48 protein-coding genes and 2 tRNA genes (2 of these 50 cut by a window edge) are annotated in these 57,671 nt (G+C 69.7%); 19 read left to right on the top strand and 31 right to left on the bottom strand.

From position 1 onward, the window contains the following. The 4 genes from ACZ6B1_RS18445 to ACZ6B1_RS18430 all read right to left on the bottom strand — a co-directional run. Positions 1-679, bottom strand: the 5' portion of a protein-coding gene (locus ACZ6B1_RS18445; protein ID WP_468779570.1) for a class E sortase. 380 nt of this gene lie to the left of the window's left edge; the window shows 679 of its 1,059 coding nt (coding positions 1-679); its start codon is at positions 677-679; its stop codon lies off the left edge, out of view. Further along, entirely contained in the window at positions 676-1,314 is a 639-nt protein-coding gene (locus ACZ6B1_RS18440; RefSeq protein WP_468779568.1) for an aminodeoxychorismate/anthranilate synthase component II, read from the bottom strand. The genes ACZ6B1_RS18445 and ACZ6B1_RS18440 overlap by 4 nt, the downstream gene beginning before the upstream one ends. Next, the gene (locus ACZ6B1_RS18435) at positions 1,311-1,472 is read right to left on the bottom strand and encodes a hypothetical protein (RefSeq protein WP_345056527.1); all 162 of its coding nucleotides are present in this window, start codon (positions 1,470-1,472) and stop codon (positions 1,311-1,313) included. The genes ACZ6B1_RS18440 and ACZ6B1_RS18435 overlap by 4 nt, the downstream gene beginning before the upstream one ends. Before the next feature lie 223 nt (positions 1,473-1,695). Next, positions 1,696-2,484, bottom strand: coding sequence for a DUF881 domain-containing protein (locus ACZ6B1_RS18430; RefSeq protein WP_468779566.1), 789 nt, complete (start codon positions 2,482-2,484; stop codon positions 1,696-1,698). A 140-nt stretch (positions 2,485-2,624) separates the two neighbouring features. Between ACZ6B1_RS18430 and crgA the strand changes: the two genes are divergently transcribed. Next, a complete protein-coding gene (crgA, locus tag ACZ6B1_RS18425) occupies positions 2,625-2,879 on the top strand; it encodes a cell division protein CrgA (RefSeq protein WP_143630171.1) in 255 nt (84 codons plus the stop codon). Between the two features lie 261 nt (positions 2,880-3,140). Here crgA and ACZ6B1_RS18420 read toward each other — a convergent pair whose 3' ends face one another. Together ACZ6B1_RS18420 and ACZ6B1_RS18415 are read right to left on the bottom strand one after the other, a co-directional pair. Beyond that, complete coding sequence (locus tag ACZ6B1_RS18420; RefSeq protein ID WP_468779564.1) at positions 3,141-4,028, bottom strand: rhomboid family intramembrane serine protease; 888 nt, start codon at positions 4,026-4,028, stop codon at positions 3,141-3,143. Positions 4,029-4,145: 117 nt separating this feature from the next. Continuing rightward, positions 4,146-4,679 (bottom strand): peptidylprolyl isomerase, encoded by a 534-nt coding sequence (locus tag ACZ6B1_RS18415; protein WP_468779562.1) that lies wholly within the window; start codon positions 4,677-4,679, stop codon positions 4,146-4,148. A 241-nt stretch (positions 4,680-4,920) separates the two neighbouring features. Here ACZ6B1_RS18415 and ACZ6B1_RS18410 point away from each other — a divergent pair, with 241 nt between their 5' ends. Continuing rightward, a complete protein-coding gene (locus ACZ6B1_RS18410) occupies positions 4,921-5,619 on the top strand; it encodes a DUF5324 family protein (protein ID WP_468779560.1) in 699 nt (232 codons plus the stop codon). A gap of 152 nt (positions 5,620-5,771) precedes the next feature. On the opposite strand, the gene ACZ6B1_RS18405 is transcribed toward ACZ6B1_RS18410, so the two are convergent. Next, a tRNA-Ala gene (locus ACZ6B1_RS18405) sits at positions 5,772-5,844 on the bottom strand. A gap of 183 nt (positions 5,845-6,027) precedes the next feature. Here ACZ6B1_RS18405 and ACZ6B1_RS18400 point away from each other — a divergent pair. Together ACZ6B1_RS18400 and ACZ6B1_RS18395 are read left to right on the top strand one after the other, a co-directional pair. Next, entirely contained in the window at positions 6,028-6,576 is a 549-nt protein-coding gene (locus tag ACZ6B1_RS18400) for a helix-turn-helix domain-containing protein (protein WP_390053737.1), read from the top strand. Positions 6,577-6,718: 142 nt separating this feature from the next. Next, positions 6,719-8,278, top strand: a complete 1,560-nt coding sequence (locus tag ACZ6B1_RS18395) for a serine/threonine-protein kinase (RefSeq protein WP_468779558.1) — start codon at positions 6,719-6,721, stop codon at positions 8,276-8,278. On the opposite strand, the gene ACZ6B1_RS18390 is transcribed toward ACZ6B1_RS18395, so the two are convergent. Then, the gene (locus tag ACZ6B1_RS18390) at positions 8,242-9,519 is read right to left on the bottom strand and encodes a hypothetical protein (protein ID WP_468779556.1); all 1,278 of its coding nucleotides are present in this window, start codon (positions 9,517-9,519) and stop codon (positions 8,242-8,244) included. The two genes, ACZ6B1_RS18395 and ACZ6B1_RS18390, sit on opposite strands and share 37 nt — an antisense overlap. A gap of 407 nt (positions 9,520-9,926) precedes the next feature. Beyond that, positions 9,927-10,055: a DLW-39 family protein gene (locus ACZ6B1_RS18385; RefSeq protein ID WP_003999697.1), complete on the bottom strand. Its 129-nt coding sequence runs from the start codon at positions 10,053-10,055 to the stop codon at positions 9,927-9,929. A gap of 348 nt (positions 10,056-10,403) precedes the next feature. Here ACZ6B1_RS18385 and ACZ6B1_RS18380 point away from each other — a divergent pair, with 348 nt between their 5' ends. Both ACZ6B1_RS18380 and ACZ6B1_RS18375 read left to right on the top strand, forming a co-directional pair. Then, a complete protein-coding gene (locus tag ACZ6B1_RS18380) occupies positions 10,404-10,748 on the top strand; it encodes a DUF6344 domain-containing protein (RefSeq protein WP_468779554.1) in 345 nt (114 codons plus the stop codon). Between the two features lie 251 nt (positions 10,749-10,999). Beyond that, entirely contained in the window at positions 11,000-11,758 is a 759-nt protein-coding gene (locus ACZ6B1_RS18375) for a glycosyltransferase family 2 protein (RefSeq protein WP_468779552.1), read from the top strand. A 16-nt stretch (positions 11,759-11,774) separates the two neighbouring features. Here ACZ6B1_RS18375 and ACZ6B1_RS18370 read toward each other — a convergent pair whose 3' ends face one another. After that, positions 11,775-11,963 carry a ferredoxin gene (locus ACZ6B1_RS18370; protein WP_468779550.1) on the bottom strand — a complete coding sequence of 63 codons (189 nt, stop codon included), beginning with the start codon at positions 11,961-11,963 and terminating at the stop codon, positions 11,775-11,777. A gap of 494 nt (positions 11,964-12,457) precedes the next feature. Between ACZ6B1_RS18370 and ACZ6B1_RS18365 the strand changes: the two genes are divergently transcribed. Beyond that, the gene (locus ACZ6B1_RS18365; protein ID WP_468779548.1) at positions 12,458-16,771 is read left to right on the top strand and encodes an nSTAND1 domain-containing NTPase; all 4,314 of its coding nucleotides are present in this window, start codon (positions 12,458-12,460) and stop codon (positions 16,769-16,771) included. Between the two features lie 362 nt (positions 16,772-17,133). On the opposite strand, the gene ACZ6B1_RS18360 is transcribed toward ACZ6B1_RS18365, so the two are convergent. From ACZ6B1_RS18360 to dnaA, 11 genes are all read right to left on the bottom strand, one after another. Beyond that, positions 17,134-17,343, bottom strand: coding sequence for a hypothetical protein (locus tag ACZ6B1_RS18360; protein ID WP_468779546.1), 210 nt, complete (start codon positions 17,341-17,343; stop codon positions 17,134-17,136). A 430-nt stretch (positions 17,344-17,773) separates the two neighbouring features. Continuing rightward, positions 17,774-18,571, bottom strand: a complete 798-nt coding sequence (locus tag ACZ6B1_RS18355; protein ID WP_468779544.1) for a maleylpyruvate isomerase family mycothiol-dependent enzyme — start codon at positions 18,569-18,571, stop codon at positions 17,774-17,776. 297 nt (positions 18,572-18,868) lie between these two features. Then, positions 18,869-18,942 (bottom strand) — tRNA-Ile (locus tag ACZ6B1_RS18350). A gap of 111 nt (positions 18,943-19,053) precedes the next feature. Further along, a complete protein-coding gene (locus ACZ6B1_RS18345; RefSeq protein WP_468779542.1) occupies positions 19,054-19,797 on the bottom strand; it encodes a DUF3566 domain-containing protein in 744 nt (247 codons plus the stop codon). 18 nt (positions 19,798-19,815) lie between these two features. Then, positions 19,816-22,413: a DNA gyrase subunit A gene (gyrA, locus tag ACZ6B1_RS18340; protein ID WP_468779540.1), complete on the bottom strand. Its 2,598-nt coding sequence runs from the start codon at positions 22,411-22,413 to the stop codon at positions 19,816-19,818. Positions 22,414-22,455: 42 nt separating this feature from the next. Next, positions 22,456-24,537 (bottom strand): DNA topoisomerase (ATP-hydrolyzing) subunit B, encoded by a 2,082-nt coding sequence (gene gyrB, locus ACZ6B1_RS18335; RefSeq protein WP_468779538.1) that lies wholly within the window; start codon positions 24,535-24,537, stop codon positions 22,456-22,458. Positions 24,538-24,916: 379 nt separating this feature from the next. Continuing rightward, positions 24,917-25,450, bottom strand: a complete 534-nt coding sequence (locus ACZ6B1_RS18330; protein WP_468779536.1) for a DciA family protein — start codon at positions 25,448-25,450, stop codon at positions 24,917-24,919. Continuing rightward, positions 25,447-26,568 carry a DNA replication/repair protein RecF gene (gene recF, locus ACZ6B1_RS18325; protein ID WP_468779534.1) on the bottom strand — a complete coding sequence of 374 codons (1,122 nt, stop codon included), beginning with the start codon at positions 26,566-26,568 and terminating at the stop codon, positions 25,447-25,449. The genes ACZ6B1_RS18330 and recF overlap by 4 nt, the downstream gene beginning before the upstream one ends. Positions 26,569-26,620: 52 nt before the next feature. Then, complete coding sequence (gnd, locus tag ACZ6B1_RS18320; protein WP_468779532.1) at positions 26,621-27,496, bottom strand: phosphogluconate dehydrogenase (NAD(+)-dependent, decarboxylating); 876 nt, start codon at positions 27,494-27,496, stop codon at positions 26,621-26,623. A 209-nt stretch (positions 27,497-27,705) separates the two neighbouring features. Next, entirely contained in the window at positions 27,706-28,836 is a 1,131-nt protein-coding gene (dnaN, locus tag ACZ6B1_RS18315; RefSeq protein ID WP_365121845.1) for a DNA polymerase III subunit beta, read from the bottom strand. A gap of 941 nt (positions 28,837-29,777) precedes the next feature. Continuing rightward, positions 29,778-31,805: a chromosomal replication initiator protein DnaA gene (dnaA, locus tag ACZ6B1_RS18310; RefSeq protein WP_468779530.1), complete on the bottom strand. Its 2,028-nt coding sequence runs from the start codon at positions 31,803-31,805 to the stop codon at positions 29,778-29,780. A gap of 399 nt (positions 31,806-32,204) precedes the next feature. Here dnaA and rpmH point away from each other — a divergent pair, with 399 nt between their 5' ends. From rpmH to ACZ6B1_RS18265, 9 genes are all read left to right on the top strand, one after another. After that, positions 32,205-32,342 carry a 50S ribosomal protein L34 gene (rpmH, locus tag ACZ6B1_RS18305; RefSeq protein ID WP_003975051.1) on the top strand — a complete coding sequence of 46 codons (138 nt, stop codon included), beginning with the start codon at positions 32,205-32,207 and terminating at the stop codon, positions 32,340-32,342. A gap of 21 nt (positions 32,343-32,363) precedes the next feature. Next, positions 32,364-32,735, top strand: coding sequence for a ribonuclease P protein component (gene rnpA / locus ACZ6B1_RS18300; protein ID WP_281295470.1), 372 nt, complete (start codon positions 32,364-32,366; stop codon positions 32,733-32,735). Continuing rightward, complete coding sequence (gene yidD / locus ACZ6B1_RS18295; RefSeq protein WP_468779528.1) at positions 32,732-33,097, top strand: membrane protein insertion efficiency factor YidD; 366 nt, start codon at positions 32,732-32,734, stop codon at positions 33,095-33,097. Before rnpA ends, yidD begins: the two co-directional genes overlap by 4 nt. A 3-nt stretch (positions 33,098-33,100) precedes the next feature. Continuing rightward, complete coding sequence (gene yidC / locus ACZ6B1_RS18290; RefSeq protein ID WP_468779526.1) at positions 33,101-34,375, top strand: membrane protein insertase YidC; 1,275 nt, start codon at positions 33,101-33,103, stop codon at positions 34,373-34,375. Positions 34,376-34,390: 15 nt separating this feature from the next. Beyond that, positions 34,391-34,903 carry a Jag family protein gene (locus tag ACZ6B1_RS18285; protein ID WP_468779524.1) on the top strand — a complete coding sequence of 171 codons (513 nt, stop codon included), beginning with the start codon at positions 34,391-34,393 and terminating at the stop codon, positions 34,901-34,903. A gap of 115 nt (positions 34,904-35,018) precedes the next feature. Then, positions 35,019-35,735, top strand: a complete 717-nt coding sequence (gene rsmG / locus ACZ6B1_RS18280) for a 16S rRNA (guanine(527)-N(7))-methyltransferase RsmG (RefSeq protein WP_199211226.1) — start codon at positions 35,019-35,021, stop codon at positions 35,733-35,735. A 287-nt stretch (positions 35,736-36,022) separates the two neighbouring features. Continuing rightward, a complete protein-coding gene (locus tag ACZ6B1_RS18275) occupies positions 36,023-37,096 on the top strand; it encodes a ParA family protein (RefSeq protein ID WP_468780129.1) in 1,074 nt (357 codons plus the stop codon). Next, positions 37,093-38,190, top strand: coding sequence for a ParB/RepB/Spo0J family partition protein (locus tag ACZ6B1_RS18270; RefSeq protein ID WP_468779522.1), 1,098 nt, complete (start codon positions 37,093-37,095; stop codon positions 38,188-38,190). Before ACZ6B1_RS18275 ends, ACZ6B1_RS18270 begins: the two co-directional genes overlap by 4 nt. 312 nt (positions 38,191-38,502) lie before the next feature. Then, positions 38,503-39,120 carry a GNAT family N-acetyltransferase gene (locus ACZ6B1_RS18265; RefSeq protein WP_468779520.1) on the top strand — a complete coding sequence of 206 codons (618 nt, stop codon included), beginning with the start codon at positions 38,503-38,505 and terminating at the stop codon, positions 39,118-39,120. Positions 39,121-39,227: 107 nt separating this feature from the next. Here ACZ6B1_RS18265 and trxA read toward each other — a convergent pair whose 3' ends face one another. The 7 genes from trxA to ACZ6B1_RS18230 form a co-directional block, all read right to left on the bottom strand. Next, positions 39,228-39,560: a thioredoxin gene (trxA, locus tag ACZ6B1_RS18260; RefSeq protein ID WP_199211225.1), complete on the bottom strand. Its 333-nt coding sequence runs from the start codon at positions 39,558-39,560 to the stop codon at positions 39,228-39,230. Between the two features lie 63 nt (positions 39,561-39,623). After that, positions 39,624-40,595, bottom strand: coding sequence for a thioredoxin-disulfide reductase (trxB, locus tag ACZ6B1_RS18255; protein ID WP_468779518.1), 972 nt, complete (start codon positions 40,593-40,595; stop codon positions 39,624-39,626). A gap of 170 nt (positions 40,596-40,765) precedes the next feature. Next, the gene (locus tag ACZ6B1_RS18250; RefSeq protein ID WP_468779516.1) at positions 40,766-41,650 is read right to left on the bottom strand and encodes an anti-sigma factor family protein; all 885 of its coding nucleotides are present in this window, start codon (positions 41,648-41,650) and stop codon (positions 40,766-40,768) included. Beyond that, positions 41,647-42,372: an RNA polymerase sigma factor SigM gene (gene sigM, locus ACZ6B1_RS18245; RefSeq protein ID WP_468779514.1), complete on the bottom strand. Its 726-nt coding sequence runs from the start codon at positions 42,370-42,372 to the stop codon at positions 41,647-41,649. Before sigM ends, ACZ6B1_RS18250 begins: the two co-directional genes overlap by 4 nt. Before the next feature lie 22 nt (positions 42,373-42,394). After that, positions 42,395-44,095 carry a protein kinase family protein gene (locus ACZ6B1_RS18240; protein WP_468779512.1) on the bottom strand — a complete coding sequence of 567 codons (1,701 nt, stop codon included), beginning with the start codon at positions 44,093-44,095 and terminating at the stop codon, positions 42,395-42,397. 118 nt (positions 44,096-44,213) lie between these two features. Further along, positions 44,214-46,559, bottom strand: a complete 2,346-nt coding sequence (gene murJ, locus ACZ6B1_RS18235; protein ID WP_468779510.1) for a murein biosynthesis integral membrane protein MurJ — start codon at positions 46,557-46,559, stop codon at positions 44,214-44,216. A gap of 46 nt (positions 46,560-46,605) precedes the next feature. Continuing rightward, positions 46,606-48,972 (bottom strand): DUF6049 family protein, encoded by a 2,367-nt coding sequence (locus ACZ6B1_RS18230; RefSeq protein ID WP_468779508.1) that lies wholly within the window; start codon positions 48,970-48,972, stop codon positions 46,606-46,608. Positions 48,973-49,228: 256 nt separating this feature from the next. Between ACZ6B1_RS18230 and ACZ6B1_RS18225 the strand changes: the two genes are divergently transcribed. Beyond that, complete coding sequence (locus ACZ6B1_RS18225; RefSeq protein WP_468779506.1) at positions 49,229-50,695, top strand: CCA tRNA nucleotidyltransferase; 1,467 nt, start codon at positions 49,229-49,231, stop codon at positions 50,693-50,695. A 47-nt stretch (positions 50,696-50,742) separates the two neighbouring features. Here the strand turns inward: ACZ6B1_RS18225 and ACZ6B1_RS18220 are convergent, their stop codons facing one another. The 3 genes from ACZ6B1_RS18220 to ACZ6B1_RS18210 form a co-directional block, all read right to left on the bottom strand. Further along, positions 50,743-52,059 carry an MFS transporter gene (locus ACZ6B1_RS18220; protein ID WP_468779504.1) on the bottom strand — a complete coding sequence of 439 codons (1,317 nt, stop codon included), beginning with the start codon at positions 52,057-52,059 and terminating at the stop codon, positions 50,743-50,745. 110 nt (positions 52,060-52,169) lie between these two features. Then, positions 52,170-53,252: an inositol-3-phosphate synthase gene (locus ACZ6B1_RS18215; RefSeq protein WP_468779502.1), complete on the bottom strand. Its 1,083-nt coding sequence runs from the start codon at positions 53,250-53,252 to the stop codon at positions 52,170-52,172. Between the two features lie 43 nt (positions 53,253-53,295). After that, positions 53,296-53,979 (bottom strand): PadR family transcriptional regulator, encoded by a 684-nt coding sequence (locus ACZ6B1_RS18210; RefSeq protein WP_468779500.1) that lies wholly within the window; start codon positions 53,977-53,979, stop codon positions 53,296-53,298. Between the two features lie 718 nt (positions 53,980-54,697). Between ACZ6B1_RS18210 and ACZ6B1_RS18205 the strand changes: the two genes are divergently transcribed. Both ACZ6B1_RS18205 and ACZ6B1_RS18200 read left to right on the top strand, forming a co-directional pair. Beyond that, positions 54,698-56,962 carry a transglycosylase domain-containing protein gene (locus tag ACZ6B1_RS18205; protein ID WP_468779498.1) on the top strand — a complete coding sequence of 755 codons (2,265 nt, stop codon included), beginning with the start codon at positions 54,698-54,700 and terminating at the stop codon, positions 56,960-56,962. 129 nt (positions 56,963-57,091) lie between these two features. Beyond that, a protein-coding gene (locus ACZ6B1_RS18200) for a glycosyltransferase family 87 protein (RefSeq protein WP_468779496.1) crosses the window boundary here: on the top strand, positions 57,092-57,671 show its start. It continues 953 nt past the right edge of the window; the window shows 580 of its 1,533 coding nt (coding positions 1-580); the start codon lies at positions 57,092-57,094; the stop codon falls past the right edge of the window.

Genomic DNA, 57,671 nt, shown 5'->3' with positions numbered 1-57,671 from the left:
CGACCATCCCCTTGTCGAGCACCTTCTTGTTGCTGACGCCCTCGGCGATCGGCGCCACCACGTCCAGCTTGGGAATGTGGAGTATCGCGAAGCCCTGCCCCGGTTCGAAGACCCCCGGGGCCCGCTTGCCGCTCGCCCAGTCGTCCTGCAGCTGATGCGTCTCGCTGCCCGCCTGCGCGTGCGCCCGGACGTTCGTCCACCACAGCTGGTAGGTGACGAACAGCAGCATCAGCACGCCGGTGGTGATGAACACCTCGCCGATCGCCCGGCTCGCGATGACCCCCGGGCCCGGCTTGCGCAGCCGCGCCCGCCGCCGGGCCTCGACCCGGGACAGCGGCCGGCCGCTCTCCGGCTCCACCGGGGCCGCTGCCTCCCGGTGTGCTCCGCCATGACGCCCACCGCGCCGCTTGGCGGCCTTCCTGCGGGCCGCACGGCCCCCCGCCGGGGGTCCAGGGGCGGAAGAGGCGGAAGAGGCTTCTGAGGCGCGCAGAGCCCCGTTCTCGGGACCGTGCGCCGGATCGGGGAGCCGCAGCGCCATGGTCTCGTCGTCCAGGCCGGCCCGGTACGGCTCCCCCGGCGCCGACCCCGCCATGTGCCAGTCCCCAAGCGCACCGGAAGCCTCGTACGACTGATCCCCGTACGAGGCATCGGTCTCGCGCTCCGGGCGCAGCGCGGTCACGCCGTGGCCCTGCCCACCACCGGGGCGAGCCCCGCCGACCTCGCCACCGCGCCCTCGTCGCCGCACTCGACCAGCCAGTTGGCCAGCATCCGGTGCCCGTGCTCGGTCAGCACCGACTCGGGATGGAACTGCACGCCCTCCACCGGGAGTTCACGGTGCCGCAGGCCCATGATGATCCCGTCGTGGGTACGGGCCGTGACCACCAGCTCGTCCGGGACGGTGGCGGGCTCCGCCGCCAGCGAGTGGTAGCGGGTCGCCGTGAACGGCGAGGGCAGCCCGGCGAAGACGCCCCGCCCCCCGTGCTCCACCAGTGAGGTCTTGCCGTGCAGCAGCTCCGGGGCCCGGTCCACCACACCGCCGTACGCCACCTGCATCGACTGCATGCCCAGGCACACCCCGAAGACGGGGACGCCGGTCGCCGCGCAGTGCCGGACCATGTCCACGCACACGCCCGCCTGCTCCGGCGTGCCCGGGCCCGGCGAGAGCAGCACGCCGTCGAAGCCGTCCTGCGCGTGCGCGGTCGACACCTCGTCGTTGCGCAGCACCTCGCACTCGGCGCCGAGCTGGTACAGGTACTGGACCAGGTTGAAGACGAAGCTGTCGTAGTTGTCGACGACGAGAATCCGCGCGCTCACTGGTTGTCCACCGTCACATCGTTGAAGGGCAGCAGCGGTTCGGCCCAGGGGAAGACGTACTGGAAGAGGACGTAGACCACGGCCAGGACCAGGACGAGCGAGACCAGCGCCTTCACCCACACGTTCCCCGGCAGATGCCGCCAGATCCAGCCGTACATGCCGTCCCTTCCCGTCTCACCACGGCACCGGTAACCCACGCCGTACGGCACCAGACTAACGGCGTGGAGCCCCCGGTTGGCCTGACTCGGCGGGCCGCGTGGTCAGCGCGGGGGACCCGTCCGGACGCGTGTACCCGGACGTACGTGACAGGGGGCCGATCACCTCAACGCAGGCCGCGACGGTTTCGCGGGGGCCGAGCACCGCCGGCCCCCGGGTGGGTGGCTACTGCACCGGCTTCGCGTAGTGCAGGTCCACCGTGCCCGAGTAGCCCGGCAACGTCACCACTCCGTCCTCGGTGACCTTCCAGCCGAGACCGTAGACGTTGACGTACACCATGTACGTCTGGATCGCCCTGCTCGCGGCGAGCGCCTGCTGCAGCCGCTCCGGGTCACCCACCGCCGTGATCTTGTACGGCGGTGAGTAGACGCGGCCCTGGAGGATCAGGGTGTTGCCGACGCAGCGCACCGCGCTGGTGGAGATCAGCCGCTGGTCCATGACCTTGATGCCCTTGGCCCCGCCCTGCCACAGCGCGTTCACCACGGCCTGCAGGTCCTGCTGGTGGATGACCAGGTAGTCGGGCTGCGGCTCGGGGTAGCCGGGAAGCTTGGCCGTGGCGTTCGGCGGGGCGTCGTTGAGGGTGACGGTGATCGCGCTGCCCTTGACCCGCTGGGTGCCCGCGCTCCTCTCCAGGCCGCTCAGCTTCTCGTCCTGCGCCCTGGTGCTGCCGTCGTCACCCTCGGCGAGCGACTCCACGTTGTCCCGCAGGGCCGCGTTGGACTCGTCCAGCTGCTTGTTCTTGTGGCTGCGCTCCTGGATCAGGTCGGACAGCTTGAGCAGGGACGCGTCCTGCCGGATGTCGGTGCCCTTGGCCGTGTTGAAGCTGGTGAAGAAGATCAGGCCGGCCAGCGCGAACACGGCCACGGTGAGAATCCGCGCCGGGCGCATGCGCGACGAACGAACGGGGCCGGAACCCGTTGCTCCCGTCCCGGGGGAGTCGGCAGAATTGCTCAACGTACCCTTATCTCCTTCGGCGCCGCGGAAGCACTACGCTAACGGACGCCCGGGGGAGCGCTAAGTGTCCCCTTGTACGCTGCCCCGGACCGACCCAGTTACCTGCGCGGCCACGCAGCGCATCGACAGGAGAGACCCTCGTGCCGAAGTCACGTATCCGCAAGAAGGCCGACTACACGCCCCCGCCCGCGAAGCAGGGGCAGGCCATCAAGCTCACCAACCGCGCCTGGGTCGCGCCGGTCATGCTGGCCATGTTCCTCATCGGCCTGGCCTGGATCGTCGTCTTCTACGTCACGGACGGCTCGCTTCCGATCGACAGCCTGGACAACTGGAACATCGTGGTCGGTTTCGGCTTCATCGCCGCCGGCTTCGGTGTCTCCACCCAGTGGAAGTAGCCTGCTCCGGACCGGCTCTGCCCAGGGCTGTTCACTGAGTTATCCACAGGATCACAGCGTCGTCCACACCCTCCTGGGGAAAAGACTACGATCTGTGGATAACCCCCCGGCCGTTGACGCCGGTGTGACTGCCCTACCGGCCCCCGGACAACCGTTCGCCCCCTGCCCCACCTGCGGAAACACATCCGAGCGGCAGGGGGCGCAGCTGTGGCCGCACAGTATGCACAAGATTCACCACACACTGTGGACAACGGTTCGACGTCAGGTGAGCTGAGCGGTTCTGACCAGCACCAGAACCACGACCACGGCCAGTACGAGAGCACATGTGCCGTACTGGATCAGTGACCGCCGCTCACGCGGAGCGTGCACCATGGCGTAGCCGGTGACGACACCGGCAACCAGGCCGCCGATGTGGGCCTGCCAGGCGATACCGCCCCAGCCGAAGGTGATGATCAGGTTGATCACCAGCAGGGCGATGACCGGGCGCATGTCGTAGTTGAGCCGGCGCATCAGCACCGCCGTGGCCCCGAAGAGCCCGAAGATCGCGCCCGAGGCGCCGAGCGAGGCCTGGTTGGGCGGGGCGATGAGATAGCTGAGCGCGCTGCCTGCCAGACCCGAGACGAAGTACAGGGCAAGGTACCGGGCGCGGCCGAGGGCGGCCTCCAGTGGGCCGCCGATCCACCACAGGCTGAGCATGTTGAACGCGATGTGCACATAGCCGCCGTGCAGGAACATCGAGGTCAGCAGGCGGTAGTACTGCCCTTCGGCCACCCCCTCGAGGGCGCCGAACGGGGCGAACTGGGCACGTGCGACCAGGTCGAACCGGTCGGTGAAGCTGTCGCCGACGGCCATCTGGACCAGGTAGATCGCCAGGTTGATCCCGATGAGGATCTTGGTGACCAACCGCGGGTCCGCCGCCACCGTGCCCCCCGCGACCGTACGCGGGCGGGAGGCGGCCGGAGAGTGGCCGGTGCCTGAGCCGGCCCGGACGCATTCGGGGCACTGGAAGCCGACCGAGGCGCTGACCATGCACTCGGGGCAGATGGGGCGCTCGCAGCGAGTGCAGTGCACGCCGGTCTCGCGGTCCGGGTGCCGGTAGCACACGGGCACGCTCCGGGCGTCGTGCGTGCGGTCTGCGGCGTGGTCCATGAGCACCCCTTGCTGGTCGTGGGCCTTCCCCCGGCATACCCCGCCCCGCTCTTCCTTACGGACGAGCGGGGCGTTTGGTTCCCTGCGACGGCTCGGGGGGCGCGAGCGCGCCCGCGCTCAGCTTGCGCGCTTCTCGATGACGACCGACTCGATGACGACGTCGTTGACCGGCCGGTCGTTCGGCTTGGTGGTGGGCACGGCGGCGATGGCGTCCACCACCTTCTGACCGGCCGGATCGCTGACCTCGCCGAAGATGGTGTGCTTGCGGTTCAGCCAGGTCGTCGGGGAGACGGTGATGAAGAACTGCGAGCCGTTGGTGCCCGGGCCGGCGTTGGCCATGGCGAGCAGGTACGGCTTGCTGAAGGACAGGTCCGGGTGGAACTCGTCCTCGAACTCGTAGCCGGGGCCGCCGATGCCGCTGCCCAGCGGGTCGCCGCCCTGGATCATGAAGCCGCTGATCACCCGGTGGAAGACCGTGCCGTCGTAGAGCCGGTCCGTGCTCACGGTGCCGGTGCCCGGGTGCGTCCACTCACGCTCGCCCTGTGCGAGTTCGACGAAGTTCCTGACGGTCTTCGGCGCGTGGTTGGGGAACAGCCGTACCTCGATGTCGCCGTGGTTGGTCTTCAGGGTGGCGTAGAGCTGCTCGGCCACGGTGTGCCTTCCGTTGTCCTCGTGTAACCCCCTGATCCTCGCACGGTCGGGGTCGGGTGGCGCCCGGCCGTGGCGAGTTCCGCGGAGAGGGAGCGCGCGGCGGCGATTCGTGGCAGTGTCGTCGACAAGCCCCTGTTGCACCCATATGCCCGCCCGCGCATGCCGCACCGGCTCCCGGGAGGCATGATCCGTAAAAGGGTGGAAAGTCGAATTACCGTACGCCACCGAGGAGGAGGAACCCGTGACCCGCATTGAAAGCGTGCGCGCCGCGACCGGCTCGGCGAAGGACAGCGTGCTGCACGCCGCGGAAGTGGTGGCGCCCTACGCCGACACGGCCAAGGAGCGTGCCGCGTATTACGCGCAAGAGGCACGTGTACGGCTGGCGCCCGTGGTGTCGCAGGCCGCCGAACAGGCCCGCGAACAGTACGACGCCCGGCTCGCCCCACGTCTGGAGCAGGCCCGTGCGCATGTACCGCCGAAGGTGGACATGGCCGCACACGAGGCCGCCGTCCGCACCCGTAAGGCCGCCCGGCAGGCGGCCGAGTACTCACGTCCGAGGATCGAGCAGGCGGTGGCGGCGGCCGCGCCGGTGGCTGACGAGGCCGCCACGCGGGGCGCCGCCGCTCTGGCCGCGCTGCGGGGCCAGGTCACGGCCGAGGAGATCCGGAAGCTCGCGCGCAGGAACGAGCGGCGCCGCCGGGCAGGCCGCGCCATGAAGGTGCTGGCGCTGGTCGGCCTGGTGGCGGGGGGCGCGTTCGCGGCCTGGAAGTGGTGGGACAAGCAGGCCAACCCCGACTGGCTGGTGGAGCCGCCCGCCGCGACCGAGGTACCGGAGTCGGGTCTGGGCTCGGTGGACGGCAGCGGCTCCGCGGTACTGGACCCCGAGGTCCAGGCGAAGCAGGCCCAGGACGAGGCCGCCGACCGCGACGACAAGGATTGAGGCGGCGGTATCCCACCCTGCCGGACGTAGCTGTGGGGCGGACGACTCGACGGTCGTCCGCCCCACAGTCGTTTCACGTGAAACGGCCCCGCAGGAGCCCACGAAGAAGCCCTCCGTAGCTGCGTCGTCGCAGTTCGGAGGGCTTTTCCAGGTGGAGCCTAGGGGAGTCGAACCCCTGACATCCGCCATGCAAAGACGGCGCTCTACCAACTGAGCTAAGGCCCCGGAAAGGAAGCGTCCGGCCGGAGGAACCACGTCCCGGGCGGGCGCCGGGCACCAGAGTACCGGGTCACCCCCCGTATCCCGCAAAAAGATTGGGGGTCCCGGCGAATGACCACTCTCCGTAAGATGCTCGACGTGGTTCGCTACAGCGAACCGCGGTTTCAGGGGAAGCGATGGGGAGACGCAATGGACGCCGCACAGCAGGAAGCCACCGCGAGAGCGCGGGAGCTGCAGCGGAACTGGTACGGAGAGCCGTTGGGGGCGCTCTTCCGTAAGCTCATCGACGATCTCGGGCTCAACCAGGCCCGGCTCGCGGCGGTGCTGGGGCTGTCGGCTCCGATGCTGTCGCAGCTGATGAGCGGCCAGCGCGCGAAGATCGGCAATCCCGCCGTGGTCCAGCGGGTACAGCTGCTGCAGGAGCTGGCGGCCCAGGCCGCGGACGGCAGCGTCAGCGCGGCCGAGGCGACCGAGCGGATGGACGAGATCAAGAAGTCCCAGGGGGGCTCGGTGCTGAGCAACACCACGCATACGACGAACAGTTCCGGTGCTCCGACGGTCAAGCGTGTGGTGCGCGAGATCCAGTCGCTGCTGCGCTCGGTGGCCGCCGCCGGCGACATAATCGAGGCGGCCGACAGCCTCGCCCGGACCCACCCCGAGCTGGCAGAGTTCCTCCGGGTCTACGGGGCCGGCCGTACCTCCGACGCGGTCGCGCACTACCAGTCCCACCAGAACTGATCCCACGGCCCGGTTCTCGGAGGGGGTCCGGGGCCGGGCCAGGGGTGTGTTTCTTGGGGGGTGCGGGAATGACCGTTTCCCGGTGGGGCCGGGGTTGTGTCACTCATCAAGGGGGCTGGGGGGGGAGGAGCGGCGGACTGTCATGGGTGAGGTCTTCGCCGGCCGGTACGAACTGGCCGACCCGATCGGGCGCGGCGGCGTGGGTGCCGTCTGGCGTGCCTGGGACCACCGGCGCCGGCGCTATGTGGCCGCAAAGGTGCTCCAGCAGAGCGACGCCCACTCACTGCTGCGCTTCGTACGCGAGCAGGCCCTGCGCATCGACCATCCGCATGTCCTCGCCCCGGCGAGCTGGGCGGCCGACGACGACAAGGTCCTGTTCACCATGGACCTGGTCGGGGGCGGCTCGCTGGTCCACCTCATCGGTGACTACGGCCCGCTTCCGCCGGGCTTCGTGTGCACCCTGCTGGACCAGCTTCTGTCGGGGCTGGCCGCGGTGCACGCGGAAGGCGTCGTGCACCGCGACATCAAGCCCGCCAACGTGCTGCTCGAGGCGACCGGAACCGGCCGGCCGCGGCTGCGGCTGTCCGACTTCGGCATCGCCATGCGGTTCGGTGAGCCGCGCCTGACGGAGACCAACCTCGTGGTGGGCACGCCGGGTTATCTGGCGCCCGAACAACTGCTGGGCTCCGAACCGGACTTCCCGGCGGATCTGTTCGCGGTGGGCCTGGTCGCCCTGTATCTGCTGGAGGGGGCGAAGCCGGACTCCAAGGCGCTGGTGCAGTACTTCGCGGAGCACGGAACGCCCGGCCCGCCCAGGGGAGTTCCGGAGCCGCTCTGGCAGATCGTCGCCACTCTGCTCCAGCCCGATCCGACGGCCCGCTTCCGCACCGCCACGGGTGCGCGCAAGGCGCTCGCCTGCGCTGTCGAACTCCTTCCGGAGCCGGGTCCGGACGACGAGTCGATCGAGATTTTCGACCAACTCGGGCCTTTGCCCTCCGGGTTCGGACCCGACGGCCCGCTGAAACCCGCCTCCGGGATACGGGTACGGGAAGCGCCCTTGGCCACGGGCACCCGCACCGGTGCCGATGGCGGCGGCACCGGTGCCGATGGCGGCGGCACGGGGAGTGCCGGGGCGGAGCACTCCGTCACCGGCTCGATGTCGGACACCGGGAGCTTCCACCTTCCGCCCCCGCAGCCGACGCCCAGTCCACAGCCGTACGTCCGGCGTGCGGAGCAGGCGGCTGCCCCGGTACCGCGGAACGACGGGCCCCCGGCCGGGCACGCGCCGACTCCCGTCACGGAGCCCGCCGCCCGCGCCCCGCACGCCCCGGCACACCGTCCGGAGCCCTCCCCCGGGTCGTACGCCGGCAGGCATCCCGCGCCGGAGGCGCCGATGGCCTCGGTGACCCCGGGATTCCGTGCGGGCTCCGTGCCCCCGATCCCGTGGGCGCAGCCGCGCGCCGATGCCTCCACCGCGTCGTACACCGCCCAGGACCCCCGCTTTCCCCCGCCTGCCGGTCCCACGAGCGGTCCCGCGGCCGTGCCGGCCGCCGGTTCCGCGGCCAGACACACGTCCGGACACGGCCGCCGGGCCCGTCGGGCGATCCGGCGGCCCGGGCCTCCGGCGAAGGCGGCGCTCCCGATCCTGCTCCTGGCGCTGGCCTGCTACGCCGTGGGCTTCTGGGCGCTGGCCCGCGTCTGAGCCCGCCGGGCCGCCACGGTCCAGCCGCCCAGCACCAGCAGCAGCGCGGTCCCGGTGCCGATGCCGCCGGCCGCGAGGGCCTTCATCGCGATGCCGCCGCCTCCGGTGTCGCCGGCCGCCGCGGCCTGCCGGTCCTGTTCCGTGACGGTGAAGACGTCCCGCGGCTCCGGCCGCCCGGCGTACCGCGGCCCGTCGTGCGCCTGTCCGCCGACCCGCACCCGCAGCGTCACGTGGAACGGCCCCGTTCCGAAGGTGCCGGCCATCTTCTCGCTGAGGTGCAGCACAAGGTAGTAGTCGCCGGCGAAGCGCACCGCGTTCTCCCCGGTGAGGACGGCGTACCGGTTGGCGTACTCCACCGGCGGCAGCGGCTCGAGGGCCGTGGATCTGCGGGTGCCGGTGTAGCCGACGGAGGCGCCGTCGACGTATCCGCGGACGGGGCTGTACAGCGAGAGGTTCAGGGCTCCGCCGACATAGCCGTGGCCGCTCGTGGAGGCGTCCAGTTCGGCGACGGCGTGCATCTGGCGGCCCCAGTCGACCGGGACCTTGTAGAAGAGGGTGCTCCCGGGTGTGATGCCGGTCCGCCAGACCCCTTGGCCCAGCGGGCGGGCGGAGGTGAATCCGGCGCCGCCGGTGCGGTCACGGGGGTCGCCGGAGAGCGGCTCGGGGGAGGCGGAGCCCTGGTCCGGGGGCGCGGTGGTGGGCCCGGCAGCGACCAGGCCGGGTTCGGTGACGGGTGCGATCTCCAGGTCCCAGCGCGGTGCCGAGGACGCCGTAGCGCTCGCGGAGCCGCCGGCGCTCAGGCGCTCGACGCGCAGGTAGTAGGTTCCGGCTCCCTGACACAGTGAGCGCCCGGTCTGCCGCTGCCCCAGGGCGGTCACCGGGCGGGCGCTGAGCCCCGCGCCGAAGAGCGCGGAGGCGGTCGAACAGCGGGTGCCGCGCGCGTCCTCCAGGGACACGCGGATGCCGTCGGTGGCGTTGCCGGTGGTGCCGGGCGGGGGTGCGGCGGTGACCGGGGCGTAAGCCGACTCGGCGGCGGTGAGGTCGAGGCGGTAGGTGAGCGAGCCGCTCCCCGGAAGGGAGTCGCGGTAGGTACGGCCCGCCTCCAGCCGCGGCGCGCCGGCGGTGCCGGTGGCGCCCGCTATGGACCGGCCGGCCGGGTCGAAGGCGTACGGGTCCTGGGTCCCGGCCGCCGCCGCGAACCCGCCCGGCAGCGCTGCCACGGCGCACGTCGCGGCCGTCACGACGCCCGTCCGGGCCGCGGCACCCATCGGCCGGCCACCGCCCAGCCGCCACCACGTTCCACGCCCTCGCCCCCGCACGTGCCGCTCCCTCCCGTTCCGCGCCGCGCATCCGGCCGTGGCTCATCCTGCCCCGAGCACCTCTGCGCCATCCGGGGAATGCGTACGGCCGTCCGAATCACCGGGACCGGCCAACCGCACCGCCTCCGGCCCGTCCGGTGACGCCTACACCACCTCTCGCGAACCGGCAACACGAGCCGTAGGACCACCGGACAATCGGACAAGAGGACCGGATGGTCGATGAAGAAGGCCCCCAAGGCCGCGGCGGCCCGCGTCCACCCGGTCAACGGGACAACACAAAACCCCGACCGCAAGGGCGGCCGGGGTCTGATCAGATTCTGAATCGGTACTCACGAACCCGTGGGCACGGAGTCAGTCGCCTCCGTCCACAGGTCCTGCTCGGCGCGATCCGCCTGGATCTGGCGGTACACGAGGAGCCCGCCGATGGCGGCCAGTGCGACCAGGAGCAGCTTCTTCACCGCGCGACCTCGTCTTTCCTTGACGTAGGGGACCTCTGGCGCCCGACTATACACACCGGCCGATATCGATCGGTGACCTGCGTCGGGCCCCAACTCCCGCTCCCGGGCGCGCGATAGGCCAGGTCGGCGCCACCGTGGCCGGAGGGTGATCACACCCCCACGGGCCGTCACTTTGCTCGCGTTTCGCTCAGCCTCGCCCGGTTTCAGGGGATTTCCGGGGCTCTTACGTCCATCCGAGTGGTGTTGATCAGAACATCGACGCGCCACGGCCCCAGGTCCACCACTTCGCGATGCTCATACACATCATGAGGAAAGTACGCAAATCGCCCAACCTGAAAGTGAGGGGCCATGACCAAGAACAACAAGGTCGTGCAGCTGTGGACCGCCATCGTCACCGCCTTCCTCGCGCTGTGCACGGCGCTCGGACTCGTCACCGCGACCACCGCCACCGCCGCGGCGGCCGCACCTCGGACCGAGACGCCGCAGGACCGCATCGCGCAACGGATCGTCCCGACGAGCCCCATGGCGAATCACTGGACCCGGTCCCATGCCAGGGCCCTGCCCCCCACGATGAAGCAGCGCATCCGGGCCGAGGCCCACGGAAAGTCCCCGAGCTGCCGGCACCGCCCCCTCACCGAGACGGAAGCGGAGACCGACCCCGACCTTCAGTCCGCGGACCCACTGAACTGCTGAATCCTCCGCGGTACTGAGAACGCAGACGTTTCGACATCAGGGCGACTTGCGTACGCATCAGTCGACACGGACAGACCCCCGGCCGGGATCGGCCGGGGGTCTCGCGCTGTTCAGGGGCGTCCGTACCGGGTCGTCAGGTCAGCTTCAACGCCGTAGCCTGAGCGGATGCCCAGGGTCTCGGACCTCGTGCTGCCCGGCGACCGTACGGAACCGCTCCTCACCACGTGCCCGGAAAGGTGGTGAATGCCGCCGTGCCCCGGCGCGTCACCGTTGTCACCGCTGTCCACGCCCCGTCCGCCCGCTTCCTGCCGGATGCCTACAAGTCCCTGCGCGAGCAGTGGCTCCCGGACGGCTGGGAGTGGCGGTGGCTGATCCAGGAGGACGGCCGGACCGACGAGGTGCGCCCGTACGTGCCGGACGACGAGCGGGTGAGTTTCCGGCAGGGGCGGCCGGGCGGACCGGGCGTGGCCCGCACGATCGCGCTGGCCCGCGCGGACGGCGCGTATGTGAAGGTCCTGGACGCCGACGACCGGCTCACGCCCGGCGCGCTCGCCCGTGACCTGGCCGTCCTGGAGGCCGACCGCACCATCGGCTGGACCACCTCGCGGGCGCTCGACCTGTTCCCCGACGGTTCCACGGCCGGCTTCCCCGGCGATCCGGACGACGGCCCCGTCGAGCGCGGTGCCGTACTGCGCTCCTGGAAGCAGCACGGGTTCCGGGCCCAGGTCCATCCGGCGTCGCTCTGCGTCCGCCGGGACCTGCTGACGGCCCTGGGCGGCTGGATGGCCCTGCCCGCCTCCGAGGACACCGGACTGCTGCTGGCGCTGAACGCGGTCAGCCGCGGCTGGTTCACCGGAGAGGCCGGGCTGCTGTACCGGAAGTGGGAGGGACAGGTGACCGGTCAGGCCGCGCACACCGACCCGGCCGAGCGGGATTCCCGCATGGCCGTGGTCGAGGCCAGGGCCCGTGCGCTGGCGGACCTCGGCTGGTCCTTCCCGGCCGGCCGGTGATCCGCGGTCACCCGTGTCATTCGGTGAGCACGACGGCCTGGGAGGGACACTTCTCGGCCGCCTCGCGCACCCGCGGATCCTCCCCGGCGTCCTCCTGGCCGGGCCGGACCACGCCGTACCCGTCCTCGAACGCGAACACGGACGGGGCACGGTGCGCGCACTCGGCGGAGCCGTAGCACACGGCGCGGTCCACGGAGACCTTCATGCGTCCTCCAGCCTTGCGGGACCCCGGCGCCCTCGCGGGCCGGCCGGCGGTCGGTGACTGACTGCCGGGACGTGACTGCCCGGTCCGGCCACCCGGTGAACCGCCGCTTCGTACCCGGCCCGTCCGGCACCGGTCCCTCCCCTCGTGGGGACCGGTACCGGACGGATCGGGTGGCGTCGCCCGCACCGCGTCGGCGGATCGGTGCGGGGGCTGATGTCCGGGACCGCGACGTCCCTCGCGCCGTCGGTCTCCACCGCGCCCGTCGGGCACTTTGGCCGAGAACGATCGGCGTCTCGGGCCGTCCGCCCGGGTACCGGGCCGGTGGCCTGTCCGGACCGAGTGTGACGATTCCGCTACCGCGTCGTGATCCTGCCATTTCCGGCCCCGTCCGAGGAGGTCCCGGTATCCGGTCCAGGGCGTAGCCGCAGGTCAGCCGTATAGGGTGAGTTTTCCGGTCCGGACGTCCTGATACGGGGGGAGTAAGGGGTGGGACCTTGAGTTCCGACTCAGGGACACGCACGGCCTTCGCCGAGCGCCTCGCACTGCTCTACAAGGAGGCCGGCAATCCACCCCTGAAGAGCGTGTCCGAGGCGGTCGTACGACTGCAGCGGGTGGACGAGCGCGGACGGCCGGTCCGGGTGTCCGCCCAGCGGATCAGCGACTGGCGGCGGGCCAAGAACGTACCGGCCCAGTTCGCCGCCCTCGCGGCCGTCCTGCAGATCCTCATCCCGGAGGCGCGCCGCGCGCGGCCGGTCCCGGTCTCCAGCGGGCTGTACGACCTGCCCCAGTGGCAGCGCCTGTGGGAGCGCGCGCTGGCCGACCCGGCCGGCGACCGACCCGCGGTGCCCGCTCAGGAGAACCGGCGGCCACCGGCCCAGGCGCCGCCGGTCGCCGGCGGCGTGTGCCCGTACCGGGGCCTGGCTCCCTACCGCCAGCAGGACGCCCGGTGGTTCTTCGGCCGGGAACGGAGCACCGAGTCCCTGGTGGCCCAGCTGCGCGCCGCGGAGCGGACCGGCGGACTGATCATGATCGTCGGCGCCTCCGGTGCCGGGAAGTCGTCCCTGCTGAACGCCGGTCTGGTGCCCGCGGTGCGGGACGGCGCGCTCGGGAACGGCGACGGCCGGCCGACGGCCGTGCTCCAGCTGGTGCCGGGCGCCGATCCGCTGGGCGAGCTGACCCGCCGGGTCCCGGAACTGGCCGCCCTCGCCGCCGACGCGCGCGTCGCCGAGGCGGAGGCCGCCCACCAGCCGGCCGCGCCGGGATCCGACACCCCGCGCTTCGCCCGCGCGGTGCGCGATGCGGTCACGGCATGGGCACTGCGGGAGACGTCCGCCCCGCACGGGGAGCCGCCCGGCGGCACGTCCCCGGGCCCGCACCCGAACGGAACCGGCTCGCCGGACGCACGGGCGCCCGAGACCGGCGCGGTCGGCACGCGGACGGACGGCAGCGACACCCGGGTCACGCTCCTCGACGGGACCGGCGTGCGCCCGGCGGCCACGGCCGAGTCCACGCTCCCGATTCCACACCGGTCCGGCGCCCGGCTCCTCCCCCCGGACGACGTCACCGGCTCACCGTCCCCGCACCCGGCCGGCCCCACGCCGGCCGCCACCTCCGCCCGGCCGCGGGCGGTGATCATCGTCGACCAGTTCGAGGAGACCTTCACCCTCTGCCCCGACGAGGCCGCCCGCCGCGCCTTCGTCCAGCTGCTGCACGCGGCCTGCACCCCACCCCCGGACTCACCCGGTCCCGCCCCCGTCCTCGTGGTCCTCGGCATCCGCGCCGACTTCTACGAACAGTGCCTCGGCCACCCGGAACTGGCCGACGCGCTGCAGCACCGGCACATGGTGCTCGGGCCGCTCACCACGGCGGAGCTCCGCGAGGCGGTGACCGGCCCCGCCAAGGCCGTGGGCCTGGAGCTGGAGCCGGGGCTGGCGGAGCTGATCGTGCGGGAGGTCAGCGCGGACGGCCCGCGCGGGGCGCACGACGCCGGAGTGCTCCCGCTCCTCTCGCACGCCCTGCTCGCCACCTGGCAGCGCCGCAAGGCGGGCCGGCTGACCCTGGCCGGCTACCGCGCGGCGGGCGGCATCCAGGGCGCGGTGGCGGCGACCGCCGAACGCGCCTGGACCAGCCTCGACCCGGCCGCCCGCACCGCGGCCCGGCTGCTGCTGCTGCGCCTGGTCCGGCTCGGCGAGGACACCCAGGCCACCCGCAGGCGCGGCACCCGGCGCCAGTTGGCGCAGGAGTCGGTGGACCCCGGAAAGACGGAGGAGTCCCTCGAGGCGCTGGTGCGCGCCCGGCTGGTCACGCTCGACGCGGAGACCGTGGAGATCACCCACGAGGCGCTGCTGCACGCCTGGCCACGGCTGCGCCACTGGATCGACGAGGACCGGGGCGACCACCTGCTGCGCCAGCGGCTGGAGGAGGACGGCCGCGCCTGGGAGGCCTCGGACCGGGACAGCGCGCTGCTCTACCGGGGCTCCCGCCTCGAACAGGCCCGGAGCTGGGCGAAGTCGGCCGGGGACACCTATCTGACCCGGGGCGCGGTGCAGTTCCTGGCCGCCTCGGTCCGGCTGCGCCGCCGTACCGTCCTGATCAGCCGCGCCGCCGTGGCGGCGCTGGTCGTGCTCGCCGTATTGGCGGCCGGTTCGGCGGTGGTCGCCTGGCAGCAGCGGGACGACGCCGTGTTCGAGCAGGTGATCGCGGAGGCGGACCGGGTCCAGCACACCGATCCGTCGCTGGCCGCCCAACTGGACCTGGTGGCCCACGACCTGCGCCCCGACGACGAGGGGACGTACAGCAGGCTGATCTCGATCGTCAACGCCCCCCTGGCCACCTCCCTGCTCGGCCACCACGGGGCCGTCTACCTCACCTCGTTCAGCCCCGACGGCAAGCTTCTCGCCACGGCCGGCTACGACCGGACGGTCCGCCTGTGGAACGTGGCCGACCGGAGCCGGCCCGAGCCGCTGGGCAAGCCCCTCACCGGTCACACGAGCTGGGTCAGCAGCGCGGTCTTCAGCCCCGACGGCCACACCCTCGCCAGCGCCGGGGACGACGGCACGATCCGGCTGTGGGACGTCACCGACCCCGCTCACCCGGTCCCGCTCGGCAAGCCCCTCACCGGCCACGAGGGCACGATCTACCTGGTCGCCTTCAGCCCCGACGGGCGCACCCTGGCCTCCGCGGGCGAGGACCGCACCGTACGCCTGTGGAACGTCTCCGCACCGCGCCGGCCCGAACCGCTCGGCGCGCTGGGAGGTCACACGGCCGCGGTGCGCTGCGTGGCGTTCGGCCCCGACGGACGCACCCTCGCGGCCGGTGGCGACGACGGCACGATCCGGCTGTGGAACACGGCCGACCCGCGCCACCCGCGACCGCTGCCCAAGGTGCTCACCGGCCACACGGACCTGGTGCACTCGGTGGCGTTCAGCCCCGACGGACGCACCCTGGCCAGCGGCAGCGCGGACGACACCATCCGGCTGTGGAACGTCGCCGACCCCGCGCGCGCGGCACCGGTCGGCTCACCGCTCACCGGTCACACGGGCCCCGTCTGGTCCGTGGCCTTCAGCCCCGACGGCAACCGGCTCGCCGCGGCCAGCGCGGACAGCACGGCGAGCCTGTGGAACGTCGGAGACCCGGGGTCGGCGTCCCAGGTCGGCGAACCGCTGGCGGGCGGCAGCGGCGAGATGTACGCCCTGGGGTTCAGCCCGGACGGCCGTACCCTCGCCACCGGCAACGGTGACGGCAAGGTCCGCCTGTGGTCGGTGCCGACGTCCGACATGACCGGCCGCGGCGGGGCGTTCCGCCCGGACGGCAAGGTGCTCGCCACGGCCGCGCGCGACGGCGCGATCCGGCTGTGGAACGTGGCCGCTCCCGGCCGGCCCGTGGCCCTGGGCAAGCCCTTCATGCGCACGAACGGCGACCAGCGGTCCCTGGTGTTCTCGCCGGACGGCCGCACCCTCGCGGTGCTCACCGGGAACCGGACGGTGCGCCTGTGGAACGTCACCGATCCGGCCCGCCCGGTCTCCGCCGGGCCGCCGCTGGCCCTGCGGACCCGGTTCATGGGCCCGGACGCGCTGGCGTACAGCCCCGACGGGCACACCCTGGCCACCGCCTACGACGACCGCACCATCCGGCTGTGGAACGTCACCGACCCCTCCCACGCCGTCCCGCTCGGCAAGCCCCTCACCGGGCACCGGGGCTTCGTCAACTCGCTCGCCTACAGCCCCGACGGGCGCACCCTCGCGAGCGGCAGCGCGGACAGCACCGTCCGGCTGTGGGACGTCACCGAACCGGCCCGCACCGTGCCGCTCGGCAAGCCGCTCACCAGGCACTCGGGCCCCGTCAACACGCTCGCCTACAGCCCCGACGGACGCACCCTGGCCAGCGGCAGCGACGACGACACCGTGCGGCTCTGGGACGTCACCGACCCCCGCGCGGCGACCGAGCCGGGCCGGCCGCTCACCGGACACACCGAGGCGGTCACATCGCTGACGTTCGGCGAGTCCGGCCACATCCTGGCCAGCGGCGGCAACGACAACACCGTACGGCTCTGGAACGTGGCCCGGCCCTCGTCGGCCAGCCCCATCGGCCAGTCGATGAGCCCCTACGCCAAGACCGGCAACTTCCTGGCGTTCAGCCCCAACAGCCATGTGCTCGGCGTGTCCAGCGGCGCGGACACGGTCCGCCTGTGGCGCCTGGACGCCGACGCGGCCATCCGGCACATCTGCGCGGTCACCCGGGGCGTGCTGACCCCGCAGAAGTGGCACGAGTACCTGCCCCGCCTGTCCTACGACCCCCCGTGTCACTGACCGATCAAGATCGGCCAACTCCCCGCCCCAACAAGCCGGTTGCCTCCCACAACCACTCCAACCTTGTTACCCTTGGCCATGGCCCGATCGCTGGTGCATCCCCCGTCGCCAGCGGTCGGGCCTTCTGCGTGCCCGAGACCGGCGAGCACGGCTCCCAGGGGCTGTCACTGAGGCCGTCGGCCCAGGAGACAGAACTCGTTGCAAGGTCATCAGCAGAGCCTAGGCTCACCGGGGTTTCGGGAGCAGGCGCTTGAAACGCCCGACCGGATGCATCGTCGGCACGTCGGTCCTCACAGCGCTCTCCCGGCCACGCTCGCGCGGAAGCGCCCCGCGGCGCGTGGCTGCGGGGCGCTTTGTGGGGGTCAGTCGACCTGCTCCCCGTCGTGCGTACCGCCCTTGCAGACGTTGTCCACCAGATCGGGCATTCCGCCGCCCTGCTTGCACTCAGAAGGGGAGACGACGGATGGGGCACCCGGTGCGGTGGCGGCGGTTGCGGTGACGGCGCCTGTGAGGCCGAGTCCGGCGAGGGCTGCCGTGGCGATGACGGCGGCGAGGGTTCGTCGAATGCGCATTTGGTTCGCCTTTCACGGATTGCCTCGGTTGGGGCATTAATCAGCTTGATCTTCACCCATGTGGGTGGCACGTCACGTTGGGCCATTCGGGTGACAGTGCCAGCCTCCCGAAGGTGCACCCCCAAGGTGGCCCGAGCGATCCTGCGGCACAGCCGGATCAGCATGACCATGGATGCCAAAGACCCCCAGCCGGTATCGACTGGGGGTCTTCTCGCATGTGGCGCCAGCAGATTGGAACCTGTGGCCCCATCCTCATCAGGTCGATCAAGGGGGTCTGTCAACGTCGGCCAACGGCCCTTGCGCCCTGGTCGATCATTCACCGAGGTCCGGCGCTGACCGCTGCGTTTCGTGCGTGTCGGTGTCAGCCGCTGGTGTCAGACGCCGCATGCGGTCTTGACAAGGCTTACTTCGCCGCTCTGCAGCACCCGTCCTACTCCTCCGGGTCCCACGCGCGGAGCAGGTCGAACAAACCTGCGTCTCCCTCGATCTGCAGGGAGTCCGCCGGGATACGGTCGTACACGAAGAGGACCAGCTCACTGGCCGTGCCGCGAACGGAGACGCCAGCCGTGTTCGGGCCTTCGTCGGCAGCGTTGACAGGCGTCGTGCCGGGCGCGGAGATACGGGTGGAGCGTGCGCCGTCGCCGTCGACCGTGAGGCGCCAGGACCGGCCCTCGGTGGCGTGGAAGTCGAAGGCAGTGGGCTTGTGCGGCCAGGCACTCGTCGTTGCGACGCAGGTGAACAGGAACTCCTCGACACCGTCGAGTGCCACCTCGTCCGGCAGCGGCTCCGGGGCACCCACAGTGACCTGGGCGTCGTAGGTGTGCACCGCGAGCTGCTGGAGCTGGTGCCGGGCGACGGCGCCACAGGTCTGCGGCGACTGGGACGCACCCCACCACGTCCAGCAACCGCGATCCGGTCCGGCCTCCCGCAGTGCGTCCAGCAGTTGCTCCGTGGACTCCGCCAACCAGGCCGGAAGTCCCTCGCGCTCCCGAGGCGCAGCCGGGGCGCCCTCCGCCGCGGACTTGGCCGGAGCAGGCCCTGCGACGACGGTGGCGGCCCAGGAGCGGCGCCCCTCGCCGATGTGCTGCGCCAGATCGAACAGCGTCCACTCGGGGCAGGTCGGCACCTGCACGTCGAGGCTGGGCGCGGAGGCGACCGCGGCGCGGAAGGCGCTCGACCGTTCGTCGATCAGTCGCAGTAGAACGGGGAACGCAAGTGTCGTTGTCACATGGCCTCTCTACCACCGCGTTCCGACGATCGGACAGTGATTTTCCCGCAGGTGCGGCGGGTCAAGGGCGTGGGCCTGGTCCTCGAGGACCTCAAGACGGAGTCCTCCCAGGCCGTGCTCCCGCTCCCGGAGTTCCGCGCTCGCGTCCTGGAGGAACGCCGGGAGCTCCAGGAGCTGGACCACACCTGCGGCATCCTGCTGGCCTTCCCTAAGGTGCACCCCGAGGTGGCCCCAAGCGATGTCGGCCATGGATGTCAAAGACCCCCAGCCGGTATCGACTGGGGGTCTTTTCGCATGTGGGGCTAACAGGATTTGAACCTGTGGCCTCATCCTTATCAGGGATGCGCTCTAACCAACTGAGCTATAGCCCCGCCGCGCTCTGCGGTGTGTGTCCCGCGCGCTGACTCCTGAAGATTAGCGCACGAGGGCGGCAGTCCCAAAATCGGTTGTCGGGGGGCCGCCGGGCGAGCCCGGAAGGTGGGTCACTCGTCCTCGGCCAGCGTCAGTTCGACACCGCCGACGAAGCCCGCGGACAGGTTGTAGATGAAAGCGCCCAGGGTGGCGAGGGCCGTGGCGAGGACGACGTCGATGACCGCGATGATCGACGCGAAGGTCAGCACATGCGGCAGCGAGAGGAAGGACTGCAGGTCGAAGCCGTTCGCCTCGTTGGAGCCGGTCGCCTCCGAGATCGTGCCGCCGACGGTCGAGAACACGCCCATCGCGTCCATGACCATCCACAGCACCGCCGACGCGACGACCGTGCAGATGCCCAGCGCGATGGAGAGCAGGAAGCTGACCTTCATCACCGACCACGGGTCGGCCTTGGCCACGCGCAGTCGCGCCTTGCGGGTGCGCGGCGCGGTCCGCGCGCCGGTGCGCGGCCGGCGTACGGCACCGGTGGGCGTCTGCGCGGGATAGGCCTGCGGCGGGTGGTAGGGCCCGGAGTGCTGCTCGGGGCGCCGCTCACCGGGGAGCGGGGAGGCCGCCTGCCCCTCGGCCGGGCCCGCGCCGGGCTGGGTCTGCGGGCCTCGGGTGTCCGTCACGGTTCCCCCCTGGGATGCCGGCGTATCGGTGGAGGGCACATCCTTCGCCGAGGGCTTGACCGCCCTCAGCTGGGTCGTGTGCGGGTCCGCCGCACCCGCCCCGTGCGCGGCGGAGCCACGGCCGCCGCCCGTTTCCGTACCCGTGGGGGTACCGGCCGATCCGGCGCCCGTGGCTCCGCTCACGATGACTCACTCCTCGTGCTACTCGGCCGAGGGCGCCTCACCCTCGTCCGTGCCGGTGGTCGCGGCAGCCTCGGCGGTCTCGTCGACGACGTCCCCGCCGTCGACCTCCTCCGCCTCGCGCCCCGCCTCGGCGTTACGTGCGATACCGACCACGGCATCGCGCTTGCCCAGGTTGATCAGTTGGACGCCCATGGTGTCACGGCCCGTCTCCCTGACCTCGCTGACTCGCGTACGAATCACACCGCCGGACAGGGTGATGGCGAGGATCTCGTCGCTCTCCTCGACAATCAGCGCGCCGACGAGCGAGCCGCGGTCCTCCACGATCTTGGCGGCCTTGATGCCGAGGCCGCCGCGACCCTGGACGCGGTACTCGTCGACGGCGGTCCGCTTCGCGTACCCGCCGTCCGTAGCAGTGAACACGAACGTACCGGCTCGAACGACATTCATCGAGAGAAGCTCGTCGGCCTCACGGAAACTCATGCCCTTGACGCCCGAGGTGGCACGGCCCATCGGTCGCAGAGTGTCGTCCGAGGCGGTGAACCTGATCGATTGCGCCTTCTTGCTGACCAGAAGGAGATCGTCATCGGCCGAGACGAGTTCGGCACCGATCAGTTCGTCGTCGGTTCCGTCCTCCCGCTCACGCAGATTGATCGCGATCACACCGCCGGCGCGGGGCGAATCGTAATCCTTCAGAGGCGTCTTCTTGACCAGACCGGACTTCGTGGCCAGGACCAGGTACGGCGCCGCCTCGTAGTCACGGATCGCGAGGATCTCGGCGATCGCCTCGTCCGGCTGGAAGGCGAGCAGGTTCGCCACGTGCTGCCCGCGCGCGTCCCGGCCGGCCTCCGGCAGCTCGTACGCCTTCGCCCGGTACACCCGGCCCTTGTTCGTGAAGAACAGCAGCCAGTGGTGCGTGGTGGAGACGAAGAAGTGGTCGACGATGTCGTCTTCCTTCAGCTTCGTACCGCGCACGCCCTTGCCGCCGCGCTTCTGCGCCCGGTAGTCGTCCGTCTTGGTCCGCTTGACGTAGCCACCGCGCGTGACGGTGACGACGATGTCCTCCTCGGCGATCAGGTCCTCGATGGACATGTCGCCCTCGTACGGGATCAGCTTGGTCTGCCGGTCGTCACCGTACTTCTCGACGATCGCCGCCAGCTCCTCGCTGACGATCCCGCGCTGGCGGACCGGCGAGGCGAGGATCTGGTTGTACTCGTTGATCTTCGCCTGGAGCTCGTCGTGCTCCTGGACGATCTTCTGCCGCTCCAGGGCGGCCAGCCGCCGCAGCTGCATCTCGAGGATCGCGTTGGCCTGGATCTCGTCGATCTCCAGGAGGCCCATCAGGCCGCCGCGCGCGATCTCGACGGTGTCGCTGCGCCGGATCAGCGCGATGACCTCGTCGATGGCGTCCAGGGCCTTCAGCAGACCGCGCAGGATGTGCGCCCGCTCCTCGGCCTTGCGCAGCCGGAACCGGGTCCGGCGGACGACGACCTCGATCTGGTGCGTCACCCAGTGGCGGATGAACGCGTCCAGGGACAGCGTGCGCGGCACTCCGTCGACGAGCGCCAGCATGTTGGCGCCGAAGTTCGTCTGCAGGTCGGTGTGCTTGTACAGGTTGTTCAGGACGACCTTGGCGACCGCGTCCCGCTTCAGCACGATGACCAGGCGCTGGCCCGTACGGGACGACGTCTCGTCACGGACGTCGGCGATACCGCCGATCTTCCCGTCCTTCACCAGGTCGGCGATCTTCTGCGCCAGGTTGTCCGGGTTCACCTGGTACGGCAGCTCGGTCACCACCAGGCACTGGCGGTTCTGGATCTCCTCGACCTCGACCACCGCGCGCATCGTGATGGAGCCGCGACCCGTGCGGTACGCCTCCTCGATGCCCTTGCGGCCCACCACCAGGGCGCCGGTCGGGAAGTCCGGGCCCTTGATCCGCTCGATGAGCGCGTCCAGCAGCTCCTCGTGCGAGGCCTCCGGGTTCTCCAGGTACCACTGGGCGCCGGCCGCGACCTCGCGCAGGTTGTGCGGCGGGATGTTGGTCGCCATACCGACCGCGATACCGGCCGAGCCGTTGATCAGCAGGTTCGGGAACCGGGACGGCAGGACGGTCGGCTCCTGGGAGCGGCCGTCGTAGTTGTCCGTGAAGTCGACGGTCTCCTCGTCGATGTCACGGACCATCTCCATCGACAGCGGCGCCATCTTGCACTCGGTGTAGCGCATCGCCGCCGCCGGGTCGTTGCCCGGGGAGCCGAAGTTGCCGTTGGAGTCCACCAGCGGCATCCGCATCGACCACGGCTGGGCGAGTCGCACCAGGGCGTCGTAGATCGAGGAGTCGCCGTGCGGGTGGTAGTTGCCCATGACGTCGCCGACGACGCGGGCGCACTTGTAGAAGCCGCGTTCGGGGCGGTAGCCGCCGTCGTACATCGCGTACAGCACGCGGCGGTGCACCGGCTTGAGTCCGTCGCGTACGTCGGGCAGCGCACGGGACACGATGACGGACATCGCGTAGTCCAGGTACGAGCGCTGCATCTCCGTCTCGAGCCCGACGGGCTCGACGCGCAGGGTGATCTCGCCGCCCTCGGTCTCAGGCGTCTCGGGAGTGTTCTCGTCGGCCATTGCTGGTGAAGATCCTTCCTGGTGCGGTCAGCTGAGACCGACTCAGATGTCGAGGAAGCGGACGTCCTTGGCATTGCGCTGGATGAACGCGCGGCGGGCTTCGACGTCCTCGCCCATCAGGACCGAGAACAGGTCGTCGGCCTGGGCGGCGTCGTCCAGGGTGACCTGGCCGAGGACCCGGTGTTCCTGGTCCATCGTCGTCACACGCAGCTCCTCGGCGTTCATCTCGCCGAGACCCTTGAAGCGCTGGATCGAGTCCTCGCGGACGCGCTTGCCACGCTGACGGCCCATCTCCAGCAGCGCGTCGCGCTCACGGTCCGAGTACGCGTACTCGGTGTCGTCCCGGCCCCACTTGATCTTGTACAGCGGAGGACGCGAGAGGTACACGTGCCCGCGCTCGACCAGGTCCCGCATGAACCGGAACAGGAAGGTCAGCAGCAGGGTGTTGATGTGCTGGCCGTCGACGTCGGCGTCCGCCATCAGGATGATCTTGTGATAGCGGAGCTTCTCGATGTCGAAGTCCTCGTGCACGCCCGTGCCGAACGCGGAGATCAGCGCCTGGATCTCCTGGTTCTGCAGGATCTTGTCGATCCTGGCCTTCTCGACGTTGAGGATTTTGCCGCGGATCGGGAGGATCGCCTGGTACTGCGGGTTCCGGCCGGACTTGGCCGAACCGCCGGCGGAGTCACCCTCGACGATGAAGATCTCGCACTTGGTGGGGTCGTTCGACTGGCAGTCGGAGAGCTTGCCCGGCAGGGACGCCGACTCCAGCAGGCCCTTGCGCCGGGTCAGGTCACGGGCCTTGCGGGCCGCCACGCGCGCGGTGGCCGCCTGGATGCCCTTGCGGATGATGTCCGCCGCCTCGACCGGGTTGCGGTCCAGCCAGTCGTTGAGGTGCTCGTAGACCGCCCGCTGCACGAAGGTCTTCGCCTCCGTGTTGCCCAGCTTGGTCTTCGTCTGGCCCTCGAACTGCGGCTCGCTCAGCTTGACCGAGATGATCGCGGTCAGACCCTCACGGATGTCGTCACCGGTGAGGTTGTCGTCCTTCTCGCGCAGCAGCTTCTTGTCACGCGCGTACTTGTTGATCAGGCTCGTGAGGGCCGCCCGGAAGCCCTCCTCGTGCGTACCGCCCTCGTGCGTGTGGATGATGTTCGCGAAGGAGTACACACCCTCGCTGTAGCCGCTGTTCCACTGCATCGCGACCTCGAGGGACAGGCTCTTGTCCTTGTCCTCGGCCTCCAGGTCGATGACGGTGGGGTGCACCGCTTCGCCCTTGCGGGAGTTGAGGTACTTCACGAAGTCGACGATGCCGCCCTCGTAGTGGTACGTGACCGACTTGACCTCGGCCTTCTCGTCCGCGCCCGCCTCGTCCGCACCACTGGTGGCCTTCGCCGACTCGCGCTCGTCGGTGAGCTTGAGCGTCAGCCCCTTGTTGAGGAACGCCATCTCCTGGAAACGCCGCGACAACGTCTCGAAGGAGTACTCGGTGGTCTCGAAGATCTCCGGGTCGGCCCAGAACGTGACCGACGTACCGGTCCGCTCGATGGCCTCGTGCTTGGCCAGCGGGGCGGTCGGAACGCCCATCTTGTAGTCCTGCGTCCAGCGGTGGCCGTCGGTCCTGACCTCGACGGAGACCCTGGACGACAGGGCGTTCACGACGGAGACACCGACACCGTGCAGACCGCCGGAGACCGCGTAGCCGCCGCCGCCGAACTTGCCGCCCGCGTGCAGCACGGTCAGCACGACCTCAAGAGCCGGCTTGCCCTCGGAGGGCACGATGCCCACCGGAATACCACGCCCGTTGTCGACGACACGCACGCCGCCGTCGGCGAGGATCGTCACGTCGATGGTGTCCGCGTGACCGGCCAGCGCCTCGTCGACCGAGTTGTCGACGACCTCGTACACCAGGTGGTGCAGACCGCGCTCACCGGTCGAGCCGATGTACATGCCGGGTCGCTTGCGGACCGCGTCCAGCCCTTCGAGCACGGTGATGGCGCTGGCGTCGTAGGAGGCGGAGACCGTGCCGGATGCCGCGGCCTCGCCGGTCACGCCGGCGTCGGTGGACGGGATGTTCTCGTTGGGGTTGCCGGAATCGGCCACGAAGCGCCCTTTCTGGCACAGCACGAGCCAGGCTCCTGACGGTGCCCCCTCCTGGGAGGGTTACCGGAGCGGCTGCGGCATGTTGCGTCGGTAAGCCTTGATCAGCGTTGCTCAGCTTTTCCCGGACGTCCCCACGACTGGGGCGGGATTGTCTCCCAGTCTACCGGTAGCGCCGACAGTGATGGGGGTTTGCCGGTACCTGAGTCCCCATGTGCCGCCCTGAACCGGTCTCGGCCGGGTACCGATATGCGGAAGGGGGCTCCAAGGGGCTCACAGCGGCACTCAGCGCTTCGAGCCGTCAACCCTTGGCTACTGGCGGGTCAGCACGTGCTCCACCCCTGTGCGCAGCACCGCCGGACGGGCCACCGCGGCACCGTGCGACGACCGCCGGACGTGAGGTACGTCACCCATAGGTGTCGCCGGGTCCGGTGCTCCCCGGAGCCCGCAGCGGGCCGTAACGCCGGGCCGGACCAGCCGGGCCGTTCACCTTGATCAGCCGGACCGTGCCTTGCCCGAGGTCCTCGTTGAGCCGGGCCACCAGCGTCGGGGCGAGCAGCCGCAACTGGGTCGCCCAGGCCGTCGAGTCGCAGCTCACCGACAGCACCCGCTCGTCCTCGTCGTACCGCTGCGGCACACAGTGCTTCGCCAGGTCCTCGCCCACGATCTGCGGCCAGCGGCCCATGACCCCGCCCACCGCGGCCGGCGTCTCCCAGCCCCGCTCGGTGAGCAGCCGGTTGATCGCCGCCCCGAGCGCCATCGGGTCACGGCCGTCGGCCCGCGCACCCGAGCGCAGTCCGCCGCCGCGCCGCGCCTGCTTCTTCTGCCGCGCCGCGTCCCCACGCGCGCGTGCCTGCTCCTTCGCCGCGCGCAACGCCACGCGCGCGAGGTCGACACCGGACGGCTCGTCCTGCTTCGGGGTGGGTTCCTCGGTGCTCATACGCGCTCCACCGTCCCGCCGGCCACCGCGTACCGCGCACCGGCCAGCACATGAGGTACGTCGTCGTCCACAGCGGCGGTGACCAGCACCTGCTCACCGGGCGCGACCAGCTCCGCCAGCCGCTCCCGGCGACGGGCGTCCAGCTCGGCGAAGACGTCGTCCAGGACCAGCACCGGCTCGTTGCCCTCCGCACGCAGCAGGTCGTACGAGGCCAGCCGCAGCGCGAGGGCGTACGACCATGATTCGCCGTGCGACGCGTACCCCTTCGCGGGCAGCTGACCCAGCTTGAGAACCAGATCGTCCCGATGGGGGCCCACGAGGGTCACACCCCGCTCGATCTCCTGCTTGCGCGCCTCGCCCAGGGCCGCCAGCAGCTGACCGTGGAGATCCTCGCGCGTGTGTGCCTCACCGGGCGCCGACGGCTTGTACTCCAGCGCCACCGGACCGCCGCCGGGGGCCAGCTGCTCGTACGCCTTGTCCGCCAGCGGCTGCAGCGCCGCGATCAGGTCCAGGCGCCGGGCGAGCAACTCGGCGCCCGCGCGCGCCAGATGCTGGTCCCACACGTCCAGGGTGGACAGGTCCATGGAACGCCCGCCGTGCCGGCGCGCGAGAGCGGCGGACTTCAGCAGCGTGTTGCGCTGCTTGAGCACCCGCTCGTAGTCGGAGCGCACCCCCGCCATGCGCGGGGAGCGCGCGGTGATCAGCTCGTCCAGGAACCTGCGCCGCTCACCCGGATCGCCCTTGACCAGTGCCAGGTCCTCCGGCGCGAACAGCACCGTCCGGACGATCCCCAGCACGTCCCGCGGTCTGACCTGCGAGGAACGGTTGACACGGGCCCGGTTGGCCTTGCCCGGGTTCAGCTCCAGCTCGATCAGCTGCTGCCGCTCGCCCTGCCGAACCTGCGCCCGGACGACCGCGCGCTCGGCGCCCATGCGGACCAGGGGGGCGTCCGAGGCGACCCGGTGACTGCCGAGAGTGGCGAGGTAGCCGACGGCCTCGACCAGGTTCGTCTTGCCCTGCCCGTTGGGGCCGACGAAGGCGGTGACGCCCGGGTCGAGCGGGACCTCGACCCGGACGTACGAGCGGAAGTCGGCCAGCGAAAGATGCGTGACGTGCATGGTCGTCCGCCGACCTCCCCCAGGGTTGTGGATCCCGGAGGGATCCTGTGGATTACTTCTTCTCTACGGCGTGGCCGCCGAACTGGTTGCGCAGCGCGGCGATCATCTTCATCTGCGGCGAGTCCTCCTGCCGGGAGGCGAACCGCGCGAACAGCGACGCGGTGATCGCGGGCAGCGGCACCGCGTTGTCGATGGCGGCCTCCACGGTCCAGCGTCCCTCACCGGAGTCCTGTGCGTAACCGCGCAGGCCGTCGAGGTGCTCGTCGTCGTCCAGCGCGTTCACCGCGAGGTCGAGCAGCCAGGAACGGATGACCGTGCCCTCCTGCCAGGAGCGGAAGACCTCGCGCACGTCCGTGACGGAGTCGACCTTCTCCAGCAGCTCCCAGCCCTCGGCATAGGCCTGCATCATCGCGTACTCGATGCCGTTGTGGACCATCTTCGCGAAGTGGCCGGCGCCGACCTTGCCGGCGTGCACCGAGCCGAAGTCGCCCTCCGGCTTGAGCGCGTCGAAGACCGGCTGCACCTTGGCGACGTTCCCGGCGTCGCCGCCGTACATCAGCGCGTACCCGTTCTCCAGGCCCCAGACGCCGCCGGAGACACCGCAGTCCACGAAACCTATGCCCTTGGCGGCCAGCTCCCCGGCGTGCTTCTCGTCGTCCGTCCAGCGGGAGTTGCCGCCGTCCACGACCACGTCACCGGGCTCCAGCAGCTCGGCCAGCTGGTCGACCGTGGTCTGGGTGGCCTCGCCGGCCGGGACCATCACCCAGACCACACGGGGAGCGGACAGCTTGCCCACGAGCTCCTCGAGGCTGTGGACGTCCGCGAGGTCCGGGTTGCGGTCGTACCCGATGACGGTGTGGCCCGCGCGGCGGATCCGCTCGCGCATGTTGCCGCCCATCTTGCCGAGGCCGACGAGACCGAGCTCCATCAGTTGTGTTCCTTAGGTCGGTGTGTGCCGTGACAGGCATCGGAGTGCCGAGCCGAGCCTAACCCGGACGCGCGTGCACAGTTGTGGGCATACGCGCTCATACGCACGGCCTGACCTGCGGAATCCCATCCGGCTGCGGGGCTCGTCGCCCGGTCACGGTGCCGGGCACCGCAACGGTGCCCGGCAACTGTGCACAGCTGTGGACGGCCTCAGCCGCTGAGCCGCACCGGCATGATCAGGTACTTGTAGGCCTCGTCCGCCTCCGCGTCCATCGCGGGCTTGCCGCTGAGCAGCGCCGGCTTGGTGGACGTCGTGAACGACAGCTGCGCCACCGGGGAGTCGATCGCGCTCAGGCCGTCCAGCAGGAACGTGGGGTTGAAGGCGATCGAGATGTCGTCGCCGTCCAGCTGGGCGTCCACCCTTTCCACAGCCTGTGCGTCGTCGCTGGAACCGGCCTCGAGGATCAGCACGCCCTGCTCGAAGCTCAGCCGCACCGGGGTGTTCCGCTCGGCGACCAGCGCCACCCGCTTGACGGCCTCCACGAAGGGGGCGGTCTCGATCACCGCGACGGAGTTGAACTCGGTCGGGAACAGCGTGCGGTACTTCGGCAGGTCGCCCTCGAGGAGACGGGTCGTCGTACGCCGACCGGCGCCCTCGAAACCGATCAGGCCCTCGCCGGCGCCCGAGCCGGACAGCGCGAGGATGACACTGTCACCGCTGGTCAGCGCCTTGGCGGTGTCCTGGAGCGTCTTGGCGGGCACCAGGGCGACCGCGGAGACGTCCGGGTTCTCCGGCTTCCACAGGAACTCGCGGACCGCGAAGCGGTAGCGGTCGGTGGAGGCCAGGGTGACGGTGTCGCCCTCGATCTCGATGCGCACACCGGTGAGGACGGGCAGCGTGTCGTCGCGGCCGGCGGCGATGGCCACCTGGGACACGGCGGCGGCGAAGACCTCGCCGGGCACGGTGCCGGTCGCGTTCGGCATCTGCGGCAGCGCCGGGTACTCCTCCACAGGCAGGGTGTGGAGTGTGAACCGCGAGGAACCGCATACCACGGTCGCCCGTACACCGTCTGTGGAAATCTCCACCGGCCGGTTGGGGAGGGCGCGGGAGATGTCGGCGAGCAGACGGCCGGAGACGAGGACGGTGCCGTCCTCGTCGACCTCGGCCTCGACGCTGACCTTCGCGGAGACCTCGTAGTCGAAGCTCGACAGGCTCAGCTGGCCGTCCTCGGCCTTCAGCAGCAGGCCGGCGAGGACAGGCGCCGGCGGACGGGCCGGGAGACTGCGTGCCGCCCAGGCCACTGCCTCCGCGAGTACGTCGCGTTCCACCCGGATCTTCACCGTAAGCCGCCTCCTGCTGTTGCTACTGAGTCCTCCGACTCGGTGTCACCGCCCACTGCGACGGGAAGGACACCGGGGACCAGTCTGACGCACCGCACTGACAGTAGGTGCCTGTCGGGGTCAAGTCGCTCCGAGGGGCAGCCGGGCTCGAGACGGCGAGTTGTGCACAGGCCCCGCTTCGAAACGGATTCCCAGCTCTCTCTAGTTGGGAGTAGTAGTAGGGGCTGTGGATACCGTGGATAACCACGTTTCCCCAGCTCAGGGCCGGAATTTTGTCCACTGACCCTGTGGGTGGAGGCGGTGGACAACTGAGGGTCTCTGTGGAGAACGGAAAGTTCTGCACACACCGCCCACAGCCCGAGCGCAGTTCTCCCCAGCTGCGTCCCCAGGTTTACCCACGTTTCCCACACCCCAATCCGGCAGCCTTGTGTGACGGCTTTCACTCGACGCGGTGATCAGGTCCGTCGCGTTGCCGAACAGTGGACAGCCATGTGGAGAAGCTGGGGATCGCTGGGGACAACCGGCTCCAGCCTGTGGGCTGCCCGTGGACAACTCCGTGCACAGCCTGTGGATCTCTGCCTCGTCCACAGTCTGTGGAGATCCGTCGTCCACGATTCCACAGGCCGCTGAGCTGCGCGGACGTCACTTCCTCAGGGTTCCTGTGGACGCGGTTCGGGACAACTCCACAGTCCCCAGGATGTGGAGGGAAGAAAGTCGGCGAATCTGTGGAGAGTGGCCGTAACCACGCAACTATTCGAACACCCGGGGGCCGGGGAGGGACGGCGGCGAACGTCACCGGCCCGTCGACGGCCCGTCGGCAGCCGGTCCTGGCCGTACGCGGCAGGGGCGCCGGCGACCGCACGGAAGGCTCCGGCCCACACAGAAGAGCGCCCCCGGGATCTCCTCCCGGGGGCGCCCTCCTGCGCGGTCCTGCGGCTGGGTCAGCCGTTCTTGATGCGGTTCGTCAGCTCGGTCACCTGGTTGTAGATCGAGCGCCGCTCGGCCATCAGCGCGCGGATCTTGCGGTCGGCATGCATGACGGTGGTGTGGTCGCGGCCGCCGAACTGCGCGCCGATCTTCGGCAGCGACAGGTCGGTCAGCTCACGGCACAGGTACATGGCGATCTGCCGGGCGGTGACCAGCGCGCGGCCGCGCGAGGTGCCGCACAGGTCCTCCACCGTCAGACCGAAGTAGTCGGCGGTGGCCGCCATGATGGCCGGCGCCGTGATCTCCGGAGCGGAGTCCTCGCCGCCGGGGATCAGGTCCTTCAGCACGATCTCGGTCAGACCCAGGTCCACCGGCTGCCGGTTGAGCGAGGCGAACGCGGTCACCCGGATCAGCGCGCCCTCCAGCTCACGGATGTTGCGTGAGATGCGGGAGGCGATGAACTCCAGGACCTCCGGCGGGGCGTTGAGCTGTTCCTGGACCGCCTTCTTGCGCAGGATCGCGATGCGCGTCTCCAGCTCGGGCGGCTGCACATCGGTGATCAGGCCCCACTCGAAACGGTTCCGCAGCCGGTCCTCCAGCGTGACCAGCTGCTTGGGCGGCCGGTCGGAGGACAGCACGATCTGCTTGTTGGCGTTGTGGAGCGTGTTGAAGGTGTGGAAGAACTCCTCCTGCGTCGACTCCTTGTCCGCCAGGAACTGGATGTCGTCGACGAGCAGGATGTCCATCTCGCGGTAGCGCTTGCGGAAGCTGTCGCCCTTGCCGTCGCGGATGGAGTTGATGAACTCGTTGGTGAACTCCTCGGAGCTGACGTACCGCACCCGCGTGCCCGGGTAGAGACTGCGCGCGTAGTGCCCGATGGCGTGCAGCAGATGCGTCTTGCCGAGCCCCGACTCGCCATAGATGAACAGGGGGTTGTACGCCTTCGCCGGTGCTTCGGCGACGGCCACCGCGGCCGCGTGCGCGAACCGGTTGGAGGCACCGATGACGAAGGTGTCGAAGAGGTACTTGGGGTTCAGCCGCGCGGTGGGCTCACCGGGACCGCTCGCCGGCGCGGGCTGCGCGGCCAGCGGTCCGGGGGCGCCGCCCGCACCGGCCGGCGGCAGGTCCGGGCGGACCGGACCGCCGCGGTGCGCGGGACCGCCGCCCGACGGCTGATCGGGCAGCTCCCGGCGGACCGGATCGCGCTGGTCGTAGTCGGCGCGGGGCGCGTCGTAGTCCGGGCGGTCGTATTCCTGCCGGTCCCGGCGGTCGTCCGGGCGCTCGTAGTCCTGCCGGTCCTTGCGCTCGTAGTCCTGCCGGGAGTCGTAATCCGGGCGGTCGTATTCGGAGCGGGGGCCGTCGTACTCGCCGCGCTGCTGCTCGTACGCCTGCCGCTCCCGGGCCGGCGAGCGGTAGTCCTGCGACGGAGGCCCGTAGCCGTCCTGGGGGGGACTGCCGTAGGAGTCCTGCGGCGAGGAGGCGTAGGGGTCGCGTTCGGGGAAACCGAGCCGCGGCTGCTGCCAGCCGCCGTACTCGTCCCGTGCGGGGCGCGGCCAGGCGCCGGGCTCGGGACGCTGGTACTCGGAGGGGTACGCGGGCCGCGCGGTGGGGAGCTGGTCCCCGCGGGACGGCGGCTCACCACCCTGCTGCGGATCGGCCGCACGGTGGCGGCCGTAGCCCTCGTAGGGGCCGGAAGGCAGCTCGGGCTCCTCGTAGCGCGGCTGCGAGGGGGGCGTCGACGCCTTGGGGGCGGGCGGCTCGCCCGCGGAGTCGTCGACGGTGATCGCGATGCGGATGGGGCGCCCGCACTCGCGGCTGAGGGTCTCGCTCACGATCGGCGCGAGACGGCCCTCCAGTACGCCCTTCGCAAATTCGTTCGGCACGGCGAGCAGAGCGGTGTCCGCGACCAGCGCGAGCGGCTGGCAGCGCCGGATCCAGTGCTCGTCCTTCACCTCGACACCCTGTCCGCGGCCCTCGCCGCCCAGGAGCTGCTCCAGTACTCGTGGCCACACTGCGGCAAGATCGGCAGGTACGTCAGCCACAGGGCACGCTCTCTCACAGGTCCCACGAACGTGTGGTCCGGGGACGGGTTCGGGATGAAGATCGGGTGGAGGGGGTGGGGCAATCCCGCTCGGGCGGGGGGCAAGGGAACGAATCGGAGTCCAGCCACGGTAGTCAGCGCGGCGGGTACGGTTCAAGTTGTTGTCCCCAGCCTGTGGACAGTGTCCCTCCTGACCCCTGGTTTGACCGAATGGCGCGGCCCCGCGTACCGTAACCAGGTCGAGTTGTCGATGGCTGCTGCCGCCTGCCTCCGATGGGCACAGATCACTAGCAGGTGATCGGGAAGCGGTGCACTCGGGCGTGACGCGAGCTACTCGTGGGCGCACGGTGACAGCCAGGACGGCACCCCGCCACTACCGATACTTTTCTGGAGCCCCCGAGTGAGCAAGCGCACCTTCCAGCCGAACAACCGTCGTCGCGCGAAGACCCACGGCTTCCGGCTGCGTATGCGCACCCGTGCCGGCCGCGCGATCCTCGCGACCCGCCGTAGCAAGGGTCGCGCCCGCCTGTCCGCCTGATCCCGATCAGGTCATGACGTCGTGCTGCCCACCGAGAACCGGCTGAGGCGGCGCGAGGACTTCGCGACCGCGGTACGACGAGGTCGCCGGGCAGGTCGCCCGACCCTCGTCGTCCACCTTCGTAGCGGTGCCACGGACCCGCACGCGCCTGGGGAGAGCGCTCCCCCGACGCGTGCGGGTTTCGTCGTGAGCAAGGCAGTGGGTGGCGCGGTCGTGCGCAACCAAGTCAAGCGCAGACTGCGCCACCTGATGCGTGACCGAGTCGCCCTTTTCCCCCCCGGTAGCCTGGTAGTCGTACGAGCGCTGCCCGGAGCGGGCGACGCAGACCACGCACAGCTGGCCCGAGACCTGGACGCCGCCGTGGAGCGGCTGCTGGGAGGGGGCGCGCGATGAAGTACCCACTGCTGGTCCTGATCAAGCTGTACCAGTGGACGATCAGTCCACTCCTTGGGCCGGTGTGCAAGTACTACCCGTCGTGCTCCCACTATGGCTACACGGCCATCGACCGGCACGGTGCGATCAAGGGAACGGCACTCACGGCCTGGCGCATCCTCCGGTGCAATCCGTGGTCGCTCGGCGGTGTGGACCATGTCCCGCCGCGCAAGCGCCCGCGGTGGCACGAACTGCTGCGCAACGCTTGGCGCGCACGCAAGGGCGGAACCTCCGCCGCCGAACCGGCCACCGAGGAGAGGACTCGATCCGAGCTTCCTTCGAGCCCGGCCGCAGAGACTTCGTCCCATGCCCAAGGAGCATGATTAGTGGACACGATTGCCAGTCTTTTCAGCTTCATCACGACACCCGTCTCATGGGTCATCGTCCAGTTCCACACGGTGTACGGCGCCATCTTCGGCCCCGACACCGGATGGGCCTGGGGCCTGTCCATCGTGTCCCTGGTGATCCTGATCCGCATCTGCCTGATCCCGCTCTTCGTGAAGCAGATCAAGGCGACCCGGGCCATGCAGACGCTCCAGCCCGAGATGAAGAAGATCCAGGAGCGCTACAAGAACGACAAGCAGCGCCAGTCCGAAGAGATGATGAAGCTGTACAAGGAGTCGGGTACCAACCCGCTCTCCTCGTGCCTTCCCATCCTGGCGCAGTCGCCGTTCTTCTTCGCCCTGTATCACGTGCTCAACGGGATCGCCTCGGGCCAGACCATCGGCGTCATCAACGCCTCGCTGCTGGAGAGCGCCCGTAAGGCGCACATCTTCGGTGCCCCGCTCGCTGCGAAGTTCAAGGACAGCGCCAGCACGATCGAGGCGCTGGGCGCCTCGGTCACCGATGTCCGCGTCGTGACCGTCGTCATGATCGTCCTGATGTCGGCGTCGCAGTTCTACACGCAGCGCCAGCTGATGACGAAGAACGTCGACACGACGGTGAAGACGCCGTTCATGCAGCAGCAGAAGATGCTGATGTACGTCTTCCCCATCATGTTCGCCGTCTTCGGCATCAACTTCCCGGTCGGTGTCCTCATCTACTGGCTGACCACCAACGTGTGGACCATGGGCCAGCAGATGTACGTCATCCACAACAACCCGACCCCGGGTTCCAAGGCCCAGGCCGCCTACCTCGAGCGCCTGACCAAGCACGTGACCCAGCACGGCAAGATCCGTCGCCGCAGCGAGAAGACCATCGTCAAGGCGATCGTCGCCAAGGGCCGGGACCGCAACGAGTCCGAGCGCAAGTTCATCAACGGCCTGACCAAGGCGGGACTCGCGGCTCAGGCCGACGGCACCGTGGTGAAAAGCGAGAGCCAGGCCCTGGCACAGGCCGAGGATGGTACGGCCACCGCCACCGCCACCGCCGCCCGGCGTCAGCAGCCCAAGCGCCAGAGCAAGGCTCAGCGTCAGTCCGGAGCGACCAGGCAGGCGGACGAGGGTCTCTCGCTGGAGAAGTCCGACGACGAGCCGCAGGACGACGTCAAGCCCGCCGCTGCCAAGCAGCCCCAGAAGCCCGGCTCCGGCACCCGTAGCAAGGCCCAGTCCGGGCAGCGCAAGGGTGGCCCGCAGCGGCCCAAGTCCCCGTCCAAGAAGTAAGAAGGAGCCCATCCCGTGACGGAAGGCACCACCTCCGCCGCTGCCGAGGGTGCAGACACCCTCACCCGCCTGGAGCAGGAGGGCGACATCGCGGCGGACTACCTGGAGGGCCTGCTCGACATCGCCGACCTCGACGGCGACATCGACATGGACGTCGAGGCCGACCGCGCCTCCGTGTCGATCATCAGCGACGCCGGCAGCCGCGACCTGCAGAAGCTGGTCGGCCGGGACGGCGAGGTGCTCGAGGCTCTCCAGGAGCTCACGCGCCTGGCCGTGCACCGCGAGACCGGTGACCGCAGCCGGCTGATGCTGGACATCGCGGGCTACCGCGCCAAGAAGCGCGCCGAGCTGTCCGAGCTGGGGGCCAAGGCCGCCGCCGAGGTAAAGAGCACCGGCGAGCCCGTGAAGCTCAAGCCGATGACGCCGTTCGAGCGCAAGGTCGTGCACGACGCGATCAAGACCGCCGGGCTGCGCAGTGAGTCCGAGGGCGAGGAGCCCCAGCGGTTCGTCGTCGTACTGCCTGCCTGATCGGCCCCTCTCGTTTTACGGCCCCGTCTGCCTGCAGACGGGGCCGAACTTTGTCAGCCTGGTAGTTCTGGTGGCCGGTGCACGAAGCCCGGCGCTGTACGGAAGGACGGTCCCCGTGACGGAGGCAGCGGAGCTTCCCCCCGCGCCCGAACAGGCGCGGGAAGTGTTCGGTGAGCGCTTCGCCGATGCGGTTCGTTATGCGGAGCTGCTCGCGGAGGCGGGGGTGCAGCGTGGCCTGATCGGCCCGCGCGAAGTGCCCCGTCTCTGGGAACGGCATCTGCTGAACTGCGCGGTCCTCTCGGAGGCGGTCCCTGAGGGGGTGACGGTGTGCGACGTCGGCTCGGGAGCCGGCCTGCCGGGCATCCCGCTGGCTCTGGTCCGGAACGACCTGAACATCACCCTGCTGGAGCCCCTGCTGCGGCGCACCAACTTCCTCACCGAGGTGGTCGAGCTGCTGGGCCTGGACCATGTCACCGTGGTGCGTGGCCGGGCCGAGGAAGTCATGGGCAAGCTGCCGCCGGTTCATGTTGTGACGGCCCGTGCCGTGGCTCCGCTGGACCGACTGGCCACCTGGGGCATCCCCTTGCTGCGTCCCTACGGTGAGATGCTCGCGCTCAAGGGAGACACCGCCGAGGAGGAGCTGAAGTCGGCCGCCACGGCCCTCAGCAAGCTGGGTGCGGTGTCGACGTCCATTCTTCATGTCGGCGACGGTGTGGTGGATCCGCCGTCCACCGTGGTCCGGGTGGAGGTCGGTGAGAGCCCAGGTGGCGTGCGGTTCGCCGCCAAACGGGCCAAGGCCGCTCGAACGGGACGGGCGCGGCGACGTCGCTGACCCATAAGACCCACGTCTCGGGGTCGCGCTGGGAACGAGACGTACTCCACACAAGCTGCCAAACCCATGCAAGCCGGAGTGTCGCGAAGATCCGGTCGCTGTAGCTGTGCATCGTGTTTCACGTGAAACGTCGCTCACTGCTGCACGGCATCATCAGTCGGGGCCGCGCTGCGGCCGAACCCCGTGACCGTAAGCCTCTCGGTTCACTCGGAAGGGCAGCGGAGTTGTCCACAGAGGTGGATTTCTCCACAGAACAACAGGCCTCACTGGTTCACGACCCCGAAGGCATGGGAGGCTCTGTTCATTGCGAGCCTGAAGTCGAGGAGAGTGAATCCTTGCGGTCCGACGCCAACATCGCGGGACCGATGACCGATCCGGTCCCCGGTCCCCGTACCGAGTCGATGGGGGCGGATGTTTCACGTGAAACACCGCCTCCGATGGACGACACTCCCATCGGTCGTGCTGCCCAGCTGGCGGTGGAGGCTCTGGGGCGGGCCGGCGAAGGCCTGCCACGACCGGAGCAGACCCGAATCATCGTGGTCGCCAACCAGAAGGGCGGCGTCGGCAAGACGACGACGACCGTCAACCTTGCCGCTTCGCTGGCTCTGCACGGCGGTCGCGTCCTGGTGATCGACCTCGACCCACAGGGCAACGCCTCCACCGCGCTGGGGATCGACCACCACGCCGAGGTTCCGTCGATCTATGACGTCCTGGTGGAGAGCAAGCCTCTCGCCGAGGTCGTCCAGCCCGTTCCGGACGTCGAAGGTCTCTTCTGCGCTCCGGCCACCATCGATCTCGCCGGTGCTGAGATCGAGCTGGTTTCCCTGGTGGCCCGGGAGAGCCGGTTGCAGCGAGCTATCCAGGCGTACGAGCAGCCGCTGGACTACGTCCTCATCGACTGCCCGCCCTCGCTGGGCCTGCTGACGGTCAACGCTCTCGTCGCCGGCCAGGAGGTCCTCATCCCCATTCAGTGCGAGTACTACGCGCTGGAGGGGCTGGGGCAGTTGCTGCGCAACGTCGACCTGGTGCGGGGCCACCTCAATCCGACCCTGCATGTATCGACCATCCTGCTCACCATGTACGACGGCCGGACGCGTCTCGCTTCGCAGGTCGCCGAAGAGGTGCGCACCCACTTCGGTGACGAGGTGCTCCGGACGAGCATTCCCCGCTCGGTCCGTATCTCCGAGGCGCCGAGCTACGGGCAGACGGTGCTGACCTACGATCCTGGATCGAGTGGCGCCCTCTCCTACCTTGAGGCCGCCCGAGAAATCGCGCTGAGGGGCGTTGGCATCAGCTACGACGCGAGCCAAGCCCACATCGGCGCCCAGAACGATCCGAACATGGTGGAGGGCATCCAGTGAGCGAGCGACGGAGGGGGCTGGGCCGCGGGCTCGGCGCACTGATCCCTGCTGCCCCGACCGAGAAGGATCCGGCTCCGGCCACGAGGGGGAGCCAGGCTTCCACATCCCCGGCCGCAGTGCCGCTGGTGTCGGACCGCGGGGTGGCCGCGGCGAAGGTGGCCACGCTGCCGTCTGTTTCACATGAAACCGAGGAGCTCCCGGCGAACCCGGCCGCGGAGGCGCCGGCGCCTCCGGTGGGGGCCCACTTCGCTGAGCTTCCCCTGGACTCGATCACGCCGAACCCGCGCCAGCCGCGTGAGGTCTTCGACGAGGACGCGCTCCACGAGCTGATCACCTCCATCAAGGAGGTCGGTCTCCTCCAGCCCGTCGTCGTACGGCAGCTCGGCCCCGCCCGCTATGAGCTGATCATGGGTGAGCGGCGCTGGCGGGCCTGCCGTGAGGCTGGCCTGGAGGCGATCCCGGCGATCGTCCGGGCCACCGACGACGAGAAGCTCCTTCTCGACGCCCTGCTGGAGAACCTGCACCGTGCGCAGCTCAACCCGCTGGAAGAGGCAGCCGCCTACGACCAGCTCCTGAAGGACTTCAACTGCACCCATGACCAGCTGGCCGACCGGATCGGACGTTCACGTCCGCAGGTCTCCAACACCCTGCGTCTGCTGCGGCTCTCACCGGCCGTGCAGAAGCGGGTGGCCGCTGGTGTCCTCTCGGCCGGCCACGCCCGAGCGCTGCTGTCCGTCGAGGACTCGGAGGAGCAGGACCGGCTCGCTCACCGCATCGTGGCCGAGGGGCTGTCCGTTCGGGCCGTCGAGGAGATCGTGACTCTGATGGGCTCGCGGCCCCAGAAGGCTTCGCGGTCCAAGGGCCCCCGGGCTGGAGCGCGGGTCTCTCCGGCGTTCAATGAGCTGGCGACGCGGTTGTCCGACCGCTTCGAGACGCGGGTGAAGGTCGAGCTGGGCCAGAAGAAGGGCAAGATCACCGTGGAGTTCGCCTCCCCGGAGGACCTCGAACGGATCCTGAACACGCTCGCCCCCGGTGAGCGTCTGGCCCTCCAGCAGAGCCTGCAGGAGAGTGCGGTCGACGGGGCCGACGACTGATCGTCACTACCGCCCCAGTGAGCTGAAGAGCGGACGGCGTCCGGTTGCACCGGAAGGCGGTCCGCTCTTTGCTTTGAGGCGGTATCGAGGCACTCGCATCGTGGATACGATGCGAGTGGGTATGGCGCATCCACCTGGCGGATCTCTGAGTGGGGAGACAGGGGCCATGCGATCGATGAGCCGCACCGGATTGGTGAGCGCGGGCCTGGGTATCGGGGTGATCGGCGGATTCGTCGGCAGCCTGCTCAGGCAACGGAGCGTCCTGTCGGCAGCTCGCGATGCGGCGGGCGAAGGAAGCGAGGAACGGCTTTCATGGGGCGTCGGCTTGTACCGCTCACGCTGGACAACCTCGAGGACCTTCCCCGACGCTGCCGCTCGTGTGTCTTCTGGGAGCTGGATCCCGTCAGCGGCGAGGCCGCGGTAAAGGCCGGTACGTCCGCGCTGGAGAAGGAATCCTGGATCTCCGCCGTGCTGCTGGACTGGGGATCGTGCGGCCGGGTGGTCTACGTCGACGACGTCCCCGTCGGCTTCGTGCTCTACGCGCCGCCGGCCTATGTGCCGCGTTCCATGGCCTTTCCCACGAGTCCGCTCTCACCGGATGCCGTCCAGCTCATGACGGCGTTCATCATGCCCCGCTATCAGGGGCAGGGGCTGGGCCGAGTGATGGTCCAGACAGTCGCCAAGGATCTGCTGCGCCGCGGCTTCAAGGCGATCGAGGCGTTCGGTGACGCCCGCTGGAAGGAGCCCGCCTGTCTGCTGCCCGTAGACCACCTCCTGGCCGTGGGGTTCAAGACCGTCCGGCAGCACCCCACGCATCCCCGTCTGCGGTTGGACCTTCGCTCGGCTCTCTCCTGGAAGGAAGACGTGGAGCTGGCGCTGGACCGACTGCTGGGGGCGGTTCAGAAGGAGCCGGCACTGCGGCCACTGTAGAGGGCGCGGACTGCGAAGCCTCATCATGCGAATGGGCCAACCCGTTGGGGTTGGCCCATTCGTGTTTCACGTGAAACATGCGCCGCCGGTTCGACGGCATCGACCGACTACTCGGCGATGAACTCCTCAAGGTCACGCACGATGGCGGCCTTCGGCTTGGCACCCACGATCGTCTTGGCGACCTCGCCGCTCTGGTAGACGTTCAGCGTCGGGATCGACATGACGCCGTACTTGGCGGCCGTACCCGGGTTCTCGTCGATGTTGAGCTTGACGATCTCGATCTTATCGCCGTACTCGGCGGCGATCGCCTCCAGCGACGGGGCGATCTGGCGGCACGGACCGCACCAGGCGGCCCAGAAGTCCACCAGGACGGGCTTGTCGTTCTTGAGGACGTCCTGCTCGAAGGAGTCGTCGGTCACGTTCTTCAGAGTGCCGGCCACGGCGGGCTCCTTAACTTGGTCGTGCGGTGAGGCGGGAGTGGGCGAGGGTCGGACGGCGGCGGTTCAGACGGCGGCGGTCTTCTCGGGCTCGGCCTTGTCCTCGTCCGCGAGGGCGGCGAGGAAGCGCTCGGCGTCGAGTGCGGCGGAACAGCCGGTGCCGGCCGCGGTGATCGCCTGCCGGTAGGTGTGGTCGACCACGTCACCGGCGCCGAAGACTCCGGTCACGTTGGTGCGAGTGGACGGGGAGGCGACCTTCAGGTACCCCTCCTCGTCGAGGTCCAGTTGGCCCTTGAAGAGCTCGGTGCGCGGGTCGTGGCCGATCGCGATGAACAGACCGGTCACCGGCAGCTCCGACAGCTCACCGGTCTTGATGTTGCGCAGCTTGAGCCCGGAGAGCTTCTGGTCGCCCTGGACCTCGGCGACCTCGCTGTCCCAGACGAACTTGATCTTCGGGTCGCCGAAGGCGCGCTCCTGCATCGCCTTGGAGGCGCGCAGCGTGTCCCGGCGGTGGACGATCGTGACCGACTTGGCGAACCGGGAGAGGAAGGTAGCCTCCTCCATCGCGGTGTCGCCACCGCCGATCACGGCGATGTCCTGGTCCCTGAAGAAGAACCCGTCACAGGTGGCGCACCAGGAGACGCCGCGGCCGGAGAGGGCGTCCTCGTTCGGCAGACCGAGCTTGCGGTGCTGGGAGCCGGTCGTGACGATCACGGCCTTGGCCTGGTGGACCGTTCCGGCGGTGTCCGTGACGGTCTTGATCTCACCGGTCAGGTCGACGGAGACGATGTCGTCCGGGATCAGCTCGGCGCCGAAGCGCTCCGCCTGGGCCCGCATGCTGTCCATCAGGTCGGGGCCCATGATGCCGTCGCGGAAGCCCGGGAAGTTCTCCACCTCGGTGGTGTTCATCAGGGCACCGCCGGCGGTGACGGCACCCTCGAACACCAGGGGCTTCAGCGACGCGCGCGCGGTGTAGAGCGCCGCCGTGTAGCCTGCGGGCCCGGAGCCGATGATGATCACGTTACGGACGTCGCTCACGGCTTGTTTCCTCGTCTCTGGTCTGTGTCAGTCGACCGGTGGAGCCCCTTTCGGAGCTCTCACCCCACCCAACGGATCCTAGGGGGTCCGCATTCCCGGTGTGTCCGGGCACACGGGGATGGCACAGGGTACGGATGACCGCACAGGCGCCGAGAAATCCTCCGAGGCACTCAGGACCGGGGAAACGACTGTTTCATCAGTACCTTGCCGGCGGACTCAGGATGCTGATGGATGCACTCCGCCTCGACGACGTAGGCGGTTACCCGGGTGCTGTCGTCGGCGTCGGGGACCACGACCAGGTAGGCGCTCTTGCCGGCGTAGATGCCGGTCCTGGAGCCCAGGACGTCGCCGTGGCTGTTGATCGCCTGGCGGACACAGCCGGGGACCGGGGGCTGGGCCTGGAGCAATGTGTTGGCGCTCTGGGTGGACCCGGGGCTGGTCTGCTCGGTCTCGACGCCCGACCGCGGCTCATTGGAGTGATGCTGCCTGGTCTTGCCCGCGGCCAGCAGACCCTTGACCTGGCTCTGGACGCTGTCTCCGGAGAAGCTTCCGGCGGACGGTGCCGTCGTGCCATGAGCCGTCGTACCGGAGCCCCCGCCGTTCAGAGACTGCAGGACGAGGGACCCCGCGCCCAGGACCGCGGCGGTGAGCAGGGAGCCCAGGACTACGGTCCTTCGGCGACGCCCACGCCGGGAATCCTTGCGTCCCGGACCTGTCGCCGCGGGGGACCGTCCGGCAGGGCGATCCGACGGGATCGATGTTTCACGTGAAACATGACCACCGCTCTCCTCGGGGGCGGTCGAGGCCGGCAGCGCCTCGGCGGCAAGAGCGGCGTCGAGGCGGCCGACGATGTCCGCAGGCATACGAGGGGGTTCCTCGAAGGTGCCCAGCAGCCCTCGGATCTCCTCCAGTGAGGCGAGGACGTCCGCACACAGCTCGCACGCTTCCAGGTGCCGCCGTACCTCGGTGTTCCGGTCCGCCGGGAGCAGGCCCTCGGTGAGGTCGGAGATCTCCGCGACGTCCGGGTGCCCGGCCGTGTCTGTCGTGGAAGTCACGCTCGCCCACCTCCGCCCTTCGCTACGGCTGAATCGCTCGGACCCGTCCCACCGGCATCGCTGCCGCTAAGGCCCGTTGCAGGTGGGACGGATGTCCCCTGCAGCCGGTTCCGTCCCGGAGCGGGTTCTTTTTCGTCGCTGGTGTTCCCGGGCCGTAGGTGGCCGAGCAGGGGAAGGAGCCTGGCTCTGCCCCGGGCACACCGGCTCTTCACCGTCCCGGTCGGCACATCGAGAATCCGGGCGGCCTCGGCGACGGGGTAGCCCTGCATGTCCACAAGGACCAGAGCCGCGCGCTGGTCGTAGGGAAGCGTGCCGAGGGCCTCCAGAAGCTGCCGATGCAGATCGTTCCGCTCGGCGGGAGCCGAGGCGGACTCATGCGGCTCCAGCAGCTGTTCCAGCCGCTCGGTGTCGTCGACGGGGCTGGTCTTCCGGGTGGCCGCCTTCCGCGCGCGATCAAGGCAGGCGTTCACGGTGATCCGGTGCAGCCAGGTTGTGACGGCCGATTGCCCCCGGAAGGTGTGCGCGGCCCGGTAGGCGGAAACCAGAGCGTCCTGGACGGCGTCAGCGGCTTCCTCCCGGTCGCCCAGCGTCCGCAGCGCCACGGCCCAGAGCCGGTCCCGATGCCGTCGGACGATCTCAGCGAAGGCATCGGGGTCGCCTTCTACGTGTCGGGCGAGGAGGTCCTCGTCCCGTGCGTCGCCGTATCCGGCGCCATCTCCCATCGGCCCCTCCCGAGTGGAGACCTCAGCTGGTCACCTTGATGTCTGCCACTCGGCCTCGCCAGTGGCCCTCGTTGTCCGCGGGCAGCTTGGTCAACCACACGAGGAGGTACTGCGTCTTGAGGGACTTGCCGGGCTTGAGCGTCACCGTGGTGCCCGAGCCGCTGGCAACCTTGCTGTAGGCGTTGAAAGTCGTCGGCTCGGATCCCGCACTCGCGTCCGCGGCACGGAGTTCGACCGAGGTCTCGCCCACGAAGGTGATGCTCACCTTCCCGACCTGCTGAGCCTTGCCGAGGTCGAGTTTGATGCCGACACCGGACTTCAGATTTCCGAACTCCGGGCTCAGGTAGAAGTCCGTCTGCCAGTAGGAGGCAGTGCTGTTGTCGTAGGCCTTGTCTATGTCGGCCGGCTTCTCGGACTGATCCTCACCGAAGGGGTCGAAATCCCGGGCGCCCGCGATGGCGATGGGCTTGCCGTCCGTGGGCTTCTTCGGGCTCTTGTCGCCGCCGTCCTGCGTCTGGGTGTTGTTGGTGTCGTTCGGGTTGTCCTTCTGGCCCATCAGGGCGTCCGCGAGCTGCCAGCTGCCCAGGCCCAGCGCGGCGATGAGCAGGGCGGAGACCGCCCACTTCAGGACCTTGCCCGTACGGCTCTGCAGCGGGGGCGGCGGGGACGTGAGCGGCTGGGTGATACCGGGGTGCGGCGCGGGCCGGCCGTAGGTGCCCTGCTGGTACGTGGTGCGCTGGTACTCCGGCGGCGCGGTGAAGGCCGGCTCCGGCGGGCGGATGCGGGGCATCTCCCCGATCGCCTTGACCAGTTCCTCAGGCGTGGTGCACGCGGCCTCGTGGCGCGAGGCGGTGGCACCGTCGTTGACCAGGGCCCGCATGGCCAGCTCGGACAGGCCACGGTGCACACCGGCCCGTACCTGGTCCGGTGCGATCAGGCCGATGTCCTTGGGCAGCCCCGCCAGGCCGTAGGCGTCGTTCTCGTACGGCCAGCGCTGGGTGAGTGCCGCGTAGAGCAGGGCGCCGATGGATTCGGTGTCCGTGCGCTGCGGGGTGTCGGAGCTGATGCCGCGCAGCGCCGCGTTCACGGCGAGACCCCGGATACGCCACTGGCCGGTGGAGGCACGCAGGACGGCGTTCGGGTTCAGCCGGAGGTGGGCGAGACCTTCGCGGTGGGCGGCGGACATGGCGGAGGCGACCTGACTGACCATCTGGTAGGCGTCGTGCGGCTCCAGTGGGCCGGCCGCGAGCAGGGCGGTCAGTTCGGTGGCGTCGGGCAGCCATTCGTGCACGACGTAGACGAGGTCGTTCTCCTCGACGGCGTCGAGGACCTGGACGAAGCGCGGATCACCGAGCAGCGCCGAGGACCGGGCGGCGGCCAGCACCGCCCGTGCCCGCACATGATCCGCGGGGAGGATGTGGACGCCTACGGCACGACGGAGTTTCTCGTCGACCGCACGCCAACTGCTGAATCCGTCCAGACGGGTGACGCACTCCTCGAGACGGTAGCGTCTGGCGAGCTTGTGACCGCTGTGCAGTTCGGGCGGCGAAGCCTTCTTGCCAGGGCCCTCAGTCCCACCGCTCCCCTGTGCCTCGTCGCTGTCCGTGTCCCGCTCCGGGTTCTGGGCCACCCCGTCGGCCGTGGACTGGTCCGCCTTCGCGGTCAGCGGCTCGTCACCGCTGTTGTCTGCCACGTCGACGGCAGCCGTGCTCCGTTCCGCCACCGTCGTCCCTGCCTCCCCATCCGTTGCACGCTGTCCGACGCCGAATCCAATTGTGCCCACAGTCCGACGCTATGCACGACACACAGCCGCGGACGATGGTTGTGCGCCTACCCCCGCCTCAGCGCCCCAGACGCCCGCGGACCATACCCACGAGCGAGTTGAGTTCCTCGATCCGCATCTTGCGGGCGGCTACGAAGAAGACGCCGAGCAGGACCGCGCCACCGGCGATCAGCGCGGCGAACGAACCGACGACGCCCTGGCCGAGGGTATGCCCGATGCCGTAGCACGCCGCACCGCTGAGCAGAGCCGCCGGCACCGAGGCGATGCCGAGCCGGGCGTAGGTCCGCAGCACGCGGGCGCCGTCCAGGTCACCACCGAGCCGCTTGCGCAGCCGCCGCCAGGCGACACCCACTCCGATCGCGTAGGCGAGGCCATAGGCGGCGGCCATGCCCGCCACCGCCCAGCGGGCCGGCAGCAGGAAGTAGCAGAGCCCGGAGACCGCCGCGTTGACCGCCGCCACGATGACGGTGTTGTAGAAGGGGGTGCGGGTGTCCTCGTACGCGTAGAAGGCGCGCAGGACGACGTACTGCACCGAGTACGGGATCAGGCCGAGGCCGAAGGCCATCAGCATGTAGCCCATGTTGGTGGCCGAGCCGATGCCCGCCGAGCCGAAGATCAGCGTGCACATCGGGATGCCGAGCGCGAGGAAGCCGAAGGCGATGGGCACGATGGCGACCGCGGTCGTGCGCAGCCCCTGCGAGATGTCGTCGCGGACGGCTCCGCCGTCGCCCTCGGCGGCCGAGCGCGAGATGCGCGGCAGCAGCGCCGCCATCAGGGACACCGTGATGATGGCCTGCGGCAGACCCCAGATGAGCTGGGCGTTGGCGTAGGCGGCGAAGCCCGTTCCCTTGACACCGGAGTCGTCACCCGCGGCGGTGGACAGCTGGGTCACGACCATGGCACCCAACTGGTTGGCGAGCACGAACAGGACCGTCCACTTGGCGAGCATCGCGGCCTTGCCGAGGCCGTGACCCTTCCAGTCGAAGCGCAGCCGGATCCGGAAGCCCGTCTCCCGCAGGTACGGGATCATCGCGAGCGACTGCACCACCAGACCGAGCAGCACACCGGCGCCGAGCAGCCGCTGCCCCTGGGGCGGGATGCTCTCGACGGCCAGGTGGGAGTTGGCCGCGGTGCCGTAGACCCAGATGAACATGCCGAGCGAGATGATGATGACGATGTTGTTCAGGACCGGGGTCCACATCATCGCGCCGAACCTGCCGCGTGCGTTCAGGATCTGACCCATCACCACGTGGATGCCCATGAAGAAGATGGAGGGCAGGAAGTAACGGGTGAAGGTGACCGCGACCTCGTTGGCCGCCGGGTCGTCCGCGATGGTGGGGGACAGCAGCCGCACCAGCAGTGGCGCCGCGAACATCGCGAGACCGGTCAGCGCGGCCAGGGCCACCATCACGAGGGTCAGCAGGCGGTTGGCGAAGGCCTCGCCGCCGTCCTCGTCCTCCTTCATGGAGCGCACCAGCTGCGGCACGAAGACGGAGTTGAGGCCACCGCCGACGGTGAGGATGTAGATCATCGTGGGCAGCTGGTAGGCCACCTGGAACGAGTCGGCGAGCAGGCCGAGACCCAGCGCGGCGGCGATCAGCGCGGAGCGGACGAACCCGGTGAGCCGGGAGACCATCGTGCCCGCCGCCATGACCGCGCTGGACTTCAGCAGCCCCGCTGCCTTCCCGCCCTTCTTGGGGGCCGGCGGGGCGGCCGTCGCGGTGGCGGCCGTACCGGCGGGCTCGGGAGCCGCGGCCGGCGCCGGCACCGAAGTCGGCGCGGGGCCGCCGGGAGCGGCGGGTCCGGCCTGGTACGAGGCGTCCGCGTACCGGTTCGGGTGCTGCGGGCTCTGGGCGTGCGGCGGAGCCGGGTAGGAGCCCGCGGGTCCCTGACCGGCGGCCGGGCCGGGGACGGCAGGGGGATCCATGGGCGCGGACCCACCACCCTGCTGCTGGTCCCGGAAGAGGTGCGCGAAGGCGTCCGGCTCGTGGTACTCCTCACCGGAGTGCGTGACCAGGTCGTCCACGCCCACGAACTGGGTCGTGCGGGGATCGTCGCCGTACGGCAGGTACGGGGCCGCGCCGTCGGGCTCCGGTGCCGGGGTCTGCGCCCAGACCCGAGGGTCCGGCGCGTGCGGCGACTGGGCCGGCGGGGCGTACAGCGGCTGCTGCTGCTCGTACGTGCCCGGGGGCGGAGGCGGGTGCGCGGCACGGTCGTACAGCGCCTCGGCGACCGGGTCCTGGGCGGCGAGGTCCCGCGCCCGGTAGGGGTCCTGGTCGTAGGCGTCCTGGAGGTACATGTCCGCCGCGTGCTGCGGCGGCACCTGGCCGGGCTCGGGCGACGGCTCGGGGTGGCCCGAGCCGGCCGCGCCCTGGCCGCGATCACCGTCGTACGGCGCGTTCATGGTTACCCCACCTCATCGTCCCGGGCCACACCGGCCACGACATCGCTCAACGGTCCACTCTCTCACCCGTCCCGGACGGGTCGGTGTTTTCCGGTGCGGTGTCCGGCGCAGGGTCACTCGGCTGCTCCGGGTCCTCTGCCCCGGACGGGGCGTCGGGCTCGTCGGGGAGACGATCGTCGGGGGTGTCGGGGTTCCCAGGGCCGTCGTCGGTCTCCCCGCCCTCCGTGCCGGGACCGTCGTCGTCCGCCTGGCGGGACGCCGCCCGCTTGCGCTGGGTGTACATCCGGAACCCGGCCAGGACGAGCAGAAGCACACCGCCGCCGATGACCAGCATGACGGTGGGCGTGACCTCGGTGACCTTCACGTCGAAGCTGACCGGGTCGCCGTACTCCTGGCCGTCCTGGGTGTAGAGCTGGGCGAAGACCGTGACGCGGCCGTTGGCGTTTGCCGCCGTGGTGAACTTCACGGACTGGCTGTGGCCGCCGGACACCTCGACGGGCTGCTCGTCGTAGCCCTTGCCGTGGATCTTCAGGCGGGTCGGCATCGTCGAGGTGAGCCGCAGGACAAGATGGCTCACGGGCTGCACGAGGTTGTTCTGGACGGTCACGGGGATGGTGGCGCTGCGCCCGGAGAGCTTCGTCTCGGACTTGTCGATCAGCTTGACCTGGTCGGCCAGCTCATCGAGCCAGGCCTCGACGTCGCCCCGGAAGCTGTCCGCCTCGGCACCGCGGCCGCGCCAGGACGTGGACATCTCACGGTTTATGGCCCGCCCGAACGGGGTGATCACCCGGGACTGGTCGCTGAGGATCACCTTGAAGTTGTCGAGCTTGTCCTGCGTGCGCGCGATCTGCTCGAAGGCCGTCCTCGGGAGCTCCCGCTTGCGCAGTGCGGAGGGGTAGGCGGACGTCGACGGGATGCGGGTGGTGGCGTCCGGGTCCGGCTTGGCCTTGGCGGCCGCGGTGAGGCTCTGCGCCTGGGACCAGGTGCCGCCCTGGAGCTCCTTCACCGCCTTCGCCATCGCCTGTGCCTGGCTCGCCGACGGCATGCGCTGCGGGGCGACCACGATGCTGCGCTGCGCGTCCGTCTGCGCGTTCACCTCCAGGCTCTGCGCCAGGAACTGCTGGACGGCGAGTGTCGCCGAGCCCGCCTTGGTCAGGTCGCCCTCGAAGGCCGTGGACAGCCGTGCGTCGGAGACCACCGCCGTCGTGCCGCCGCCGACCGGGCGAGCAGCGGACGGGGTGTACGGCAGTCCGGCGGTCTCCTGGAGGCTGTCGCTGCGGGCGATCACGCGGTCGGCTCCGGCGGAGGTGGCGACCTTCATGATCGACGGGTCGACGGCACCTTCCACGGGCCAGGCGAAGTCGGTCGTCGGTGTGACGTGAAGCACGGTCTTCACGGTGGTGGCGGCGACGTCGGTGGCGTCCTTGAGGTGACTGAGTGAGCCGGTGACGCTGGTACCGCTGTGCGCCAGGGAGGCCAGGTCCGGGTCGGCGAATGGCAGGGCGACGACCTCCTTGCCCACGACGGCCTTCTGCAGCTTGGCGAGCCACTGTTTGGCGACCGCCTGGTCCGTGCCGGCCTTGGTGGTGCCGTCTTCGCCCTGGAGCCGGTAGCTGCCCGCCATGGCGTCCACCGAGGCCAGCAGGTCCGGGTCGATCACCCAGGTGACGTCGAGGTCCTTGCCCTGGTCCAGCATCTGCGTCAGCCGACCGCCGGGTGCGATCTCCTTGGCCAGGTCGTCGTTGAGGAAGACCGGCGTCTGCAGCTCACCGGCGCCCGTCCTGGCCGTCATGTGGGACGTGGAGATCAGCGGCCACAGGAAGGTGGTCCGGGTCCTGGTGTCCGCCTCGGACTGCTGCCACGGCAGGAACGTCCGCTGGATGCCGAGCACCTGGTCCCAGGGCCGCGCGGAGGTCTGCCCGGACAGGGCCACACCGAACTCGTAGACGCCGTCCTGGCCGAGATCGAGCTGGTCCACCGGGACGGAGATGCTGAAGTGCTGCGCGACGCCTGGCGCGAGCTTGGCGAACTTCTCCACGTACTTGCCGCCGACCTCGGGGCCGGTGCGGGTGCGGAGGTCGTCGGAGTGCCGGGAGACGGCGTCGATCGCCGAGCGGGTGTTCAGCAGGGGGCCCATCCGCAAGCCGACATGAGCGCCGGTGACGTTCTGCCTGCCGGTGTTCGTCACCGTCCCGGACACGGTCACGGTGTCCCCGTCCGTGGGGGCGCCGGGACTGAGCGAATCCAGGGAGACGGACACCGGGCTGGATGAGGCGGCCTGTGCGGGCGCCGCGGCAGGCAGCTGCAGGAGTCCCGCCAGCAGCGGCACGCCGGTGAGTAGTGCTCCGGTGCGCCGCAGCCACCGGCGGGCAGGTGAGGCACTGGTCCCCTGGAAGTCAGCCGCCTCGGCCACGCGCTCGCCCGTCCCTCGTCGTCGTCAGTGGTCGTCGGAATGTGCGTCCACGCATGGTAACGAGACACGCTGAGTGGAAGTGCCAGGGTCTGCTCCACGAGACCAGGGAGCGGTGGCGCCTCGTCCTCTATATCCAGTATCGAGGGGAGAGCGCTTGTACGCCGTAAGCACTGCGCTTGTGCGGGTATGCCGGGAGGTGTCCGCGCCGCTCAATGGAGGCGACCCGGGCCGCCGGGGACACGTACCCTCTTCTGTTGTGCCGAACGCCAACGAAGACACTCCCTCTGCCCTGAGCCAGGCGCAGCACCGCGCGGTCAGCGAGCTGCTGCGGGTGGCCCCCGTCGCCGACGACCTCGCCCGCCGCTTCCAGGCGGCCGGGTTCTCGCTCGCCCTGGTGGGCGGCTCGGTCCGGGACGCGCTGCTCGGCCGGCTCGGCAACGACCTGGACTTCACCACCGACGCGCGTCCCGAGGACGTACTGAAGATCGTGCGGCCGTGGGCGGACGCCGTCTGGGAGGTGGGGATCGCCTTCGGGACGGTCGGCGTGCAGAAGAGCGCCCGTGTCGCGGACACCGACTGGCAGTTCCAGATCGAGATCACCACCTACCGGTCGGAGGCCTACGACCGCACCTCACGCAAGCCCGAGGTGTCCTACGGCGACTCGATCGAGGAGGACCTCGTCCGTCGCGACTTCACGGTCAACGCGATGGCCGTGGCGCTGCCGCAGAAGGAGTTCATCGACCCGCACGGTGGCCTTCAGGACCTCGCGACCCAGGTGCTGCGCACCCCCGGTACGCCCGAGGAGTCGTTCTCGGACGATCCGCTGCGGATGATGCGGGCCGCCCGGTTCGCCGCCCAGCTGGACTTCGAGGTCGCTCCCGAGGTCGTCACCGCGATGACGGAGATGTCCGGGCGGATCGAGATCGTCTCCGCCGAGCGGGTCCGGGACGAGCTGAACAAGCTGATCGTCTCCGAGCAGCCGCGCAAGGGCCTGGCCCTTCTGGTCGACACCGGGCTGGCCGACCATGTCCTGCCCGAGCTGCCGGCTCTGCGGCTGGAGAGTGACGAGCACCACCGGCACAAGGACGTCTACGAGCACACCCTGATCGTGCTGGAGCAGGCGATCGCGCTGGAGCAGGAGGGCCCGGACCTCACGCTCCGCCTGGCCGCGCTGCTCCATGACATCGGCAAGCCGCGTACCCGGCGTTTCGAGAAGGACGGCCGCGTCTCGTTCCACCACCACGAGGTGGTCGGCGCGAAGATGACCAAGAAGCGTATGACGGCCCTGAAGTACTCGAACGAGCTGGTGAAGGATGTCTCACGACTCGTCGAGCTCCACCTGCGCTTCCACGGCTACGGCACCGGCGAGTGGACGGATTCGGCAGTGCGGCGCTACGTCCGTGACGCGGGCCCGCTGCTGGACCGCCTGCACAAGCTGACCCGATCCGACTGCACGACGCGGAACAAGCGGAAGGCTGTCGCGCTGTCGCGGGCCTACGACGGCCTGGAAGAGCGCATCGGCCAGCTTCAGGAGCAGGAGCAGCTGGACGCGATCCGCCCGGACCTCGATGGCAACCAGATCATGGAGATCCTGGGTGTGGGCCCGGGCCCCGTCATCGGCAAGGCGTACAAGCACATGCTGGAGCTGCGCCTGGAGAACGGCCCGATGGCGCACGACGAGGCGACGGCGGCCCTCAAGGAATGGTGGGCCGGGCAGGGCTGAAATGTTGCGGGGGGTCGTGTTTCACGTGAAACACGACCCCCACTGCCCTATCGCGGGGGCGATGTTTCACGTGAAACATCGCCCCCTCGGCTGTCCCGGTTGATGTGGCGCTCCAAGCGGGCCATGCCCACGGCCACTCCGCCATAGACCAGTGCGACGAGAACCACCAGCAAGGCCGAACGCCCGTCGGGCGGGAGCATCAGCGCGGCGACTCCGGCGGCGCCGACGAAGGCGATGTTGAAGAGGACGTCGTACACCGCGAAGATTCTGCCCCTGAAGGCGTCCTCCACCGCCGCCTGGACGACGGTGTCCGTAGCGATCTTGGCTCCCTGGGTGATCAGGCCCAGAACGAACGCGGCCACCAGGAGTGGACCGGTGGCGAACGGTAGGCCGAGCGCGGGCTCCAGCACGGTGGCCGTGGCGGCGCACACCGCGATCCAGCGGCCCGGCCCTAGCCGGCCCACCGCCCAGGGTGTCACCACGGCGGCCGCGAAGAAGCCCGCACCGGACACGGCCAGGCCGAGTCCGAGCAGCCGCAGTCCCTCCTCGCGGGTCGTGGAGAGGGCGTAGCGGCAGAGCATGAGCAGCAGCACGAGGAGCGCTCCGTAGCAGAAGCGCATCAGTGTCATGGAGGCCAGCGCCCAGACCGCCTCCCGGCGGCGGGGTGCGGCCAGATGCCGGGCGGCCGAGAGCAGGTCGCGTGCGGTGTCGAGGAGCGCGGTCCGCAGGTGGGGCCGTGCGGGCTCCCGGTCGGGACCGAGCAGCGCGGGAGCCATGCTCAGGGCGGTCAGTGCCGCACACAGATAGAGGAAGGCTCCCAGCAGAACCACCGCGGCATCGGAGTCCGACGCCGCCAGCCGGACCACGAAGGCGAGGCCGCCCCCGGCTGTCGCCGCGAGTGTCCCCGCCGTGGGCGACAAGGAGTTGGCGATCACCAGGCGCTCGGTGTCGACCACGTGCGGCAGCGCGGCCGACAGCCCGGCGAGGACGAAACGGTTGACGGCCGTGACGCACAGCGCGGAGGCGTAGAACAGCCAGTTCGGCACATCGCTGATCATCAGTACGGCGGTGGCTCCCGCCAGCAGGGCGCGCAGCAGATTGCCGTACACGAAGACCTGGCGGCGCCGCCAGCGGTCCAGCAGGACGCCGGCGAAGGGGCCGATCAGCGAGTAGGGCAGCAGCAGGACCGCCATCGCCGAGGCGATCGCCGCCGCCGAGGTCTGTTTCTCCGGGGAGAAGACGACATACGCGGCCAGTGCGATCTGGTAGACGCCGTCGGCTCCCTGGGACAGCAGGCGCACGGTCAGCAGGCGGCGAAAGTCCCGTAGACGCAGCAGGACACGCAGATCACGGACGACGGGCATGGGCCCCACCCTCACATATGTGAAGGGTCCCCAGGTCGGCAGACCCGGGGACCCTTCACAGCCCTGGCAGGAGCGTTCTCTTCGGCGCGCTGGACGGCCGTACGGCGTGCTTAGCGCTCGACCTCGCCGCGGATGAACTTCTCGACGTTCTCGTAGGCCTCGTCGTCGAAGTACTGGACCGGCGGGGACTTCATGAAGTAGCTCGAAGCCGAGAGGATCGGGCCGCCGATACCGCGGTCCTTGGCGATCTTCGCGGCGCGCAGCGCGTCGATGATGACACCCGCGGAGTTCGGGGAGTCCCAGACCTCGAGCTTGTACTCCAGGTTCAGCGGGACGTCACCGAAGGCGCGGCCCTCGAGGCGGACGTACGCCCACTTGCGGTCATCGAGCCACGCGACGTAGTCGGACGGGCCGATGTGGACGTTCTTCTCGCCGAGGTCCCGGTCGGGGATCTGGGAGGTGACGGCCTGCGTCTTGGAGATCTTCTTCGACTCGAGGCGGTCACGCTCGAGCATGTTCTTGAAGTCCATGTTGCCGCCGACGTTGAGCTGCATCGTGCGCTCGAGGCGGACACCGCGGTCCTCGAACAGCTTCGCCATCACGCGGTGCGTGATGGTGGCGCCGACCTGGGACTTGATGTCGTCACCGACGATCGGCACGCCGGCCTCGGTGAACTTGTCCGCCCACTCCTTGGTGCCGGCGATGAAGACCGGGAGGGCGTTGACGAAGGCGACCTTGGCGTCGATGGCGCACTGGGCGTAGAACTTCGCCGCGTCCTCCGAGCCCACGGGCAGGTAGCAGACGAGAACGTCGACCTGCTGGTCCTTGAGGACCTGCACGACGTCCACGGGCTCCTCGGCGGACTCCTCGATGGTCAGGCGGTAGTACTTGCCCAGACCGTCGAGAGTGTGACCACGCTGGACCGTGACGCCCTTGTTCGGGACGTCGCAGATCTTGATGGTGTTGTTCTCGCTGGCACCGATGGCGTCCGAGAGGTCGAGGCCGACCTTCTTCGCGTCGACGTCGAACGCGGCGACGAACTCGACGTCACCGACGTGGTAGTCGCCGAACTGCACGTGCATCAGGCCCGGGACCTTCGACGCCGGGTCGGCGTCCTTGTAGTACTCGACGCCCTGCACCAGCGACGCGGCGCAGTTGCCCACGCCGACGATGGCTACGCGAACCGAACCCATTCCGGTTGCTCCCTGTGTGTACGAGTGAGGCCCTGAGTGGGACTCACGTGGCGGTGTCGCCGGGCGTATCCGTACCGAAGTGCTCTCCGGTACGGGGCAGGCCGCCCGTCGATCCAGTGGTGGTGTCCTGCTGAGCGGACCCCCCGGACGCGGAACCCTTCAGGTCCCGCCCGGCCCGCTCGCTCTCGATGAGCTCGTTCAGCCAGCGCACTTCGCGCTCCACGGACTCCATTCCGTGGCGCTGGAGCTCAAGCGTGTAGTCGTCGAGGCGCTCCCTGGTGCGCGCCAGGGAGGCGCGCATCTTCTCCAGACGCTCCTCCAGGCGGCTGCGCCGGCCCTCCAGTACGCGCATGCGCACGTCCCGCGAGGTCTGCCCGAAGAAGGCGAACCGCGCGGCGAAGTGCTCGTCCTCGTACGCGTCGGGGCCGGTCTGCGAGAGCAGCTCCTCGAAGTGTTCCTTACCTTCTGCCGTCAACCGGTAGACGATCTTGGCGCGGCGCCCGGTGAGGGGAGCGGCCAGGGCGTCCTCATGGGTGCTGCCCGGTTCCTCGATCAACCAGCCGTTGGTGACCAGCGTCTTGAGACAGGGGTACAGGGTCCCGTAGCTGAACGCCCGGAACACACCCAGTGACGTGTTGAGTCGTTTGCGCAGCTCATAGCCGTGCATCGGCGACTCGCGCAGCAGGCCGAGGACGGCGAACTCAAGGATGCCGGAACGCCGGCTCATGATCGCCCCCTCTCGGTCCGCCGCGTCTTTATCTCACGCTGATGTATCGACTCGATACATCACGACGATAGAACGGCCTTCCGCACGCGACAAGAGGGAGGACGGTGAACGGGATCACATCACCGATTCGCAGGAGGCAAGTTGCCTGTTTTGGGGTGAACTTCGGGACTCGGTGGGTTTTGGCGGTGCGTAGTCTGTGCGGCATGCACATCAGCGGGAACCGAGTGACGCCTGGGGGGCGTCCTCGTCCCCGGAGCAGTACGGGTGAATGCGGAACCGACCACATCCGTACTTCGGGGGGACCGGAAACCAGCCGCCGTTTCCAGGCGCGCAAGGGTGCGCCTGCCCGAGGAGTAGTCGTTCGATGAGCGAGCACCGTCGCAAACCGCCGCAGCCGCAGGGAGGCGGGCGTGCCGCGGGCCGACGCGGCCAGTCCGGCCCGGCCTCCGGCCACCGCGCGGCACCGCGAGGCGCCACCGGGCCCTCTGCCGACTCCTATGGGTCCAGTTCCTATGGGTCGGAGTCCTATGGCTCAGGGGGTGAGGAGCGCCCCTACGGCGGCCGGGCCGAGGCCCGCCGGGCGGCGCAGAGAGGCGGCGGCCGGCGCAGGGGCGCCGAACCGACCGGCCCCGGACGTGGCAGAGGCCGTGCGGTAGCGCCTGCCAAGAAGCGTTTCATCGACTACCCGCGCCACAACAAGGACGGGTGGCACCGCTGGGTGCCTTCCTGGAAGCTCTTCACCGGGCTGTTCATCGGCCTCGTCGGCAGCCTTGTGGCCATGGTCGGCGTGGGCTACGCCATGGTCTCCATCCCCAATGAGAACGACGCGGCCAAGTCCCAGAACAACGTCTACTACTGGGCCGACGGGTCGCAGATGGTCGCGACGGGCACCGGTGTGAACCGTCAGAACGTCACCATCGACAAGATCCCCGAGGCCATGCAGTACGCGGTGATCTCGGCGGAGAACAAGAGCTTCTACCAGGACTCGGGCGTCGACCCCATGGGTATCGCGCGCGCCCTGGCCAACATGGCGCGAGGCGGTCAGACGCAGGGTGGTTCGACGATCACCCAGCAGTACGTCAAGAACACGTACCTCAGCCAGGACCAGACGGTCACCCGTAAGTTCAAGGAGATGTTCATCTCCATCAAGGTGGGGACGAAGCTCAAGAAGCCGCAGATCCTCCAGGGCTACCTCAACACCTCGTACTACGGCCGTGGCGCCTATGGCATCCAGGCCGCCGCGCGGACCTACTACAACAAGGACGCCGTCGAGCTCAAGCCCAGCGAGTGCGCCTTCCTCGCCGCGCTGCTCAAGGGCGCCACGTACTACGACCCGGCGGGCAACGAGAGCCTCGACAAGTCGGCGACGGCCAGTGCCAACCGCAAGCGGTCGGAGGAGCGGTGGTCCTGGATCCTCGGCGAGATGCACAAGGACAAGCACCTCACCGACGCCCAGTACCAGGAAGCCATCAAGAAGTACCCCATGCCGCAGGACCGCAAGGCGACCAAGGGCATGACCGGCCAGATCAGCTACCTGGCCGACACGGCGAAGAAGTACGTCCTGAACCACTCGAACATCTCTGAGCAGGCGTTCGACCGGGGCGGATACCAGATCTACACGACCTTCAAGAAGGACAAGGTCAACGCTCTGAGTGCCGCCGTGAAGAAGATCCAGAAGGAACGGCTCAACCCGAAGCGCGAACTCGACAAGTACGTCCAGTTCGGCGCGGCGTCGGTGGTCCCCGACAGTGGGGCGATCGTCGCCCTCTACGGCGGTGACGGCTACGAGAACGGCCACTTCACGAACAACGCCGACACCCAGGGTGTCCCCGTCGGTTCGACGTGGAAGCCGTTCGTGCTGGCCGCGGCCATGCAGTACGGCACGTACGACTCCGATGGCGAGGGGATCTCGCCGCTGAGCAAGTACAACGGCAACGACCACCTCAAGGTGAAGAAGCCCGACGGGTCGTACTACCTCAACAAGGACAACTCGTTCTTCTTCCAGAAGAACGAGAGTCCTCACCCGTGGGGTTACATCACCCTGCGCAAGGCGATGGAGCAGTCCATCAACACGCCGTTCGTGCAGCTCGGCGTCGATGTCGGCATGTCGCACGTCCGCGACGTCGCCCGCTCGGCCGGCATCCTCGACCAGAGCATGTCGGTGGACCTCAACCCGTCGTTCGCCATCGGTACCTCCACCCCCAGCGCGATCCGCATGGCCGACGCCTACGCGACCTTCGCCGCGTCCGGCAAGCAGGCGGATCCGTACTCGGTGACCGCCGTCAAGAAGGACGGCGTGGACCAGCCCGGCTTCGAGCGGCCCAAGGTCAAGCAGGCGATGGAGTCCAACATCGCCAACAACGTCACGGACGTCCTGCAGAACGTCATCCAGAACGGTACGGCTCAGAACGCCAAGGCCCTCGGCCGTACGGCGGCGGGCAAGACCGGTACCACCGACAAGAACAAGTCCGCCTGGTTCGTCGGCTACACCCAGCAGCTGTCGACCTCGGTGGCGATGTTCCGGGAGAACCCCAAGAACCACAAGCTGCTTTCCATGAACGGCACCGCGGGCAAGGACTCCATCCACGGTGGTGACATCCCGACGCAGGTGTGGACCGAGTACATGAAGGCCGCGCTGAAGAACGCGAACGACCCGGGCTTCCCGGACGCGATCAAGATCGGCAAGGTTCATGACGAAGCCGGCGCGCCCTCGCCGACCCCGTCGGTCACCATCACGCCGAGCCAGACGCCGAGCGACTCGCCCAGCCCGTCGCCGAGCCTGACGTCCCCGTCCCCCTCCCCCTCGGCCAGCGAGACCTGCCAGTGGGGCTGGGGCAACAACTGCAACGGCAGCAACGGTGGCACGGACACGGGCGGGACGGACGGAGGAACGACGCCCACGCCCACGGTCACGGACACGAGCGGGACCGGCAGCACCAGAGGCAATGGCAATGGAGGCCTCTTCTCGGGCCAGAACGGCTAGCTCGCCGGTCTGACCGATTGGTGGTCATTTCGCCCGCCGAGCGCGTTTCACGTGAAACATGGGGCCGTCGCACCACCAGGTGCGGCGGCCCCCGGCGTATTCCCAGACTGGTACGGCAGGATGTGCCCCATGCCCAGTGCAGAGATGACGCCCGCGGGCGTGCACGAGCCCGAGCCCGTACGGCCCGTCGGCGCAGAACCGGTGCGGCCGACCCGTGAGGACGAGGTCGCCGCAGCGGGGAGCGAGCTGATCGGCGGACCGATCGGCCGGCGCGCCCTGCTCGGGACGACCTGGTGGACCCCGCTACGGGTCATCGTGCTCGTGGCGATCGGCATGTTCGCCCTCGGCCTGGTGCAGAAGGCGCCCTGCTACCAGAGCGCCTGGTTCTTCGGCGCGAGTTCGCAGTACACCCACGCCTGTTACTCGGACATCCCCCACCTCTATCAGGGACGCGGGTTCGCCGACGGGCTGGTGCCGTACTTCGACCGGCTCCCGGGCGATATGGACTACCTCGAGTACCCGGTGCTGACCGGCGTGTTCATGGAGGTGGCCGCCTGGCTCACCCCGGGCAGCGGCGACATCCAGCACCAGGAGCAGTGGTACTGGTTCGTCAACGCAGGAATGCTGATGGCCTGCGCGGCCGTCGTCGCCGTCTGCGTGACCCGCACCCATGCCCGGCGCCCCTGGGACGGTCTGCTGGTCGCTCTGG

It is taken from the genome of Streptomyces sp. NPDC041129 (genome assembly GCF_055592265.1).
Note: the sequence above shows the minus strand (reverse complement) of the source record. Positions and strands in the feature narration are given on the sequence as shown.

Excerpts from the sequence above, each read along its gene's own strand:
- ACZ6B1_RS18435 (WP_345056527.1), bottom strand. The coding sequence starts at position 1,472 with ATGTACGGCTGGATCTGGCGGCATCTGCCGGGGAACGTGTGGGTGAAG.
- ACZ6B1_RS18420 (WP_468779564.1), bottom strand. The coding sequence starts at position 4,028 with ATGGACCACGCCGCAGACCGCACGCACGACGCCCGGAGCGTGCCCGTG.
- ACZ6B1_RS18400 (WP_390053737.1), top strand. The coding sequence starts at position 6,028 with ATGGACGCCGCACAGCAGGAAGCCACCGCGAGAGCGCGGGAGCTGCAG.
- ACZ6B1_RS18395 (WP_468779558.1), top strand. The coding sequence starts at position 6,719 with ATGGGTGAGGTCTTCGCCGGCCGGTACGAACTGGCCGACCCGATCGGG.
- ACZ6B1_RS18380 (WP_468779554.1), top strand. The coding sequence starts at position 10,404 with ATGACCAAGAACAACAAGGTCGTGCAGCTGTGGACCGCCATCGTCACC.
- ACZ6B1_RS18370 (WP_468779550.1), bottom strand. The coding sequence starts at position 11,963 with ATGAAGGTCTCCGTGGACCGCGCCGTGTGCTACGGCTCCGCCGAGTGC.
- ACZ6B1_RS18360 (WP_468779546.1), bottom strand. The coding sequence starts at position 17,343 with ATGCGCATTCGACGAACCCTCGCCGCCGTCATCGCCACGGCAGCCCTC.
- gyrA (WP_468779540.1), bottom strand. The coding sequence starts at position 22,413 with ATGGCCGACGAGAACACTCCCGAGACGCCTGAGACCGAGGGCGGCGAG.
- ACZ6B1_RS18330 (WP_468779536.1), bottom strand. The coding sequence starts at position 25,450 with ATGAGCACCGAGGAACCCACCCCGAAGCAGGACGAGCCGTCCGGTGTC.
- recF (WP_468779534.1), bottom strand. The coding sequence starts at position 26,568 with ATGCACGTCACGCATCTTTCGCTGGCCGACTTCCGCTCGTACGTCCGG.
- gnd (WP_468779532.1), bottom strand. The coding sequence starts at position 27,496 with ATGGAGCTCGGTCTCGTCGGCCTCGGCAAGATGGGCGGCAACATGCGC.
- yidD (WP_468779528.1), top strand. The coding sequence starts at position 32,732 with ATGAAGTACCCACTGCTGGTCCTGATCAAGCTGTACCAGTGGACGATC.
- ACZ6B1_RS18275 (WP_468780129.1), top strand. The coding sequence starts at position 36,023 with ATGGGAGGCTCTGTTCATTGCGAGCCTGAAGTCGAGGAGAGTGAATCC.
- ACZ6B1_RS18265 (WP_468779520.1), top strand. The coding sequence starts at position 38,503 with ATGGGGCGTCGGCTTGTACCGCTCACGCTGGACAACCTCGAGGACCTT.
- sigM (WP_468779514.1), bottom strand. The coding sequence starts at position 42,372 with ATGGGAGATGGCGCCGGATACGGCGACGCACGGGACGAGGACCTCCTC.
- murJ (WP_468779510.1), bottom strand. The coding sequence starts at position 46,559 with ATGAACGCGCCGTACGACGGTGATCGCGGCCAGGGCGCGGCCGGCTCG.
- ACZ6B1_RS18220 (WP_468779504.1), bottom strand. The coding sequence starts at position 52,059 with ATGCCCGTCGTCCGTGATCTGCGTGTCCTGCTGCGTCTACGGGACTTT.
- ACZ6B1_RS18215 (WP_468779502.1), bottom strand. The coding sequence starts at position 53,252 with ATGGGTTCGGTTCGCGTAGCCATCGTCGGCGTGGGCAACTGCGCCGCG.
- ACZ6B1_RS18210 (WP_468779500.1), bottom strand. The coding sequence starts at position 53,979 with ATGAGCCGGCGTTCCGGCATCCTTGAGTTCGCCGTCCTCGGCCTGCTG.